We start from the raw sequence: 43,676 nt of genomic DNA, 5'->3' as shown, positions 1-43,676 counted from the left end.
GAAGGCAAAAGGGGTCGAGAAGGCAAAAGGGGTCAAACCTCACTTTTCGCACTATTCCCGGACGGGCCGTTGCTTCGATCGTCAGGTGGCTGGAAAAAAAATTTCTGCCCGTGATTTCCTGGGAATGGACAGACAGGCATGCGCGCCCCGCCCTGCGATCCACAACGTCAGCCAGCTCCAGGCCGGTCTCCCCTCAGGATCGCGGCTTGCGGGCTGGGTTGCGCTCGTGGGCAAATTTCGCCTGGGTGCGCTCACTCCATTTCCAAAGCGTGTCCAGCAATGCATCGCGGCGGGCGGATTCCTCGTTCGCAAGGTCCCGCCGTTCGCCAGGATCCAACGCAAGGTTGTACAGCTCGACCGCGTGATTGCCGGCCAAATTTTCGCGGCCCCCGTCAAGGAACCACTCCTCGTGGTAGAGGAGGAGCTTCCAGTCGCCCTCCCGCACCACTGTCACGGGGCGAGTGCGGAAAACCGGATCGCGCCCGCGTATCACCGGATCGTCCAGGTAACCGGGGAAATGCCAGAAGATCGGGCGGTCAATAGTTGAGACTCTGCCTGAGAGAAGTGGCAGGAGGTTCGCCCCGTCGAGCGGGTAGTCCCTGGGAGCCTTTGCTCCAGCGAGAGCAAGGAAGGTCGGATAGAAATCCACATTGATGATCGGCGTCGCGTTCACGCCTGGCTCGATCCGACCCGGCCAGCGCGCAAAGAAAGGCACGCGAATGCCTCCCTCGTAGTAGCAGCCCTTGTTGCCGCGCAGCGGTTCCTGCGACGACTGCTGCGTTCCCCCATTGTCCGACGTGAATATGACAAGCGTGTTCTCCTCAAGTCCAAGTTCCCGCAGTCGTGAGACCACCTGCCCGACACTGTCGTCGAGATCCAGGGTCGACGCAGCATAGAGGACGTCCTTGCGATTGAGATCCGGCAACTTCTCCTGAAAATGCCTGACCGATGACGCCCTCGCCTCGAGTGGCGTATGGATCGCGTGATGGGAGATGAACGCAAAGAAGGGCCGGCTCCTGTCGGCCTCGATGAAATCCAGCGCGGCCCGCGTGATCGAAAAAATTCCCTTGGGATCGTCGGAGATTTCCCGCGTGCGGCGGTCGCCCTTTCCCTGAGATTCAAAAACCGCATCGAATCCCTGGTCCTTCGGCCGGTACGGCGCAGAATTGCCGAGGTGCCACTTGCCAAACAGACCCGTGCGGTAACCTGCGGCGCGGAGCGATTCCGCCAGAGTGATCTTCTCCGCCGCGAGTTCCTCCCTGTTCGGAACCGGGATGAGGCGCTGAAGGTCCTTCGGGCCGCGATCCGTGCGGCGAACTGCGTACACGCCATGGCGCGGCGTGTACTGCCCGGACCATAGGCACGCGCGGCTCGGCGCGCAGTTGCCCGCCGCCGCGCAAGCGTTCGGGAATACGAGTGCCTGTTTCGCAAGAGCGTCCAGATGCGGCGTCTCATAGCGGCGGTCACCATTGAACCCGACGTCTCTCCACCCGAGGTCGTCCGCAAAGATCACGAGGATATTCGGCTGCCGCTGGCCATCGGCTGCCGGGCAGTTGATCGCAAAGGCCGTTGCATACAGGAAAAGGGCGATGAGAAATCGCGGGCGGCGTTTCATGACGGATGAGGCCATATTGGCTTCACAGGCCAACGGAGGCGAGCCACCTTTTCGCAGCCCATCCCCTTCCTTCCTCTCATGAAAACTTCATCCGCTTCGCGACGCGAATTCCTGCGCGCATCCGCCCTGGCAGGCGGCGCTCTGCTCGGCGCCCGGCTCTCCGCACAGAATGCATCCGCACCCGCAATCCCTTCGCTGGCCGCCGGTGTCCCCCTGCGCTCGTCGGCTTCCGATGATGAGAAGCTGCCCGGGGCGCAGCGGCTTTCCGTGGAGAAACTGAAAAAGTGGGAGGCCATGAAGCATGGCATGTTCCTCCATTTCGGCATGAGCGCCTTGGTCGAGGCGGAGCTGCCGGGCGGATCGGATACGTCGATCGCCTATGCGCCCGACCGGCTCGACGTCGACCAATGGATCAGTGAGGGCACTAAAGGGTCAGTCCTTACTTCTAACACCTATCGGTAGAAGGAAGTGAAGATGAAGGGCAACCATGAGGTGGATGTAGCACCCAATCAATCTTGCGAGCGTGCGGGTGGAGCAAGCGGAAACAGCGCCAGACCTGCGCTGTGAAAAGCGCGCTCCCGGAATATCCACCCACGGTAGTTGCCCCTGCTGATCACGTGATAACGCGCCCTCTCAAACTCCATCCTCGTTTCTCTTGCCACCTCCCTTCCTCCCAACTCCTGATCGTCTTGTCAATACAATAAGTAAGGACTGACCCCCCTTGGCTTTACCTTTGCCAGCCGGGATCATGGGACTGGATGATTTCCACGGCGGTTCTTCTGGAATACGAGGAGCAACTGGGGCACCTGGGCGTAACCAAGGCGGACATAGGGGCTTTCCTGGATGATTTGGCGGCCAATGCGACGCAGGTGCGGATTACTTTCCGATTGCGCCCCTTTCTTCATGATCCCGACGATGATTTTATCGCCGAACTCGCCGTTGCCGCCAGTGCCGATGTCATCGTCACGTTTAACACCCGGAATTTCCGCATGGCGCGGCTGCTTGGAATCAGGGTTGAAACCCCGGCGGAATTCCTCGATAGTGGAACCCGGCATGAGCGCCACCATTGAACTTCCCGAGGAATTGATTTCCCCCTTGCGCGAGGGTGCCAGGCTCTCGCGCTTGAGCGAATCGGATTTTGTCGCTGTCGCGCTCGCCCAATCGCTCGCCCGCGTGCTCAAGGAACCCGATCTGGAAGCCCGGGCGGCGCGAGCCACCGGGAAAGGTTGGCGAAAATTTCTGGATGGCGCGGAACACCAGCCGCCACAAGCCGGCGACGAGATTTCCAATTGACCAACCATCGCATGGGCGGCGCGGACAATGAAGCATGAACCCCGCGCCCATCCCCCTGCCGCCGCGCCTGGCTTCGCGCTCCCCGCTGACGCGGCGGCGCGCATCGTCGGCATCGGCAACGCGGCTTTGCTGGCCGAAGCACTGCTCGGCTTCCTCGCCCCGCGCCAGTGCCCAGGACACATCCTCATCGAAATCCTTGAGCGCGTGCCGCAATGGGCGCGCGAAGGCCGCGTCCTCCTCAGCGGCTTTCATTCCCCGCTGGAACAGCAAGTCCTCATTTCCCATCTGCGCCGGGCGGGCCGCGCCGTCAAAGTCCTCGCCCGAGGCTTCGCCGCCGTGCCGCTGGCTACCGCGCGCCAAGTGGTGGAGACCTGGCTGAATCTCCCCCATGTCCGTGTGCTCGCGCCGCCTGCGGGCCACGTTGCCAAAGTGATGGCCCTCGTCGCGCAGGCCATGGGCTCGGGATCTCTGGTTTCCGATGCCGTGCTGGCCTCCTATGCCATCGAGAACCGCGCCGTTCTCCACACCAACAACGCCGATTTTTCCCGGTTTCCCACCCTGAACTGGCGCAACCCGCTCCAGCCCGCGAAGTGAAAACCGAAGCGGGCCCGCTTGCCTGAAGCTAGCCCGAGAATTCTGACCAGCCCAGTGACAGGCGCGCTGCGTCCGCGGGCTGGCACCAAAGCAATGTTTGCCAGCAGCCATGTGTGCGGAATACTTCCCCGTTTCTCCCGGTTCACACTGCAAACGATCATGAAATTATTCGCGCTCTTCTCATTGTTCGCCTCCATCGCCCTTGCGGATGCGGCAAGGATCAATCCCAAGGATGCCGCCCAGCTTGTCGCCGACGGCAAGGCGATCCTCATCGATGTGCGCGAGCCAAAGGAGTGGGCGCAGACCGGAGTCGCCGAACCAGCCCGGCTGCTCTCCAAGTCGGACTTTGACGGCGAGCAAAAGGAGTGGAAACCCTTCCTCGCCACGATCGGGGACAGGCAGCTGATCCTTTACTGTCATTCCGGACGTCGGGCAAGCGTCGTCGCCGAAGCCCTCAACAAGCTCGGCTACAAGGCATCGAACGCAGGCGGACTGGCCGACTGGAAGAAGAGCGGGCTCCCGACCAGATCGGTGAAGGATGCCGCATCAAAATAGCCTGTAGGATCAGCAGGAGCCGGGCCGTTGATTCGATCAGCGGCCATACCTTCCACATCGAGCCGGGTTGCACGCCCTGCCCGGGCGCAGATCCCTACTTTGCTCCGTTCCTTGATCTCCGGCTCTTCCTCTCCGCGGGTACGATGACCACCGCGCAGTCCGCCTGTTTGAGAACCCGGCTTGTTGTGCTCCCAATAATCAGATCATAGAACGCGCCGTGCCCGTGGGATCCCACCACGAGGTAGTCGGCCTTGAGTTTCCTGGCCTTCTCGATGATCACTTCGCCCGGAAATCCGAGCACGGCTGTGGTTTCAACCACCAGTCCCGTCGCCTCAAGCGGGCGCGCCACCTTCTTGAGCTCCTCAGCCATGGCATCAACGGTAAGCGCCGCAAACTCAGCGCCCTTCTCGGTGACATATTCACTCTGCGTGACAATCGGTGGGGGCACGATGTGGAGGAGATGAAGCCGTCCCTTGAGGTGGCGCGCAAGCTGGGCGGCTTCATCAACAATACGCTTGCTGATCGGCGAGAAATCAATCGGCGCAAGGATGGTTTTCATGATAGTGGCAAAGTTGAGGGTCTTGTCTCGATTTGTACACAACGACTCAGCCATGGCTGCGCCCTTGCGCATGGGCCGAATCACACACGAATTTGGTCCAGAAGGAGCGCTGCGAGGAATACAAGCAGGTAAACGAGCGATGCAGTGAAAAGCCTGCGCGCCGCCTGATCGCGATCGCTGGCGACCACGAAGCGCCATGCACAGGCAACGAAAAGCAAACCGGCGACAAGCGTGGTGACCCCATAAATGGCTCCTAGCCATCCAAGTCTCCAGGGCACAACCGAAACGGGCAGGAGCATCACGGCGTGGGCAAATGACCATGACGCTGTCGACCGACCACTGGCATCAATCGCCGGCCTCAACCTGAATCCGGCCGCCCGATAGTCATCACGATACCGCCAGCCTATGGCGAAGAAGTGCGGCATTTGCCAGAAGAGCAGCATGGTCGCCAGCGTCACCCCCGGAGCCGCCCAAAGATTTCCCGCCGCGGCATTGCCAAGGAGCGCTGGGAGGGCTCCCGAAACCGCCCCGATCTCCGTCGCCCAAGGCGTGCGCTGTTTCAGCGGAGTGTAAATCAGGCCATACGTCACGATGGTCAGCGCAGCCAGCACCGCCGCCTGAATATTGACGGTCAAAGCCAGCAGGAAAACACCCAAAAGGCAGAGACACACACTCCAGCCGAGCGCCATCATCGGTTTGAGTCGCAACTGCGGAAGCGGACGACCCAGCGTGCGGCGCATCCTCGCATCGAGATCCCGCTCCCACCATTGGTTCAGCGACAGCACTCCTCCAGCCGACAACGCCGTGCCCGCAAACGTCGCCAGGGTCGCCGGTGAATCGGGCCGCGCCGTACCATAGGCAACCATTGCCGTGACGACTGACATGAAGGCTATCCGTGGCTTTGTCAGCGCAAGCAGCGCCCCGGGGATCGAGGTCCTGTCACCGATACCGGCATCGGCGGCAAGCGGAGTGGCGGCGGGGAAGCTCATCGGGAATCCATGGACATTACCCAAATGGGTGTGCGGAAACATTGATCTACGTCAATGCCACCATTTTCGCCTTCCTCTAGACTGCGCGACGAACCGCGCCGTGCCTCCAACCACCTATTCCATTTCTTCACCGCCGGCCACCGCGCCTGGATCCGTCTCCCACCCGGTGGTTGCCGGGGTGCGTGCGGGTTTTCACGAGTGGCCCGCACGAGGATGGTTTCTATTCGCCATCGGAAGCCTGGTCCTCGCCGGATTGCTATCGTTGATGCTCGTCGTGGGGCGGCTGCCCTTTCTGGGCTGGCTGTTCACCGACCCCCTGTTCTTCAAGCGCGCCTTGGTTGTGCATGTCGACCTCGCAATTGTCGTGTGGTTTCAGGCCGGAACGCTGGCCTTCCTCGGTCTTGCACTCGGACCGCGCATGCATCGCGGCGGGGCCGTCATTGCACTGGCTCTCGCCTCACTGGGCATCGCCGGGCTGCTCGCAGGCGCCTTGATGCCCGGGGCGATGCCCGTGCTCTCCAACTACGTACCCGTGATCAATCATCCGATGTTCTTCGCGGGACTTATCTGCTGGTTCTCAGGTGCCGGTCTTTTCTTCGCCCTGGCACTGGTCACTCCGGCGCGCACCGACGCGCGCGCGATGGCCCCGTCCGTCGTGGTGGCCTTGCGCGGCGCCGCCGCCGCCAATGTGCTGGCACTGCTTACCTTTCTTGCCTCCTGGCTGACCACTCCGGACACCCTGCCTTCCGCCTACTATGAACTCCTCTTCTGGGGGGGCGGCCATGTCCTCCAAGTGGGGAATGTCGCCGCGATGCTTGCCCTGTGGCTGCACCTGCTGCGCCGGTGGGCGGGATTCGACCTCTTCTACCCTGCCACCACGACCGCGCTCATGGCGGCGCTGGTGCTGCCCCAGGCCCTGCTTCCCCTGCTCGCGTTCATCGGCACAACCAAGACGCTCTACTTCTCGCTGGCAACGCACCTCATGCGCTGGACCATCTTCCCGGTCGTGCTCGTCGTCATGATCGCAGCGATCTCCCGCATCCGGCGCGACAGTGACAAAGTCGACTTTCGCGATTTTCGTTTTGCGGCTCTCGCCGGCAGCGGTCTGCTCACGCTTTTCGGATTTCTTCTGGGGGCAATGATCCGCGGATCGAGCACGCTGGTCCCGGGGCACTATCATTGCGCGATCGGCGCCGTCACGATATCACTCATGGCCGCGGCCTACGATTTCTGCGTCACGGTGGCTCCCGCAGGTTCAAGCGTTCCGGAGCCGCGCTGGGCCCGGCTGCAGCTCATCCTGTTTGGCGCCGGCCAGGCCGTGTTCGGCCTGGGATTCGCCTGGGCCGGAGCCTACGGGCTCGGCCGGAAACAATACGGCGTCGAGCAGCATGTCCGCACGCTCGGCGAATACCTCGGCCTCAGCGTCATGGGCGTTGGCGGGCTCGTGGCCGTGGCCGGTGGCATCTTCTTCCTCACTGTGATGGTTCGCCGCATCAGCCGGTGGCGTCGGACCGACTCTTCTTTAGCTCACTCCCACCCATGAACAACGAAGTCAAAAAACACCCCTGGCAGAAGCTGTTGGACAACCCCTGGCTGCTTCTCGTCCTGGGCGTCCTCATCCCGTTCCTTTCCTACTCCGCGTGGGGATGGATCGAAATCCTCCTGACCAAACCCGCCCAACTTCCCTAACCCCTCATCCTCATCATGAGTCTGCGCCCACTCACAGGTCCATGGTTCCACGCGCCCGCGGGACATGAGAAACTCTGGATCGGCCTCGCACTCGTCTGGTGTTTCGTGATGTCGCTGATGATGCCCTACTGGCACTTCCGCGGCAAACAGAACAGCAGCGGCGAAGCCTATACCGTCAAACCGGATGACTTCCACAAACGCACCGAGAAATTCGTTGAAACGAACCGCGTCGGCACGTTCAAGAATCCCATCGCCAACGCACTCGCCGCGGAACTTCCCATCGTCGAACCCGCCCCCGGCGGCGACGCCTATCTCATGGGTCGCATGTGGCAGTGGTATCCCGCCCTGCGCCTTCGTCTCGGCGAGACCTACCGCATCCACCTCTCCGCGCTCGACCTGCAGCACGGCTTCTCGCTCCAGCCGCTCAACATGAACTTCCAGGCCGTCCCCGGCTACGACCACGTGCTCACGCTCACGCCCACCTCAAAGGGCGAATACACCATCGTCTGCAATGAATTCTGCGGCATCGGCCACCACGCGATGACCGGAAAGATCTTCGTCGAATAACCCCGAGCCCCGTCTCCCATGACCACAGCTTCAGCCACCATTCCCATCGGCCCGCATTCGCTCGCCTCACCCGACGCACCCAAGCGCGTGTGCAGCACGACCGGACTCGGCGTCTGCCTCACCGCGCAGCGTTTCATCAAGCTCAACGCCGTCGCCGGCATCGTCTTCCTGCTGTTCGGCGGCATCGCCGCGCTGCTCCTCGCCCTCACCCGCTGGCAGACCGTGCACCTGCTGCCGGCAGACTGGTTCTACCGTATCATCACCTTCCACGGCATCAACATGCTGATCCTGTGGATCCTGTTCTTCGAAGTCGCGATCCTCTACTTCGCCTGCACCTCGCCGCTCAACGCCAAGCTCTATTCGCGCAAGGTCGCATGGGTCGGGTTCATCCTGATGCTGGCGGGCGCGATCATGGTGGACTGGATCATCCTCGTCGGAAAGGCCGACGTCATGATGACCTCCTACCTGCCGCTGCTCGCCCACCCGGCGTTCTACCTCGGCATCATCCTCGTCGCTGTCGGCACGCTCGTCGGAGTCTACAACTTCTTCGCGACACTCTATGTCGCCAAGCGCGACCACGCCTACGAGGGATCCATGCCGATTGTGACATTTGGAGCGCTCGCCGCCGCGATCATCGCGGTCGTCACTCTCCTGCACGGCGCCATGGCGATGATCCCGACCTTCACCTACTCGATGGGCTGGACCGCACAACCAGATCCCATCTGGTACCGCATGATCTGGTGGGGCCTCGGCCACCAGTCGCAGCAGGTCAATGTCTGCGCGATGGTCACGGTCTGGTACCTGCTCTCCAATGTGATCGTCGGCGCGCGTCCGGTGAACGAAACCGTCTGCCGCTCGGCGTTCGCACTGTACATTCTCTTCATCAACCTCGCCTCCGCCCACCACCTGCTCGTTGATCCGGGCGTCGGCTCCACATGGAAGATCTGGAACACGTCCTACGCCATGTACCTGGCCGTGCTCGCCTCCATGATCCACGGCTTCACCGTCCCCGGCGGCGTGGAGATCGCCATGCGTGAACGCGGCTACAACCGCGGCCTCTTCGGCTGGGTCGTCGCCCTGCCCTGGCGCAATCCCGCGCTTTCCGGCACCGTGCTCTCCGTCATCATCTTCGGCTTCCTCGGTGGCATCACCGGCGTCACCCTCGGCACGCAGCAGATCAACATCATCGCCCACAACACGCTGCGCATCCCGGGTCACTTCCATGTGACTGTCGTCGGCGGCACCACCCTCGCCTTCATGGCGCTCGCCTACTACGTGATCCCGCTGATCTTTCAGCGCGACTTCATCTGGCGCGGCCTGGCCCGCATCCAGCCGTGGCTCTTCGGCATCGGCATCACGCTTCTGGCCTTCGGCATGTCCTTCGCCGGATCGCTCGGCGCCTCGCGCCGCAGCTGGGATGTCGACGCGCAGGGCGTCTACGGCCCGGCCGTTCACCTCTGGCTCGGCGTTCTCGGCATCGGCGGCGTGCTGGCCTTCATCGGCCTGCTTGCCTTCGTTCTCCTCTGCGTTGGCACGGTGCTCTGGGGAGAGAAGAACAATGGCCGGCCCATGGCCGACTGGGGCACGCCGCCAATCCAGGCCGGTGCGCAGCTTGGCTCTCTGGCCAGCAACCACACCGCGACGCGCGGCACCATCGTGCTGACCCTGGTTTTCCTCGCCTGCTTCGTGGTCTACTATTTCGCCAATTGGAAGGCGCTCGCCGACGTATGGCCCGTGAGGTGAACGCGCGATGTTAGCGACCGACCAGGCATCGGACGTAGCTCCGGTGCCGGCGGGCGGCGCTGTATCCGCCGCCCGCCGGTTCTTCACCGGACCCGGCCTGCTGGTTTTTCTAAGCAGCGCCCTGGTCGCCTATGAGGCGTTCCTCCTGATCACGGTGTTCGGTCCCACAGGGGATGGCGCCATCGGGAGTTTCGTGCGTGACTTTCAGCTCTGGTGCTACCGGGGCGATCCCCGGACCGGCGGAGTCTCGTGGGCCGCCGTCGGCGTCATGCTGTTCGAGCCGCTCTTCGTCGTGCTCGTCGCCCTCATGCTCTGGCGCGACGCACGCCGCGCGCTCCGCAGGCCGCAGACCTGGTGGCGGCACCGGGGAGCGGCTCTGGCCGGATTCGGCGCCGTGGCCGCCTCGGTCGCCGGACTTGTTTTCTACGCCACCATCGACACTTCAGCGGCACAAACCCTGCCACCGTTCCCGGGCGACCGCATCCGCGTACAGCTTCCCGTGCCGGACGCGCCGCTGACCGACCAGAAGGGCGCGCCCTTCCGCTTCTCCGATCTCCGCGGCCAGGTCGTGCTCGTGACCGGCGTCTACGCCGCCTGCACCACCGCATGCCCCGAGATCTTCAAGGAGCTTCGCGCCATCCTTGCGGAACTGCCCGCGAGCGAACGCGCCGGCCTGCGCGTGGTGGCGCTGTCGCTCAACCCGGAATATGAAACCGCGGAGATCATGGACGCCATGGCCACCGCGCAGACCCTAGCGTATCCGGAATTCCGATACGTCAACGGCGAAACTCCCGCGGCGATGCGCGACGTGCTGACACGTCTGCAGTTTGCCGCCACGCGCGATCCCGAAACCGGGATCATCGACCACGCCAATCTTTTCCAACTGATCGACCGCGGCGGGCACGTCGCCTTCCGGTTCACGCTGGACCCGCGCCACCGCGCCTGGCTGAGGGAGGGCCTGCTCCACCTCCTCAGGGAACCCCGCACCGCCGACGCTTCGCTTCCATGACTTCCGACGCAGTCACACAACGCGCGTCCCCTGGGCACGACAAAGCGTGCCCCTCCAATAGTTTCACCCCCTCCGCTGGAGGGGCACGCTTCGTCGTGACCTTCCGCCGGGATCGCCGCACCGATCATCGTCCGCGAAAGCAAGGAAGCAACTCACCCGCATGAGTCACCACCACCATCCCGACATCGACTGCGAAGAACTCGCCGAAACGCTGGTCCCGGGCACCGCACCCGCGGTCGAACCACCGCTTCCGCCCGTGCGCGGCGCGCGCCTGCTTTCAGCCGGCGACGGCGTGCTCACGCGGCTTGACACGCTGATCGAGAGGGCCTGGCCGCGCGCGTTCAATCCGCTCGCCCAGCTCGGGCCGTCGGCAAACGCCATGCTGGTGCTCGCGGTGCTCTCCGGGGTTCTCATGCTCCTGTGGTATTCAGCCAGCTCGCAGCTGGCGTGGAGTTCGCTTGAAGCACTCGGTCCCTACTCGGCGGGTGGAATCGTGCGCAGCATCCACCGCTATTCGTCGGATCTAGCGGTGCTGCTGATTCTCATGCACGCGCTGCGCGTTTTCCTGGCGCGCAAGTTTGGCGGGGCGCGTTGGCTGGTCTGGGTCAGCGGATTCGCCATGCTGGGACTCATCTGGTTCATCGGGTGGACCGGATACTGGCTGGTCTGGGACGACCGCGCCCAGCTCGTGGCAAAGGGAACCATGAAGGTGATGGACGTACTCCCGATCTTTGGCGAGCCCATGCTGCCGCTTTTTAATCGGGACCGCACCGTCCCTTCCCTGCTGTTCTTTGTCGTCTTCTTCCTCCACATGGCCCTGCCGCTGGCAATCGCGGGAGGACTCGCGCTGCACCTCGCGCGGCTCAGCCGGACGAAGCTGCTGCCCGACCGCAGACTCATGATCTGGCTCGTCGGAGCGGTGCTCGCCGCATCGCTCATTGTTCCGGCTACCAACACCGCGCAGGCCCAGATGGCCGTAAAGCCGGCCGCCTTCAGCCTGGACTGGTGGTACCTCTGGCCGCTGCAACTGAGCACGCGCCTGAGCGGTCCCGGACTCTGGCTGGCCGGCGGTCTTGCCGCGATCGGGCTTTTAACCGTGCCCTGGTGGATGGCGCGGCGCAGGCCCCGGGCATCATTCCAGGCGGCCGTGGAGACTTCGCGCTGCTTCTCCTGCACGCTCTGCTCGCTCGATTGTCCGTTCGGCGCGATCACGATGGTGCCGCGCAAGGACGGAAGGCCGTTCCCGTCGCAGGCCCAGATCGATCCCGACCGCTGCATCGGCTGCGGCATTTGCACGGGCTCCTGCGACACGCAGGCCATCGGCATGGCGTGGTTCGACGCGCGCCGCGTGGGACGCGAACTCGAGGAGTTCGTCGCGACCCAGCGCTCGAAGGGCGCGCCCAAGCCGCTCGCGTTCGTCTGCGCCCAGAGCGACGGCGGCTGGGAGCTGTTTGACCGCGAAGCCTGGGCCCGCCGGATTCCTGGCTACGAAATCCGGCAGGTGCCTTGTTCCGGCTGGGTCGAGCCCAAGCTGATCGAGCGGCTCATCACCAAGGGCGCCACAGCCGTGCTGATCGTGGGCTGCGGCTCGAGCGAGTCCTTCGGCCGTGAAGGCAATCGCTGGATGCCCGCCCGCATCGCGGGCACGCGCGAGCCTGAACTGCGACCCAATCGCGCCGATCCGCGGCGTGTCGCCCATGTGAACTTCGATCCCCTGCGTCCCGAGCGCCTGGCCGCCGTCGCCGCCGCCCTGTGCAAGGCGGAGACTCCAGACGAGCGCCAGGCATCACGCGCCATCGGATGGATGACGGGAATCGCTGTCGCCGCGCTGGGCATGGCCCTGCTGCTGGTCGCCTCCAGTGCGCGCTTCCACAATCCCGATCCCGCCCATCCGGAATTCGTCGTCATGTTCCGCGCCTACGGCGACTGGATCGACGGCACCTCCGCGGTCGCAGTCCCCGCAGCCGAGGACACGCGTCCGATCCACATGAGGGGAAAGCTTCCGGCGAAACGCGCGCGCTCACCGGTGACGCTGCGGCTCGAGATCGACGGTGTCGTTCAGGAGCACAACTTCAAACCCAAGGGAGTCCAGTCGGATGGCGCTTCCGCGGGTGAGCTGCGCCTCCCTCTTGCGCCCGGCAAACATCACGTCACCGTTCAGCTCCTGACCGGCGGTTCAGGAGAACCGCACAACTGGAGTGGAGAGGTTGACGCGCATGAACGCCGCCTGAGTGTGCTCGATTTCGAGCCAACGCGCGGCTGGGAATTTGAACCATGAGCTACTCCTGCCCACACTTTGACATCGCGCGCGACTACTGCCTGCGGCTCAAGACAGACTGCATCCCCGGCCGCCCGGGCTGTGTTCTCAAGGGATCCGAATTCGCCATCCCAGCCAGCGAGCGCGTGCAGGAGAAGAAGGAGGAAAAGGCCCGCCTGAACCTCTTGTCCTCACCCAAGCCCGCCCAACCCAATTAAAGCCCGAGGGCTCGGCAGAGGCCCGATCTCGCCGGTGCATGTCAGGGCCTGCAGGCGGCTTTCCAACGCGTGGCGCGACCTCCTTTCGGCGCTGATCGCCTCCAATGCATCGATCAGCGGGCTCGAGTCTGGAACACAGGGGAATGGGGCGGGGTTGACAACCCGGCTCGTCGGTTGAAGCGTCCTCCCTTCGGTGACCCTCCGAAACACCCCTTTTCTTCCGCAGCGAGACCGGTCATTGTGCGTCGCACTGACCTTGATATTGAGCAGCACGTCCAGCTTCTGCCTCGCACAAAGTCCCCCGAACGGAGTCACTCCCAGACCGACCCCACCAGCAGCCGCGTCCGCCAGCCCGGGACTTTCATCGGACGAACGCACGCGCATCGAACTTCTTGAATCGTACCAGTTCCTGCGGGAGCAACTGCGCGCCGCCCAGGTCGCGATTGCGAGCAATCGCATCGAGGCGCAGGAGGTCGCGCGCCGGCAGAATGAGGATCTCACTGCCAGACTGGATGCCTTGAAAGCGTCTCTCATCCTGGTCAACCAGCGGCAGCAGGAGGCAGCTACCCGCGCCGACTATGATCGTTTCCAGCAGGAGCAGACGACGAACCGCTCCCACCGCACGCTGCTCTGGATCGCAGGCATTGCAGGCGGATCCGTGCTCCTGACCCTGCTCATGATGAGTCGTTTTCAGTGGAGGGCCATGAACCGGATCGCCGATGCTGTCGGCGCGCAGTCACAACTTCACCTCACGTCCGGCCAGTACATCACCGACGCGCATCGCGCCCTGCCCTTTGACCCCGCTGTCGCCCAGGCCAACCAGAGACTGATGTCCGCCGTCGAACGCATCGAGCGGCGGGTGAGCAGTCTCGAAGGCACCGCGCAGCCGCATGCTCCCTCCCGCGGTCCGCGTGCCTGAGGCTCGACCCACGCGACCTTCGTTTCGCAACCCCGTTCGGCTAGTCCGGAAAAATGCCGTCCGTCTGAAACCGCAGAGTGATCTCGGCCCGGGCCGGCGCCGCCTTTCCGTCCCTTTCAGCCGGGGAATACCGGAGACGCGCAATGTACAGCGTCGCCACCCGTTCAAGCGCCGGATGCAGCTCCGACAGTCGCTGGATGTCCGTGATCGCACCCTCACGATCCAGGGAAAACGAAAACACCGCTTCATACTCCCCGCGCTGCAGGTCCTTTGGCCAGGCTGCCGGCATGAGCACCGGAGAGGAGTAGATCTGCGGCGGCTTGCTCCCCTTCTCCATGTTGCGCACGACATCGTAGCGTTCGCGGGAGACATTCACCTCGACCAGATTATCCCCCCATTTCGGCAACGACTGCATCAGCACTTCAAACGAAGGCAGACCCAGATCGAAGGGAAAGGGCGCAGCGTACGCGCCGACAATTCCGGCCCCGGATGCAATCATCGCGGCGAGAGCTCGTTTCAAGGTGGATCGATTGGCCATGGATGTCCGGTCGGACATCGTGAAGCAAAGCCCGGTTTTACCGGAAGTAAAGCACGCCGCGGCAACCGACGCCCCAATAGGGAAACCCACCCGGAGCACCTTCAAATATTCCCCATTTCAACGCGTGCCTTCAGCCACGCTTTCCGCTGCGCGCGCGCGTTGCGTAAGGATTTCATCAAAAGCAGGGTGGGTACAGAATTGGACGCCTGCGATGACCGCTCTATGCGGAAAGCTTCGGCATGATTTTCCGAGTCACCGACATGAAACTTGTCATTCCCTGTCTTGTCATTCTCGCGGCAGCGGCCGACGCCGCTCAAATCGGGCAGACCTATGAGGAGGTCATCGCCTTGCACGGCCAGCCCGCCAGCCGGATGGAGAGCGGATCCGTCCGCGTGCTTCGCTACCCTCGGCAGATTCTCAGACTGAAGGACAACGTAGTCGTGGAGATTTCCCTTCCTCCGCGTCCACGTCAGTCCGACGCATCACCATCCTCACCCGCGTCAACCTCCGCAACCCGGCCCGCTCATCTCGAGATCGCGGCCATTCGACTGAAGCGCGCCCGCGCGGAAGACAGAGTCCGCACCATTGTCAACCAGCCAGCTCCCAGCCTCGCGCGCACCGTGCACATGCGCGTGCACACAACCCAGGGCGCGTGGTACCCCGAGCCCGCGGGCGCGCCGGATTTCGCGAACGTCGACGTACGTGCGACCCAGCAGAAGAACTACGATGCCAAGGGATACCTCGCCGCCGGTGCCGATCCGGGCACCGTGTACCTCGGGGACAATCTCGAATACAACCCCGCTCTCGCCTACTACTACTCGGATCGGACGGTGCCAAAGACAAAGCTGACACCCGGGGAAATGGAGGAGATCAACGCCCTTTTTCGCACAATCGCCGAATGCGATCGTCAATTGAAATCGCCGGCGGCACCGGCCGCCGAATCAGCGACGTCAGCCGCCAGCGCCGCACCGCCCCCTGAGACTGTCGCCGTCAGGCGCGAACGAACCTCGGACGGTTGAGATTCGCAAATTGGTCAACTCGCACCGCCGCCAAGTCTCGCCTTGGCAAGTGAATGTGTCTTGCCTCGGACCTGCCGCAACGCATGCACTTCCGCGCATCTCCCCATTTCTCGCGCATTGCTGTGTCGCCGATTCTGGCCGCACTGTTTGCGTTTGCGGCGATTCCGCCTGCCAGCGCGCGCGATCCAGCCCCGCAAACGATCCGGGGCGAAATCATCATTCACCGTTCCGATGCAGCCTGGCAGTCCCAACAGCTTCAGGAGGCCTGCATTCTGCCGAATCCCCGCGATCCTTCGAGGCTCGTGATGTTTTATTCCGGAGTTCCCAAGAGCGACCGGTTTCTCTGCGAGGTCGGCAAGGCCTGGGCCAGCGTGTCGGATCCCTTTACCTGGCACCAGGACCCCGCCAACCCAGTTTTTGGCCCCCGCGGCAGCGGCTGGGACGCACGCACCCTGCGCCCGGACACGGTCCTCCACGTTCCTGAGGAGGATGCCTACTACCTCTATTACTCAGGCACGGCTGGAAACATCCAGACCATATCGGACTCGCTATCGCACCGGTCGGCGACGGTATGCCTCCATTAACCGAGGGAGTTTTCAACGTTATGGCGACGCTCCCATCCTCGCGCCCGAGCCCGGCGCTCCATTTCACGAAACCATGGTGTCGCAGTCTGCGGTCTGGCGTGAACCCGGCCGAACGCCCGGCTCATGGCAGTGGTTCATGTACTATTCCTACCGCGGCAGGGACGGCACACTGCCGGGAATCCGCCTCGCAACCTCCACCGACGGCGGACACTGGACGCGCCAGTTCAACGCCTCGGATCCGCGGGGCATGGGTCAGATCTTCGCATCGACACGCGACGCCTACTACGAATGGCACCAGATCCAGAAGATCGGGCATACCTACCTGCTCCTGATCGAGGTCGGACTCAACAAGGGCCAGCGTTGGCGCCCGGTCATGGCCGTGAGCGCACACCCGGACCGAGACTGGAGGCAACTCGAGGTCGACACCGTGCTCCAGACAAAATGGGAGGGACTTTATCGCGACGACACCCTCTATCACGTCGCCACCCGGCCCTCTATCAAATCGGCGGCGCCTGGTACCTCTTTGCCCAGGCATGCGCCCTCCCTGCCAATCGCAACTACATCGACGGCCAATGGGAGCTCTGGGCCATCGCCTGCAACCGCAGAGTCCCCACTCTGCCGGGCATGGATGACGTATTCATTCCAGGGATACCCCAGCAGCTGTGTCTTGCCTGAGGCCTGTCCCAACGCAGGTGCCAGCGCCAATTTTCGCTATTTCGCACGCATCGACGGGCATGGCGATGAAAACGCATGCCCCACTTTCATGGACTGACTGCATGTTCAGACTGGCGGGCCCGAATCCTCGCTCTCAACTATTCCCAACCCATCACGGCAGGCTCATTTCAAGCCGACGGAATCCATGTCATCCCCATCGCCCTCGCATTCCGGCACGCCCTGCCTCCGATTCGCGCTGCGCGCCTTTGCAGTCCTCGGCATTTCGGTGCTGGATCTCTTTGCGACACCGCTTCAGTTCAACCGGGACATCCGTCCGATCCTCTCGGAAAACTGCTTCCAGTGTCACGGACAGGATCGCGCGCATCGCGAGGCGAAGCTGCGGCTCGATGAATTCGAGAGCGCCACGCAGGACCGAGACGGCTTCTTCGCCATCATCCCCGGCAATCCCGACGAGAGTGAAATGATCGTGCGCATCCTCTCCGACGACGAATCGGAAAGAATGCCTCCCAAGGAAAGCAACAAACATGTCTCCCCTGCCCAGCTGGCGCTGCTCAAGCAGTGGATCTCCGAAGGCGCCGCCTACGAGCGGCACTGGGCGTTCATCCCTCCCCAGCTTCCGCCCGTCCCGCGGATCGCTGGCAAATCCTGGGGACGCTCGCCCATCGACGCGTTTGTGCTTCAGCGACTCCACGCGGAAGGGCTTTCGCCCTCGCCCGAGGCGGCGCCGGCCGCGTGGCTGCGCCGCGTGAGCTTCGATCTCGTCGGACTGCCTCCGACGCCACAGGAGTTTGACGCCTTCACCGCGGATGCAGCCCGTCGCGGGGAATCCGCCTACCGGGACGCCGTCGACCGGCTTCTGAACTCCCCCCACTTTGGCGAACGCATGGCCATGGACTGGCTCGATGCCGCGCGCTACGCCGACACGCATGGTTTCAACAACGACTCGACCCGCACCATGTGGCGCTGGCGGGACTGGGTGATCGAGGCCTTCAACGCCAACAAGCCGTACAATGTGTTCATCACCGAGCAGCTCGCGGGCGACCTCCTGCCCTCGCCAAGCCTCGACCAGCGCATCGCCACGGGCTTCAACCGCAACCACGTCATCAACAGCGAGGGTGGGATCATCGACGAGGAGTACCGCATCGAGTACGTCGCCGACCGTATCCGAACTGTCAGTACAGCCTGGCTCGGACTCACCTTCGAGTGCGCTCGCTGCCACGATCACAAGTTCGACCCGATCGAGCAGCGCGACTACTACCGCCTCTCCGCCTTCTTCAACAATGTGCCCGAGTGGGGCGAGGATGGCAGGGTGGCCAATGCCGTGCCCATGATCCCGGCACCCACCCGGCAGCAGCAGGCGGCGCTGACCCGGCTCGAAAAGGATCTCGCCGCATCGCAGGCCGCCGTCCAGGCGGCGCAGGCGAGCTGGAACTGGGACGAATCGCTGCGACCGCAGATCAATCTCCTGGCGGAGGCCGCACGCACCGCAATCGAAGCCAACAAATCCATCTCAGCCATCACCGTCCCTGCTCCCGACGAGAAGGCCGGTGCCCCGGTGCTGCCGGGTTCCACATTCGATTTCACCCACAAGGATGGCGTCACAGTCGCGCTCTGGCTGCGCCCTTCAGGCGGCAATCCGGCCGACGTCGCCCTGTTCTCCGGCACCAATCACCAGGGTTCACCCGCCGACACCTCCTTCGGCAAGGGTCGCGAACTCAGGCTGATCAACGGGGAACTGGAGCTCCGCATCGCTGACCGGCTTCCTGTCTATTCCGTCACCGTGCGCACGGATGGCGCCGGGCTCAAGACTGATGAGCTTCATCACATCGCCGTGACCTACACCGGCGGCAGGACCGCGGCTGATGTGCGCATGTTTGTGGACGGCCGTGAAATCGCCTGCCGCACCCTCTACGACGATCTTCACGGTGGTCCGGGGACGCGCGATTTTTTGGTTGGCACCGACAACGCCGCCGGCGCCACCCGGTTTGTTGGCACGCTCGAGGACCTGCGCCGCGCCGCCCCGGCGGCCTCCAGTGAAACCATCCGCACGCTGTTCCGCGCCACCGCGCTGCCTCGCGCGCTGGCATCAATTGATGCGGGCGGTCCCCAGCCTCACGAAACCGCGTGGCTTGCTGAAGCACTGCTGAGCGATTCCGCCGCGAGCCGGGAGATATTCGCAAAGGAGATCGAAATGTCCGAAAAACTCCTCGCCCTGCGCCGCACAATTCCCACGACGATGGTCATGGAGGAGATGGCGACACCGCGTCAAACCTACCTGCTCGTCCGCGGCAATTATGATGCGCATGGCGAAAAGCTCGACGCGGGAGTACCTGAAAAGCTGCTCGCTCCCTGGCCCGCAGGCGCCCCGAAGAATCGCCTGGGTCTGTCGCGCTGGTTCACCCAGCCGAACCATCCCCTGACCGGGCGGGTTGTTGTGAATCGCTTCTGGGCGCAGCTCTTCGGCACCGGATTGGTCAAGACACTTGAGGATTTCGGGTCGCAGAGCGAATGGCCGAGCCATCCCGAACTGCTCGACTGGCTGGCGCGCGAGTTCGTCGACGGAGGCTGGAACATCAAGGCCTTCATGAAAGAGCTGGTCTTGTCGTCCACCTACCGGCAGAGCTCCGCGGTCAATGCAGCTCTCGTGGCGCGTGATCCTGAGAACCGGCTCCTCGCGCGAGGTCCGAGGGTGCGGCTTCCCGCGGAATTGATACGCGACCAGGCGCTCGCCGTGTCGGGCCTGCTCGCGCCGCGCATCGGCGGGCCGAGCGTGTTTCCGTACCAGCCCGAGGGACTCTATGACTCCATCGTCGTCGGCGCCGCCTACCCGGGCACCAAGTGGCTGCTTGGCAGCGGCGAGGATCTCCATCGGCGAAGTCTCTACACGTTCTGGAAACGAACGATGCCGCATCCGATGATGCTTTCGCTGGATGCGCCGGACCGCGAATTCTGCACCGTGCGCCGTTCGCGCACGAATACTCCGCTCCAAGCCCTGGCGCTTTGGAACGAGACGGGGTACGTCGAGGCGGCGCGCCGGCTGGCCACGCGCATGCTGAGGGAAGGCGGACCCGGCGATCGCGAACGCGCCGAATTTGCGTTCCTCTCCAGCACCGGACGCCGGCCAAGCGATGCCGAGGCAGGAGTCATCGCGAGGACGTGGAACCGGCTCCGGATCGATTTCGCGGCGCATCCCGAGGAGGCCGATACGTATGTCACCCATACGGGCGGGTCCGCGGTCGACGCCATGATTCCACCCGTCGAACTCGCCGCGGCCACAAGCGTGGCCAGCCTTATCCTGTCGCTCGACGAAACCATCACAAAGAACTAACCGGAAACTCCCATGTCGTGCTGCAACAACTACGAGCAGATTCATTCCAGGCGGGATTTCCTCTCCAAGGCCGGCCTTGGACTCGGTGCCGCCGCGCTCGCCCATCTCTTCCGCGGTCAGCTTTTCGCCGAACCGCCAGCCGCACTCTCCGCCGGCGCACGCATCGGCGGACTGCCGGGCCTACCACATTTCGCGCCCACCGCAAAGCGCATCATCTGCCTGTTCCAGTCGGGCGGCCCCTCACACCTCGATCTCCTCGATGACAAGCCGGTCCTGCGCCAGCGCTTCAATGAGGATCTGCCCGACTCCGTTCGCCAGGGTCAGCGCGTCACGGGCATGGTCGCATCGCAGTCCCGCCTCGCGCTTCAGCCTAGCAAGTTCGGCTTCCAGCCTGGGGGAAAATCGGGAGTACTCTTCAGCGATCTGCTGCCATACACGCGCGGGATAGCGGACGAAATCTGCGTCATCCGCTCGATGCACACCGAGGCGATCAACCATGATCCGGCCATCACTTTCTTCCAGACTGGCAGCCAGTTGCCGGGACGCCCGAGCATGGGCGCATGGACGGACTACGGGCTCGGGCAGTTGAACGAAAACCTCCCGTCGTACGTCGTGCTCATCTCCGTCAACAAGAAGGGCGCCGGCCAGGGGCTTCTGGCACGCCTCTGGGGAAGCGGCTTCCTTCCCAGCAGGCACCAGGGCGTGCAGTTCCGCAGCGCGGGGGAACCGGTGCTCTACCTTTCGGACACGCCCGGCCTCACGCGCGAGCGCCGCAGAATGATGCTCGACGGGGCCGCGGAGCTCAACCAACTGCAGTTTGCACGGGCGGGTGATCCCGAGATCGAGACCCGCATCACCCAGGCGGAGATGGCCTACCGCATGCAGACCAGCGTGCCGGAACTGATGGATCTTTCAAAGGAGTCGACAGCGACTTTTGAAAGCTACGGCTCCGCGGTGCACGAGCCCGGCACCTTCGCGCGCAACTGTCTCGTGGCCCGTCGTCTCGCCGAGCGCGGTGTGCGCTTCATCCAGCTCTATCACCGAGATTGGGACCACCACGGCGGACTGCACGACCGCCTGCCGAGCCTGGCGATGGATGTCGACCAGCCGAGCGCCGCGCTCGTCAGGGATCTCAAGCAGCGCGGCCTGCTCGACGAAACTCTTGTCATCTGGGGCGGAGAATTCGGGCGTACACCCTACGCACAGGGCGAGGCGTCACGCGAAAAGTACGGCCGCGACCATCACGGCAGGGCCTTCAGCATCTGGATGGCAGGGGGAGGCGTGAAGCCTGGAATTGTGCATGGCTCAACCGACGATTTCGGATTCAATGTCGCGGACAAACCCGTTCACATCCACGACCTGCAGGCGACGATCCTGCACACCCTTGGAATCGATCACACGCGCCTCACCTATCGATTTCAGGGCCGCCAGTACCGCCTCACCGACGTCCATGGCGAAGTCGTGAAAGACATCCTTGCTTGAGCGCACGAGCACCCGCCTAAACGTACAAGTAGACGTACACGGCGAATCCCACGGCGATCACGCCCGCGACCGCGGCGATCGACCACAGGAAGTTCCGCTTCCGCGCCGCCATGGCGAAAGTCGCCACGATCACTCCCATCTGTGCGGCCAGCATGCCGTAGAAAAACCGCTGGCTGCGCACATGATGACGTTCAGCCGACGCGTTGCTCTTGCGGACCTGAAGTTCGTAGAGCTCCGCCACCACCTGGTTGATGCGAGCCTCCGCATCGTAGCGCCTCGCATGGAACATCAGTCGCGCCACCGTGAATTCCCGCTTCACCTCCTGCTGTCCGGCGATTCCAGCCAGACTCCTCTCAACCCCATCAAGCGTCCTGCCGATCGGCGTGGTGAGGCCATCGAGCGCCGTGGCCTGATCCCGCGCTGACTTTACAGCTTGCGCAAGCGATTCGTCGTCAACCCGCGCTAGCAGCGGCTGAATCTCATCGTCAGGCTTCGCATGCTCCACGGCCTTGAGCACCGAGGCGATCTCAGCGGTGGGCACAAAGCCCGGCGACACCGCCGGAATCGTCCTGTCCTTCAACGCCTGAAGCGTCGCCCCTCCCTCGGCGCTGTCCAGGATGGCGCCGGCCGGGCCGAGCGCCTGCCTCACACCGGCCTCGTCAATCTCACCCACTTCACTCGTGCTCGAAATCATGTCGATCGTGTTCCGGTGCACGACGCCGCGAAGCTTCTTACCCTGAAAGAAGTTCCATTGATCTCCCGCCTTCGACTGCTGCTGCGCGGCCAGCGACCGCGAATACTGCGCGCGCGTCATTTCACTGGATGACAGTCCGGCCAGCATCGTGGCCACGACCGTCATGACAACGGGAGTCGCGCTCAGCACCTTGCCCCAAAGCGTGTGGGGCATGTCCTCCTTGAGAGCCTCAGGGATCGTAGTTTTCATGGGGAAATTCTCATGCGCCGGTCCGTTCGCCCGGGCGGACTGCAAGCTCGATGCAGACGACGGTGATCGGCTGGCTGCCGCCGTTTTCGACAATGATCTCGTTCCATCCATCGCGGATCAGCGAGACAGGGAACTTGAAATCATATCCGGTGTTCTCCGGAACGTGATGCGTCAATGAACCGGCTGGAAAGAGCAGCTGATCGTTCGGCGTGCATTCGATCGTCGGCCAGCAGCCGTTGAGGGACACCGGCAGGGCGGTGAACTTTTCACCTGCCTTCAGAATCACCTGCACAACCAGCTCGAGATTCCGGTCCGGCGGCTCCTCGCACATCGGCAGGCGAAACGAATGCTGCCAGCCCGCATTGAGAACAACCGGAAGCTGGGTGGGTATTTCAAAGGGCAGTTGCGTGAAAAAGTTCGACCAGATGGAAAATGAATAGTGCTTGGGCCGGCCCCGCAGCCCGTCCAGATCCTGCTTGCCCCGCAGCAGTGAATAGTCGGACGTCAGCCCCGGAAGCCTCACCTGCTCCGTGCAGAAAAAATTGAACCACTCGATGCCGTCGGCGCCCAGCACCAGCTTGCCAGCGGCGTTGGCGTTGAGGTGCTCCGGACTGCATGAAATGTAGCGCAGCCGCTGAGTCATGTCGAATTCAGGCGATCGCGATGCCAGTGTGTTGACCCCATCCTCGATCACACCGTAAATGGCCACACCATCACCGACGGCGCGTCGCAGTTCATCATGCGGCATTTCCCACGACGTGCACCAGAACGCCGAAGGGCTGATGAAATCGAGCGTGCCCTCGCGACACAGCGTGACGATGTCCAATCCGATGGATTTGATCGTCTCCAACGTCCCGGGGATGCGCATGCCGAGGGGATAGGGCCTGCCCGTCCTGGCCGAACGCGCCCGAGTCAGCCTCCGAATCTGCCGAAACCAGTCATTCATCATCCCGATGGTTTCCCTGCCGGCGTTTGGTTCGCAGCAGTTGGGATTGCGCAACCAGTCGAGCTCAAGTCCTTCAAACTCGTAGTCGTTCACAATCTCCTCGATCTGGTCCATCATCGCGTCGCGCACCTCCTGCTTCTCGTAGTTCAGCGGCGTGCGATAATTCGCATTCCTTATGGTGGGCGAATAGGATCCCCGCTTCAGCCGCATCTCCGGATTTTTCAGAAGCGGATGATTCATGAAGCTGCCCTCGATGTTTTCGGAGCCATGAAAGTCATTCATCCGTATGCTTGCCCAGGGCGCCATGCCCGCCTCGCGCGCCGCCCTAGCCGACTCGGCCACCCAGTCGACACCCGCCTCCTCAAGATCCAGATAACAGCCGTAGAAAGCCACCATGCGGTCCAGGAAGCCCTCCACTGCCGTCGGTTCAGTGATTCCAGCGCAGATCGCATGACCCCGAAAGAACTCGCGGTCGCCTCGACGATAGCCGTCGAGAATCCGCGGCACCTTGCGACTCGGATACCAGGCGCGCGATGCGTTGGGATTGACCAGGTACGTGTCCACTCCGTTCCGCGCCACCGTGGTGACAAAGTTGCGGATCGCGGCCACCTTGTACGGTCCTCCCACGGGAATCGTCTGCGTTCCCGTGGTTCCCTGTCCGGACTTCAGGGTGAAGTCCTCGGACTGGTAGATTTCCGGATTGTAGAAAGGCGTGCAGGAATCAGTCGTGAAAAGATTCCGGTGGTGCCGGCGCAGGTAGTCGCGCATCGGGGAGATTGCGCCTGCGGACTGGCCAGGCTGCGAAACGGGTGCGGGTGATGACTTCGATGCCGCGGCACTCATCCATGGAGCCGACGCCAGACCCGCCGCTGCAGTTGAAAGAAAGTGCCGACGGGAGGACTTCATCCGGAAAAACTAGCGGGCTTTCGCTCAAACTAAAGCCCGCAAAGCAGCGCATTGGGAAATCCTTGTGGAATCCTCCAATCTTCGCACCCGCACTTTGAAACTGATCGCCATGTGCCTTTTCGCGACGCGAGAGTTCTTGCGCATGCGCACTCTGGACGCGGCACGGGTGCCAGCCCTCGGCCTCACACGGCCTTGCGGGTTGACTTCAACCATCGCGCCCAAAACCGTTGCGACAAATGGACGGATGGACCAACGAACGATGGAACGACGCGGTACGCGCCGTGTTCCGCAGAGCCATGTTTGATCGGAAGTATCGCGCACTGGCTCTCTCGGATCCCCGGGCCGCATTGGAGCAGGTGGCCGAACATCCGGTTCCGTCCGACTTCAAGTTCCAATTCGTGGAGTCCATTGAGGAACAGGTGTTGGTGCTGCCGGCGATCATTCAGGGGCAGGGCGCCTTGTCGGAAATAGACATCAGTCGGATTCTGTTTCATGCCACGAGAAACCAGTCCATGACCCCCGTCGTTGCGTCACCCGGGTCTGCTGCCAATGCGACGCCGGTGCCCAAGGATCCGACGCAACCATCCTGAGCGATGCTGACCATCTACGAGTTCAAACTGGAGGTTTCCTCTCCCTGCCAGAACGACTGCGAGCTCTGCGCGCACGCTGATCTGATGCGGCATGTCAAGGGGTTCCAGCTCTCCCTTGAGCAACTGGATCGCTTCCTGTTCTACACGGAACGCTCGGACTATTTCATTCGCTCGCTTTCGATCCACGGACCGGGCGAGCCCTTTCTCTGGAAACACCTGAACGAGGGCCTGCGCCGGTTGAAGCGCTCCCGTTCGATCGGCTGGATGACCATGGTCACGAACGGCCTCCTGCTCGATCGCATCAGCGATGAAGGCATGGACTGCCTCGACCGACTGTTCGTGTCGGTTTATTCCAATTACAATCGTCATGAAGCGCTGGCGCGGTTCCGGGAACGATATGGAGCCAAAATCTCTCTTTGGGATGGCACCTATTTCTGGGAGCATTCGGTGGACCCCACCGCGACCGCCCCGGCGACCGGTGGGTGCAATTGCTTCGGTCCGATGCTGTTCAATGATCACATTTTCCCGTACTGCGGCCCGCCTGTCTTCGGTGCCGCCAGGGCGAAGGGCGTCGATGTGATGCAGATTCCGCACATCGCCGTCCCGCTCGGCATGAACTACATGGCGGGATACCAGGAGAAACGGATGGGCCGCATGGACATCTGCCGCCATTGCTGGGCCAACCCGAATTTTTCAGGTCGATGGAAAACCAACGACACCCGCAAAAACCTTCCCGGCACGCCTCCCGACGCCATTCGCAGGGTCATGCCGGAGGCTGGCGCGCAGCGGGAGGATGCTTCTCCTGCAATTCGATGAGCAGGTGCTGCAGTTGATCCCGCGTCGCCGCAACCTGTCCATGCACCTCCCGCACCCGTGCGGCAAAGTCCGCATCCAGGCCTTCCGTCGCTCGCGAAATATGGACCTTGGCCTCCCATAGCAGTTCAAACGCGGCGGTAAGATTGTCGAGGGATGTCATCCGGCATGTCCTAGGCGAGGCAGCGGTACGAGGCAAGGCGGTGCATGTTTCCTGAATCGCCAGGATGGGCTCGCACGCTACCGTCGTGACGATGAATCTTCTCGCAACCAACGACGACGGCATCGGCTCAGCCTTTCTTCACGAACTCGTGCACGCCCTTCGTGCCGGGGGACACACCCTCTACGTGGTCGCGCCCAAGTTGGAGCAGAGCTGGATCGGCGCGGCAAAATCCCGCCATCGCCCGGTCACCTCTGAAAAGGTCGATGTCGGCCTTGGCTGCGAAACCTGGAGCGTCGACGGGACTCCGAGCGACTGCGTCAACATCGGTCTCGCGCATCTTCTGCCGCGCGACGTTCAGATTGATGCGGTTGTTTCCGGCATAAACATCGGACGCAACACATCCCTTGGCTTCATCCTCGCCAGTGGAACGATCGGAGGCGCCTGGGAGGGTGCGGTTCACGGCTATCCGGCGATGGCGTTCTCCCAGGAGATGTCGCCCGCGCTTTACGAGCGCCTGCGGCTGGCATCGGGCCGGCCAGATGCGGAACTTCTGGCGGCAGTGCGGATTTCGGCTGCCCGCGCGGCCGGAATGGTTCCGTCACTCGCAGAAGAGACTCCGTCCCGTTCGTTCATCGTGCACAACCTCAACTTTCCGCTCGCATGCCGTCCGGATGCCGAGGTCGTTCGCACGATCCCCGCGCACATCATCGTGCCCGGGCTGTTCAGTCCGGCAGCCGATGACGGCACCCATCGATTCATTTTCCGGGACGGCACGGATTGTTCGCCGAAAGATCAGCTCACCGACCATCGCGCAATCCAGTCCGGCCGCATCAGCCACACCTTGATCGATTATCGGGCGCTTGGAAACCTCCAGGCGGTGCCACAGGTTTGAATGCGATGCGAGTGCCGTCGGTCGTTGCTGACCGCGATCGATCCAATGGCTTCCGCCAGAAATGCCCTACGCGATTGGTGTGATGATCGATGAAAATTTCATCCGATGAGCGCTGTCGAAGTCATTTACAGTCACCTTTTCGATTAGCATAAATTCTTTGATTCATTAGACATGGTACAATAGCATACAATATGTTTATTTGTAATTAGTTAATTGACACTCATGCGGAGAAAATACGGCTGCTTTTGCGATCGGCACACAATTTGCTAGGCACTGCGTAATTCCATCCGGGAAGTGCGTATGACCACGCAAACTGAAATTCCCGGTCAACGTTCAGTTTCACTTAATAAATTCAGCCATGAAGTTAGTTGTTCAAGCGGCCTCCGCCTTGACTGCGCTCCTGATTGCGGCTCCAGGCTTTGGCCAAGTCGTCGTCAATTCCTTTCAGACTCCCGTTGCTTCCGGTTCGGAAGTGCCGGATGCCTGGTATTCCAATGATGTCCGCACAGGCGGAACCGCCACCATCGTCGACCTTTCGGGCGTCGGTGGAAATCTCGAAAACAATCAGCCGCTGCCCACCGGGGCCGCCCGACTGACGACCGACGGGACAACTGCGGCCAAGGCAGAAGTCACCACTTACAGGGACTTTGGCGCGGCCTCGAGCGTGCTGGCTGACATCAGTCTGGGCTACAGCTACTTCAAGTCCCCGACCTCCGAAACGGCTGCCGCCCCATCGATCAAGCTTCTCATTGCGGGGCCAGGATCTGGCGACAACTATGGCGCGCTTGTATACGAGCCGTACTGGAACCTCCTCCCAAATGGAGCGGGAACCCCAACACAGGGTGATTGGATCAATCTGTCAATTGATCAGAATACCGGATCCGGAAACGACAACGCCGGAGGCTGGTGGTGGAATGGCGGATTTGAAATTCCCAGCGGCGCAGGTGGTCCGCCGTTGCGTTCGCTCGCCGAGTGGGCGACCGCATTCCAAAGCAGTGACCCCATTGATTTCCCCAATGCTCGCGTGATCGGTCTTCAGATGGGCATTGGCACCTACAACATCAACCAGGACGACTATTTCGACAACGTCTCGATCAACACCGGCAGTACCAGCAGGACTTACAACTTCGAAGTGCGTGGCGCCACGAGTGTTCCTGATACAGGATCCACCGCATTGCTGCTCGGCGCGGGCCTCCTCGCTCTCTTCGGAATCTCCCGTCGCAGGCAAGCCTCCTGATCTGCCTGGCTTGATTCCATTTTGACTCAAGACCCGCCCTCTCACTGGGGCGGGTCTTTCCTTTTTAGTCGCACCGCCTTGACACACGGGATCCGGCAATGCTCGCAGAACTGCATCAAAGACCTGCCGCTACCCCGCCGCGGCAGGTGCCAGACAGCGTACAGCCATATCGCGCAACACCTCCGGCTGCTCACCTGGCCGGCGAATGATCTCCTCGAAGGCCGACACGAATTCGAACTGATTGTCGATCAGCCTCTTCATCGACGGCAATTTTCCGCCACCCGCGAGCCTGCCAGCATACCAGGGGTTCTGGCTGAAAAGATTGAAGGAGCTCTTGTCAGCCGCACCAGCAAAATGGCGGCCATATTCGCCCGCCGCGCGTGACAAGCCGTCCAGCCCGCGCGGACCGACGCGCACCTCCCCCGCATCAACAAGTGCACGAATCTGCAGCAGCAGGCGATTGCGGTTCTGCAGCGCTCCAAGCACGGGCCGGGAGTCACCACCGTTAAAAAAGTGCAATTCGAGGGCCTTGAGCGTGCGGACGAGATCACCACTGAAGAACGCCTCCGCCGACTCGAAGAAATCGCCCTCCGCGACGTTCGGGGTCAGCTCCGCCACATGGCGCTCCTCGATGAGCACTCGCCCGGTCGAAGCATCCGACGGCACGCCGGGAAGCATGGCATAGGTTGCAAGCTTTCGCGTTTCCTCGATCAGAAACCGGGTGTTCGCACCCACCTTGGCCAGAAGCAGATCGAGCGCTCCGGGCCCGAACGATGCTCCCAGCGTTCTGGCTTCCGCCATCACAATCCCGGCAAGCGCCTCGGCGGTCGCCCCACCCTCGCCACCGCCCACCAGGACGAAATCGCCGTGCTTTTCACACCATTTTGGGAACGCCCGGCGTCGATCGATGGGTGACGCCGTGATCAGGACCGCCACGTGCTGGGGATCGACCGTTTCCAGAATCTCCTGCAGGTCCTCGACGCAGCTCAGCGTGCCCTCAGCCCGCCCCGTGACGGTGTCGGCAAGGAAGTTCACATCCTTCAGCCATACCAGCCGCCGCCCGCCGAACATGGAGATCGTCCGGACACTCTCTCGAAAACGATTCACCGCAGCCTCGACCTCACCGACATTGTTGGCGAATCCACTGAGTGTATCGCGCGAAAATTCATCCGTGATTTCTTCCGCCAGCGCGTCATGACGCTCCTTCCCCGCACGATTGACGAGGAAGTCATCCGCCCCACAGATGAATTGGAAACGCTTTTCAGACATGCGATGCAAGCGTGCGCGGATTCGAGATCTGAACGCGAGGGAATTTCAACCGGTGCGCTTCCCGGCATCCGGGAGGCTTGCCCTTCGAGCACCTTGAGCGGATCCTCAGACGCCGCATCTCCCATGGCTTTGCCCGCAGGATCATTTGACCGTCACGTCGCCATCCGACTGAGCGCCGTTGTGCTTGCGACTGCGGCCCTGGTCATCCTGACCTGCGCCGCGCTGCTCTTCGGCGCCTGGATGTTTCAAGAGACCGGTCTGAGCGCCCAGCAGCGCGATCAGCTCATTGATTTCTCTTTTGCCTCCGGAATCGTACTGGCCGCCGCAGTGGTCTGCTGCATCCCCCTGGGTTGGATCGGTGCGCGCCGGCTGCTTCGGCCGCTCAAGGCGTTCCGCGCCTCCGTCGAGACCGCAAACCAGCGCACGATGGACAGACAGGTCGATCTCACCGAGGGTCAGGATGACCTTTCGGCCATCGGCGGTGTACTGAACCAGCTGTTTGAAAAAGTGGAATCGTCGAATTCACAGACACACGCGCTGACCGAGGCCGCCGCGCTTGAATTGAAATCGGCTCTCTCGGAAAACCAGCGTCGCGCCGAACGCCTTCTCCCGCATGCATCCCTCAATCGTGAATCCGCGCTGATGCTGGGTGAGCTCACTGCGGAAACGGCGCGCCTGCTGCGGATCGTCGATGGCGTGCTGTTTCTGACAAAGGCCGGCAGTGGGACACTTCTCGTCAACATGAAGCACATCAACCTGACCGAGTTGGTCGATGCGCTCGCGCGCGATGCTTCAGGCATCGCCGGGGAACATGGGATTCGCATCGTTGTAACAAGATCCGCAGGCGGTGTGCAGCTTGTCGATGAGGCCCTGCTTCGACAACTCTTCTTCAATCTGCTCTCAAACGCCATCGCGGTCTCTCCCCGCGACGGCACCATCACGATCGAGTGTTTCGCGGGGGGCGGACGCTGGCAGCTCGTAATGACCGACGAAGGTCCGGGTCTGCCGGTCGATCAGCACTACCGTGTATTCGAACCCTTCGTCCGCAATGTCCATTCGGAGATCGCTTCAACATCCCAGGGCGCGGGGCTCGGACTCACGCTGTGCGAACGCATCGCCTCGCTCCACGGAGGCACGATCCGCGCCCGCAATCATTCAAGCGGTCGCGGGCTGCGGGTGACCCTGGCTGTACCGGCGCAGAGGCGCTCCGGTGCAGAGGATCCTCCAGCAGCCTGAGCATCGGGCAATTGGCATTCACAAATTCGTCCGCGATGATCCCGCCCTCATCGATCCACAAGCTGGCAAAGCAGCGCGGGAAGCTCCCTGACTGAATTCAATTGATGAAACCTGCCGTTCGAGGCGGGAATCACATCCACTTTCTCAGCTCCCCAGGTGAGCGCATAGGGAATGTGCACTCCTGCTCCCCCGAGTTCGAGCACCGGCAGAATGTCGGATTTCACGGAGTTGCCAACCATCACAAACCGTCCGAGATCAACATCGTGGCGACGAAGGATCCGCTCGTATGTCAAAAAGTCCTTCTCCGGCACGATTTCGACATGGGAAAAATGCGGAAGGAGCCCGCTCCGCTCCAGCTTTCGCTGCTGATCCTTCAAGTCGCCCTTCGTGACCAAAAGCAGCCGGTGTTTGCCGGCCAGTCGCGGTATGATTTCATGGATGCCTTCCAGAAGCTCCACCGGATGCGAAAGCATGGTCTGACCGAGCACGATGAGCTCCTGGATCTCAGCGGCGGCAATCCTGCCTTCGCTGAGCTCAATCGCGGTTTCGATCGCGGACAGCATGAACCCCTTGATCCCGTAACCGTACCGCTCGAGGTTCCGCATTTCCGTCGCAAACATCACCCGATCGACCGTGTCTGCGTCGTGAAAACGCGCCAGCAGGGCGCGGTATCTCACATGCACGCTCTCAAAAATCGTCTCATTATGCCAGAGCGTGTCATCCGCATCGAAGCCAACGACCCAGTCATTGCTGCCCATGCCCCGATGGAAACATCACGGGCCCGGTGCGCAAGTCCTGGATGGACGGGCGTTGACCGCGCCCGTCAGCCCTGGCGGCCACCGGTTTCAACCCAGCGCACCGCATGCCGCACCAGGGCCGTCACATCCTTCAGGCCGAGCTTCTGCTTGATGTGGCTTCGATGCACATCGATCGTCTTGGAACTCAGGTGAAGCTGGGAGGCAATCTCACGTGTGCTTCTGCCATTGCCAATCAACTGGAATATTTCAAACTCGCGGTCCGTCAGTTTCTGGATCGGAGAGGACGAGCCTCTTGGCCTGGCGTCGGACAATGCATTGAGAATCCGGGATGTGATCTGATGGCTCACATGCACCTCTCCGTTGAGAACCTGTCGAACGGCCGCCAGCAGATTGTCCCCTCCGGCCTCCTTCATTATGTAGCCCCTTGCTCCGGCTCGCAACACTCGCTCGGCATAGACCAGTTCGTCATGCATCGAGACCACGAGGACCGGCAGGTGTGGCTCGGCGGCAAGGATGTCCTTGATGAACTCCAGCCCGCCTCGCCCCGGCATCGTGAGATCTGTGAGCACAAGGTCCGGTTTCAACCGGGAGAGCGAAAGCATCGCTTCGGCGGGATTCCCCGCCTCGCCGCATACAACCAGATCGGGCTGCCGATCGATCAACTGCGCAAGGCCTGCGCGCATGAAAGGATGATCGTCCACAAGAAGAATGCGCCGACGAACCAGCGCCCCGGGCCGCTCTCCTGACAGGGATGGAATGGGTGATGGCCTGCGTTCCGCTTTCTTCATGGCCGCTTCATCAGACGGCAGGTCACCGTCACGCCATTGCGCGTGGACGCCACTGTCAGCTCCGCCCCGACGGCTCTTGCGCGGTGCTGCATGACACCCAAGCCCATCCCGTGCCTGCCACTGGCACGCTCCTCCCGCGCCATTCCCGTGCCGTCGTCGGCAATCTCCAGGGTCAAGTCGGACTTTGTTTCCATCAGCCGGATGACGATCCGGGATGCCCGTGCATGCTTGACCGCATTGTTCACCGCTTCCTGCGCGATCCGGTACAGGTGCCCCGCCACGTAGGGATCGGGCACCAGCACTGGTTTGGGACATTCCAGCCGGCAGGTTCCGCGACCCAGGGTGGCAATTCGTCCGGCCAGTTCGGTCAGACCATCCTGCAATGCACCGGGCTCGCTTCCGACGGGAACCAATCCCCGTGCCAGGGCACGTGTCTGCGTGATGGCGTCTCGGAGCATCCGACCCATGGCCGCCAGTCGTTGTGCGAGCTCGGGATGCGACGCCGCATCGGCCTTGAGCGTCGTGCACATGAGTTCCAGCGCGGTGAGCTGCTGGCCGAGATTGTCGTGCAAATCGGCCCCGATGCTCTGCCGTTCGCGTTCACTGGCCGCAAGAATCTCCCGTTCGAGCCGCTCATGCTCCACGCGCGCCGCGGCAAGCGCCTGCTGCTGCGTGACAATCCTCAATGCCCGCCGGATCACGCCCGGAAGCAGATTGATCAGCGCCGTGTCCTTCAGGACGTAGTCCAGCGCACCCTGCTTCATCATTTCAACGGCGACCTTCTCATCTCCCTGGCCGGTCACGATCACAAACGGAACCGGTGCGACCTCCTGCAACTGGGCGACCAGATCGGCTCCCTCCCCATCAGGAAGCTTCAGGTCGAGAATCATGAGATCCGGTCTCTCATGTTTCAGCGCCAGACGCGCCGCGAGGGCCGAGCGTGCGGTGCTGACAACGTGGTGCTCGGCGACCAGCGCCGCCGACATGAGCACGAGAACACCCTCATCGTCATCGACGACCAGCAGGCGCGAGGCGGGAAGAGCGGCGGGCAAGGGCTGACAGGATCAGGCGGCCGGGACTGACGGCACCATCATCAGAGGCAGAAACCACCCGAGCCGACGGATTGACTCGTTGAATCTATCCTGATCGACCGGTTTTTGCAGATAGAGACTGCAACCCAGCTCGTGGCAGCGCTCGACCTCCCGGCTGTCGTCGGTGGTCGTCAGCATGATGACAGGGATTTTCCTCAACACGGAATCCGCTTTCAAGCGCCGTAGTATCTCGAATCCATCCATCCTGGGCATCCGAATATCCAGCAGGATCACAAAGGCGCGCGGAAGCCGGGTCCTAACCAAGGCCAGGTAATCAAAGAATCGCTGTCCATCGCTGAAATGGATGATTGTATTCCTTACTCCAGCGCCCTCGAGATTCTCGCGAATCAGAATGGCGTGTCCCTCATCATCATCGACGATCAATATGGTTGGCAGGTCATTCATGGTTTCTTCAGTTCGACTCAATTGCGGGCAGTGAAATAAAAAATGTGGTCCCTTCACCAAGCCGGCTTTGCATCCAGATTCTGCCTTTCTGCCGCTCGAGCACACGTTGGGCAATCGTCAACCCAAGGCCTTCCCCCGGTGACTTGTCAGGATCCAGTCGAAAGAATATCTGGAACACCCTGGCCTGATGTTCCGCTGCGATGCCCATGCCATTGTCCGCCACCGAAATGACCGCCTGTCCATTGCGCACCTCCCCCCGCACCTCGATGACTGGCGGGCGTTCCGGACTGCGGTATTTCAGCGCATTGTCGAGGAGGTTCGCGAAGACGCGGTTTGTTTGCACCGCATCGCCCATGCACATGGGAAGTGAATCGACACGCACTGTGGCACCCGCCTCATCGAGCTGAAACTTCATCGCCGCAACAACCTCGCCCAGGATGCTGTTCATGTCGAGCGGTTGCATCGCCAGCGCCACCCTGCCCAGCCTCGAGTACCGCAGAAGTCCGGCGATCAGGGCATCCATCCTGCCGATGCCCGCATTGATGAAGCGCAGCGCCTGGGGAATCGTGACATCAACCGCCTGTGTCAGCCGTCCGACAGGCACGCAGCGCGAGTCACCGGCCTCATGGGCGGCCGCGGTGATCGCATCGCAGGCGCGCTGAAGCTGTCTGCCAAACCCCTGGATGTTCACGAGCGGCGAGCGCAGATCGTGGGAAACCGTGTAGACAATGGCTTCGAGTTCTCGGTTCTTTTCGGCCAACTCGGAAGCCAGCTGCTGGAGCGCCTCTTCATCGGACTTTCGTCGCGTGATGTCGGTGCGGATTGCGACATACTGAATGGGTTTTCCATTCTCGTCGAGAAACGGAAAGATTGTCGTGTCGACCCAGTAGAGTGTGCCGTCCTTTGCGCGGTTTCTTATTTCTCCCCGCCAGACCCGACCTCCGCCGATTGTGCCCCACAAGTCGCGAAAAAACGCCTTTGAATGGAAACCCGAATTGATGATCCGATGATCGCGGCCGATCAATTCGTCCCTCGGGTATTTCGAAATCGTGCAGAACTTGTCGTTGACGTAGGTGATGATTCCGGCGGCGTCAGTGATCGCCACGATCGAATGCTCATCCAGCGCCGCTTTGACGTCATTCAGCTCCCGCACGGTCGAGCGGAGGTCGCGCTCGAGCCGCTCGCGAGCGGAGTCACCGGCATCTGGATAATCCTTTGAAATCGACACCGGTCGACAAACTGACGCTTCCATCGCACGTCGCAAGGATGGACGCCACCACCTCGATTCAGCTCAATGTAAACAACCTCTTCGACAACCAGCGCATCCTCCCTCAGACGGCCAACTCCGAAGGCCAGATTCTAAACTACCGCTTCCAAACGCCGGGCGAGTGGATCATCAGCACGACCGTGTCGTTTTGACGATGGGCCATGCATGGCACCATTTGTTTCGAACATCGGTCTTTGAGGAGGCGCTTGGTCGTCGCCCGATACGCCCGCTGCTGTGTTCGCAATCGAGCGCGCATCTCGCGCTGACAAGCGGTATTTGCCAGAGACTTGTCGGAAACTAGGTTCTCGGTTCCAGCCCGCTTCGATGCTGGGCTCCTCGCCGTGCATCCTGCGTGGAATGCACCGAATTGCCCGTCACGCGCTGAATTAGTTGTGATGACATGCAGGGCGCATATTTCATGAGGTGGGCTTCTGCGCTGCATTAAGTGAAGGTGATTACCTGCCGCGCATATCTCGGCAGGGGAAAAAGTCACTTGCGCGGGTGGGTGGGGTTTGCAACCCTTGGCAGGTTTGTTCGGGCTAGGCTCAATCTTCAGCGCTCAATCACGCCATGGTTTCAACCAACACCGAATTCGCATATAATACCAAGATCGAGGGAGACGTCGTGGTCACCCGGGCGGACGCGGTGATCAATTGGATCCGGTCAAACTCGGTCTGGCCGATGCCCATGGGTCTTGCGTGCTGCGCCATTGAGTTGATGGCGACGGCGGCCAGCCGGTTCGACATCGCGCGTTTTGGTGCAGAGGTTTTTCGTTTTTCCCCGCGCCAGGCCGATTGCATGATCGTGGCCGGCACGGTGACGTACAAGATGGCCCCCCATCTTCGCCGCATCTACGACCAGATGGCCGCGCCAAAGTGGGTCATCGCGATGGGCGCCTGTGCGAGCTCAGGCGGAATGTATCGCAGCTATGCGACACTGCAGGGAGTCGATCGCATTGTTCCGGTCGACGTCTATGTCAGCGGCTGCCCGCCGCGTCCCGAGGCGCTATTGGATGCCCTGGTCAAGCTTCAGACAAAAATGCGCGACGAGCGCTCAGCCAAGAGTTTGCTGTCGGCCTGATCCAACCCTGCCCGCCACACCGCACATTTCGTTCGCCACTCGAGACCATTCAATGTCCGCCACTGTCGATGCTCCCGCCGCACTCAAGCAGTCGTTTCCGCAACTGGGGGAACGACCGTCCGCGGATCATCCTGCGTTCAACGTTCCTGCCGCCGACATTTCCGCGGTTCTCGCCTTCCTTCGCGATTCACAAGGGTTCGATTTGCTCACCGACCTGACCGCGATTGACAACGGCGAGGAGGCCACGCCGCGTTTCACGGTTGTGTATCACCTCTTTTCCACGAGCGGTCACACGTACCTCCGTCTTGCCGCGGACTGCCTGAACGACCGCGAGCCGTCGATTACTTCAGTCGTTTCACTGTGGCCGGGGGCCGACTGGCTGGAGCGGGAGGCGTACGACATGTTTGGCATCGCCTTCACGGGACATCCGGACCTCCGGCGAATCCTCATGTGGGACGGCTATCCGCATCATCCGCTTCGAAAGGAATTTCCCCTCGCCGGGATCGAGACGGTCCTGCCGGATCTCGAAGTCGCTGCCGAGACGGGCACGCCGGTGCTTCCCGCTCCCATGGCAGGCGGTCCCTTTGTTGCCAGCAGCGGCGAAATCAACATGGCCAAAGCCGAGCCTCGCGCCAAAGACGAGAGCTGGAACGAAAAGTCGGAAAAACCCTCCTGAAACCACGCGACTCCTCGCCCAGCGCAAGAGCTTGAACCCAGTCCATGGCCACTGAATTTGCCTTTCCCGACACCGCTGCCAAAGGAGCCTCCGCCGCACAGGAGTTTCAGACGGAGCAGATGTCCCTTTCGATCGGGCCGTCCCATCCGTCCACGCACGGCGTGCTTCGCCTGCAGTTGGAGCTCGATGGCGAAACTGTGACGAAGTGCGATCCGATTGTCGGCTATCTCCATCGCGGGGACGAGAAGATCGCGGAGAACATGACTTACAATCAGTTCGTTCCGTACACGGATCGTCTCGATTATATCGCTCCGCTTGCCAACAACGTCGCCTTCGCCACGGCGGTTGAACGTCTGGCACGGCTGGATGTGCCGCCTCGCTGCCAGGCCATCCGCGTGATCGCATCCGAGCTTGCGAGGGTTTCATCGCATCTCCTGGGCCTCGGGGCGTATGGAATCGATGTCGGCGCCTGGACGGTGTTTCTCTACACCTTCACTGAACGCGAAAAGCTCTACAAACTTTTCGAGGAGCTGACCGGGGCCCGCTTCACGACAAGCTACACGCGCATCGGCGGCGTTGCGAGGGACATCCCTGACGGGTGGCTCGACCGCGTGAGCGCCTTCTGCGACCAGTTTCTGCCGATTCTCGACGAGATCCTCAAGCTTCTCACCCGGAACAAGGTGTTCATGGACCGGACGGTGGGCATTGGCGTGATTTCAAAGGAAGACGCGATCGCCTACGGGCTGACGGGGCCCAACCTGCGCGGTTCGGGTGTCCCGCTCGATCTGCGAAAGGACAAGCCCTACCTCGGCTACGAGCAGTACGAGTTTGATGTTCCTGTCGGCGAAAGGGGCGATTGTTATGACCGCTATCTGGTTCGCGGCGAAGAGATGAAGCAGTCGATCCGCATTGTCAGGCAGGTGATCGCCAGGTTCCCAGGCGGAGACTGGTATGCCAGTGATGCGAAGAAGATCTTTGCTCCGCCCAAGGCCAAGATTCTGACCAAGATGGAGGAGCTGATCCAGAACTTCATGCTGGTCACCGAGGGGCCGCAGATGCCCGCCGGCGAGGTCTATTTTGAGGCGGAGAATCCCAAGGGCGCGCTGGGCTTCTTCGTGGTGTCGCGCGGAGGAGGCGTGCCCTGGCGGCTGAAAATTCGCTCCCCGTCATTCTGCAATCTTTCGATCCTGCCGAAACTGTGCGTGGGCGCCATGGTTTCGGACGTCGTTTCAATCCTGGGCTCCCTGGATTTTGTGATGGGGGAATGCGATCGATGAAGAACCGGGCGTCCTGCAACTCCAACTCGCTACCGCCTGCGACGAGTTTCACCGGGCACGTCGCGGCTCTGACCAATCCCGAGATTTTCCTGTGAATCTGAAGCCTGAAACCCTGAAGCGGATCGACGACGTCATCCCGCACTACGCGTCAAAGCGCAGCGCCACACTTCCTCTCCTGCATCTGATTCAGGAGGATGTCGGTCATATTTCGAGAGAGGCCATCGAATGGGTGGCGGCGAAACTGGAGCTTCAGCCGATCAACGTCTACGAGGTGGTCACCTTCTATCCGATGTTCAGGCAGAAGCCGATCGGGCGCAGGCACATCAAGGTCTGTCGCACGCTGTCCTGCGCGCTCATGGGAGGCTACAAGACCTGCGCGGCGTTCGAGGACGAATTCAAGACGAAGCAGGGCGAGATTTCACCCGATGGAGAGGTGACGATCGAGTTTGTTGAGTGCCTTGCAAGCTGCGGCACGGCTCCTGTGGTGCTTATCGATGACGAACTCCATGAGAATGTGGACCCGGCCAAGGCCAGACTGCTCAGCGACCAGATCAAGGCGAAGGCGGCCGAGCGAAAAACCTGAGAAACTTCGATCAAGCGGACACCCAGCGCTCCACCCTGCTCAAAACCGATATTCGAAATGCCAGCTCCCGAACAACGCCGGATGATCTTCAAGCACATCGATGAAGCGGGCTACACGCCCGACATCGACTGCTACCTGCGCCATGGCGGATACGAGATTCTGAGGAAGGCCGTGACGCGCAGGCCGGAGGAGCTCATCGATGACGTGAAGAAATCCGGACTGCGCGGGCGTGGCGGAGCAGGTTTCCCCTGTGGTGTCAAATGGGGGCTCGTCGACCGGAAGAGCGGCAAGCCGATCTATCTGATCGTGAATGCGGACGAATCCGAGCCCGGCACATTCAAGGACCGCCACATCATTCACCAGGATCCGCACCAACTGATCGAGGGCACGATGATTTCATGCTTCGCGAACAACGTGAAGCAGGCCTACATCTACATCCGCGGGGAGTTTCCGGTCGGCGCCCGCATCCTCGAGAACGCCATTGATGAGGCGCGTCGGCACAATCTTGTCGGTCCCAACATTCTCGGCACCGCGTATGGCTGCGAAATTTACGTCCACCGTGGAGCGGGCGCCTACATCTGCGGGGAGGAAACCGGGCTCATCGAATCGCTCGAGGGCAAGCGGGCCTATCCACGCATCAAGCCGCCGTATTTTCCGGCGGTCCTTGGATTGTACCAGTGCCCGACGATCGTGAACAATGTGGAGACACTGTGCCACGTGAAGCACATCATCGACATGGGCGGCGAGGCGTATTCGAAGATCGGCACGCCCAACAACACGGGAACCCGCATCCTGTGTGTTTCGGGACACGTCAGGAAGCCCGGCTACTACGAATATGAGGTCGGCAAGATCACACTCGGTGAGCTTCTGTATGAGGTCTGCGGGGGGCCGCTTCCAGGACGGACATTCAAGGCAATCATCCCCGGCGGCTCCTCTGCCAAGGTCCTGAAGGTGGGCGAACGCTACAAGGGCAAGCGGAAGGTTGGTGCCGAACTGGTCGACTATGACTGGGGCATCGAGGACATTCCGATGGATTTCGATTCGCTCGCGATGATCGGGTCGATGGGAGGATCCGGCGGCGTCATTGTCATGGACGACAGCGTCAACATGGTCGAGGCGCTGGCCAACATCAACGCCTTCTACTCCCACGAGAGCTGCGGCCAGTGCACGCCATGCCGCGAAGGTTCGCTGTGGATGAAGAAAATCACCACGCGGATGGTGCACGGGGAGGCGCGGACGGAGGATGGGGCCCTCCTGAAGAACGTGGCGGACCAAATCGCCGGCCGCACGATCTGTGCTTTTGGCGAGGCCTGTTCCTGGCCCACCCAGAGTTTCGTCGCCAAGTTTGGAGACGAGTTCAAAGCCTACGCCGACGCAAAGAAGGGCGCCAAGACATCAGAGCCCTTGGAACTCATCTGATCACGCGATCCGGCAAGCACTGAATTTTTGTTGAAATGACCCAACCTGCCAAACCAGACCTCGTCACGGTCAACATCGACGGCAAGGAGATTGCCGTCCCGAAGGGCACCAACGTCATCGACGCCGCTCGTCTGGTTGGCGTGGATATTCCGCATTACTGCTACCATCCGAAGCTCAGCATCGTCGGCAACTGCCGCATGTGTCTGGTTGAACTGGGCATGCCCGCCGTCGATCCGGCGACGAAGGCCCCCGTGATGGACCCGGCCACCGGCAGACAGAAGGTCAACTGGATCCCGCGGCCGCAGATTGGCTGCGCGACGAACGCGAGCCAGGGGCTTCACGTCCGCACCCAGACTCCACAGATCAAGGACTGCCGCGAGGGTGTGACGGAATTTCTCCTGATCAATCACCCGCTGGACTGCCCGATTTGTGACAAGGCGGGCGAGTGCATGCTGCAGGAACAATCGACAGGGTATGGGCGCGGATATTCGCGGTTCATCGAGCAGAAGAACGTGAAGCCCAAGCGCACGCTTCTGGGCCCGCGTGTCGTGCTCGATGACGAGCGCTGCATTCTCTGCTCGCGCTGTATCCGGTTCTGCAAGGAGGTCGCCAAAGATGACGTTCTGGGCTTCACCGATCGCGGCAGCTATTCGACACTGACCTGCTATCCGGGCAAGGCGCTCGAGAACAACTATTCCCTCAACACGGTGGACATATGTCCCGTGGGCGCGCTGACGTCGACCGACTTCCGATTCCGCATGCGCGTCTGGTTTCTCAAACAGACGAACAGCATCGACACGGAGTCATCCGTTGGAGCAAACACCGTTGTCTGGTCGCGAGAGGGCGTCATTCATCGCATAACCCCGCGCCGCAATGACGAAGTCAACGACACCTGGATGGCGGACAGTGGGCGGCTGCTCTACAAGGCGGTTGCCGCCGAGGACCGCTTGTCCAGCCCTGAGCCGCTGGATGCGTTGATTTCACGCGCGGCGGAACTTCTGGAGGAGACCGCCGGTTCGATCGCGGTTGTTGGGTCCGGTCGCAGTTCCGTTGAGGAGCAGTTCCTGACCCGCAGGCTGGCGGAGGTGTCGAAGGCAGCCGTGCATCTTGTGGCCCGCGAGGGTCCGGGAGATGGCATTTTGATTTCGAGCGATCGCAATCCAAACATGCGCGGTGCGCTGGTGACGGGACTCATCTCCGACCTGCCCGCTCCGCGGCTGGACAAGCTGGCCGGGGACATTGAATCCGGAACGGTCAAACTCGTGATCTCCATCGGTGAGGACCTGACCGCCGCGGGGATTTCACCGCTTCTGCTTGGACGGGTTTCAATCGTGCATCTTGGCACTCATGCAAATGCCACATCGGATGCAGCGGGCGTGGTCATTCCAACGCTCACGGTCTTCGAGAAGGCGGGCACGCTTGTGAACCAGCAGTTCCGGCTGCAGAAGTTTGCCAGGGCGGTGCCGCCTAAGGCGGGGACCCACGACGATCTCCAGGTGCTGTCGCGGTTGATCACGGCACTTGGCGGCCCCGCCCTGCCGTCGGATGTGCATGCACTGTGGGAAGTGCTGGCCGCTGAGATCCCGATGCTTTCGAAAGTAACCTACCGTACGCTTCCCGACACAGGGAAACTGCTCGACGCGACACCCTGGTCCCGGCTGCGGTTTGCTGAAGGTGCGAGCCTGCATTTCAAACCAGCGGTGCCCGCGGAAGGAGCAGGGGCTTGAGTTTCCGTTTCGATCACTCGCGAGGAGCACACCCACGCTGACCCAACCATGGACCTCTCACTCTATTTCAATCTGCCGCACTGGCTGCGCCTCGTGCTTCAGGGACTTGCCGTGATAGTCGTGCTCTTTCCGATTGCGGCGGCATGCTCGATGGCGGAGCGGAAGATTTCGGCGTGGATACAAGGACGCCCGGGACCGAATCGCACGGTGCCGCCCTTCCTCGCGGGAATACCCGTCATTGTCCCAATCCTGCAGCACCTGGGTCTGTTTCAGCTCGCGGCGGACGGTGGAAAATTCGTGTTCAAGGAAGACCCGATTCCCGGGCATGTGAACAAGCTCTATTTTGTCCTGGCACCGATACTCGCGATGATTCCGGCGCTGACGACGGTTTCCGTGGTGCCCTTTGGGGCCTATTTCGACAAGGCCGGGGAGCTTGCTCCGATCATTCTCGCCAACGTGGACGTCGGACTGCTTGCAGTGTTCGCCGTCGCATCGCTTGGAGTCTATGCGATCATTCTGGCGGGCTGGGCTTCAAACTCAAAGTATCCGTTCCTCGGAGGCGTCCGTGCATCGGCGCAGCTGATTTCCTACGAGCTTTCAATGACGCTCTCGGTTCTTCCGGTGTTTCTCTGGGTCAATGCCCCCGGCGGCGCGGGAACGCTGAGCCTCTTTGATGTCGTGCAAAGCCAGAGCCAAGCGGGCCTGTGGGGAGGCATGTGGTTTGTGTTTCTCATGCCGGTGTCGGCGTTTGTCTTCCTCGTCGCGCTTTTCGCGGAAACAAATCGCCTGCCCTTCGACATGGCCGAGTGCGAGGCCGATCTCGTGGGAGGCTTCCACACGGAGTACGGCGCCTTCAAGTGGTCCCTGTTCTTTGTCGCCGAGTACTGCCACATGATTGTTGGCTCCGCCGTGTTTGTACTCCTGTTTCTGGGAGGCTGGAATCCGCTTCCCTGGATTCCCCTTTCGACGCTCTCCGACTGGCTGTCGCTTGGCGACAACCCGGTGCTCCTGGGGGCGCTCGCTACGCTGCTGTTCATTGGAAAGGTCCTGTTCTTCATCTTTTTCTTCATGTGGGTGCGCTGGACGCTTCCCCGTTTCCGGTATGACCAGGTCATGAAGATCGGCTGGCAGAAGCTGCTGCCGCTCTCGATCGGCAACCTCGTGCTCTACGCGATCGTGATCGCCCTCCTTGAGCGTTTCTGACCAGGATACCAACGGTCGCAGTACGCACGCCCAACACTCAACCCATTCTTCCATGGCCATCGTTCCCGTTGATCGCAAGCCGCTGACGTTCGCAGAGCGGACCTACATCCCGCAGATCCTGTCGGGACTGTCGACGACGTGGAAGCACATGTTTGCGCCCAAGGTGACGCTGGAGTATCCGGAGCAGCGTCCCGAGATCCCTGTCAACTACCGCGGTGTACCGACCCTGGTGAAGGATCCGAACGGCCGGGAGAAATGCGTCTCGTGCCAGCTCTGTGAGTTTGTCTGCCCTCCGAAGGCGATTAGGATCACCCCCGGCGACATCCCGTCCGATTCACCGGACGCGCACGTCGAAAAGGCTCCAAGGGCCTTTGAAATCGACATGCTCCGCTGCATTTTCTGCGGTCTCTGCCAGGAGGTCTGCCCCGAGGAGGCCATCTTCCTCCAGAACCAGTTCTCGCTGTCGGGCTACACCCGCGCCGAGTTGGTCAACGACAAGGCCCGCCTGTACGAACTCGGCGGCACGCTGCCCGACCAGCACTACAAATGGGACCGGAAAAAGGCCGCGGCCGAGCACGGCAACGCCCACTGAGCCATGAACGCTGACTTCATGTTTTATCTCTTCGCGACGCTCTCCGTCGCCTGCGGCGTCGGGGTGGTGTTCAACCGCAACACCATCAACGCCGCCCTCTGCTTCCTGCTGAGCCTCGTCGGCCTCGCCGGCCTCTTCGAGCTCCTGGAGGCCTACCTACTCGCCGTGCTGGTCGTCTTCGT

General features: G+C 61.8%; 46 protein-coding genes. 33 read left to right on the top strand and 13 right to left on the bottom strand.

Annotated elements, in window-relative coordinates; genetic code table 11:
- Nucleotides 1-193: 193 nt before the first annotated feature.
- Entirely contained in the window at nt 194-1,615 is a 1,422-nt protein-coding gene (locus HS122_20205) for a sulfatase (GenBank protein ID MBE7540720.1), read from the bottom strand.
- Between the two features lie 78 nt (nt 1,616-1,693).
- On the opposite strand from HS122_20205, the gene HS122_20200 reads away from it, so the two are divergent.
- From HS122_20200 to HS122_20180, 5 genes are all read left to right on the top strand, one after another.
- Nucleotides 1,694-2,077: a twin-arginine translocation signal domain-containing protein gene (locus HS122_20200; protein ID MBE7540719.1), complete on the top strand. Its 384-nt coding sequence runs from the start codon at nt 1,694-1,696 to the stop codon at nt 2,075-2,077.
- Between the two features lie 296 nt (nt 2,078-2,373).
- The gene (locus HS122_20195; GenBank protein ID MBE7540718.1) at nt 2,374-2,685 is read left to right on the top strand and encodes a PIN domain-containing protein; all 312 of its coding nucleotides are present in this window, start codon (nt 2,374-2,376) and stop codon (nt 2,683-2,685) included.
- Nucleotides 2,669-2,908, top strand: coding sequence for a hypothetical protein (locus HS122_20190; GenBank protein MBE7540717.1), 240 nt, complete (start codon nt 2,669-2,671; stop codon nt 2,906-2,908). Before HS122_20195 ends, HS122_20190 begins: the two co-directional genes overlap by 17 nt.
- A gap of 27 nt (nt 2,909-2,935) precedes the next feature.
- Entirely contained in the window at nt 2,936-3,502 is a 567-nt protein-coding gene (locus HS122_20185; protein MBE7540716.1) for a hypothetical protein, read from the top strand.
- A gap of 159 nt (nt 3,503-3,661) precedes the next feature.
- Nucleotides 3,662-4,057, top strand: coding sequence for a rhodanese-like domain-containing protein (locus HS122_20180; protein MBE7540715.1), 396 nt, complete (start codon nt 3,662-3,664; stop codon nt 4,055-4,057).
- Nucleotides 4,058-4,151: 94 nt separating this feature from the next.
- Here the strand turns inward: HS122_20180 and HS122_20175 are convergent, their stop codons facing one another.
- Both HS122_20175 and cyoE read right to left on the bottom strand, forming a co-directional pair.
- Nucleotides 4,152-4,616 (bottom strand): universal stress protein, encoded by a 465-nt coding sequence (locus HS122_20175; protein MBE7540714.1) that lies wholly within the window; start codon nt 4,614-4,616, stop codon nt 4,152-4,154.
- Between the two features lie 80 nt (nt 4,617-4,696).
- Nucleotides 4,697-5,605, bottom strand: coding sequence for a protoheme IX farnesyltransferase (cyoE, locus tag HS122_20170; protein ID MBE7540713.1), 909 nt, complete (start codon nt 5,603-5,605; stop codon nt 4,697-4,699).
- A gap of 100 nt (nt 5,606-5,705) precedes the next feature.
- Between cyoE and HS122_20165 the strand changes: the two genes are divergently transcribed.
- The 8 genes from HS122_20165 to HS122_20130 all read left to right on the top strand — a co-directional run bounded on the left by HS122_20165 (nt 5,706) and on the right by HS122_20130 (nt 14,007).
- Nucleotides 5,706-7,148, top strand: a complete 1,443-nt coding sequence (locus HS122_20165; GenBank protein MBE7540712.1) for a hypothetical protein — start codon at nt 5,706-5,708, stop codon at nt 7,146-7,148.
- Entirely contained in the window at nt 7,145-7,294 is a 150-nt protein-coding gene (locus HS122_20160) for a hypothetical protein (protein MBE7540711.1), read from the top strand. Before HS122_20165 ends, HS122_20160 begins: the two co-directional genes overlap by 4 nt.
- A 15-nt stretch (nt 7,295-7,309) precedes the next feature.
- Nucleotides 7,310-7,861, top strand: a complete 552-nt coding sequence (locus HS122_20155; GenBank protein ID MBE7540710.1) for a cytochrome C oxidase subunit II — start codon at nt 7,310-7,312, stop codon at nt 7,859-7,861.
- 18 nt (nt 7,862-7,879) lie between these two features.
- On the top strand, nt 7,880-9,604 hold the full coding sequence (locus HS122_20150) for a cbb3-type cytochrome c oxidase subunit I (GenBank protein MBE7540709.1): 1,725 nt from the start codon (nt 7,880-7,882) through the stop codon (nt 9,602-9,604).
- A 7-nt stretch (nt 9,605-9,611) separates the two neighbouring features.
- A complete protein-coding gene (locus HS122_20145; GenBank protein ID MBE7540708.1) occupies nt 9,612-10,613 on the top strand; it encodes an SCO family protein in 1,002 nt (333 codons plus the stop codon).
- Between the two features lie 160 nt (nt 10,614-10,773).
- Entirely contained in the window at nt 10,774-12,891 is a 2,118-nt protein-coding gene (locus tag HS122_20140; GenBank protein ID MBE7540707.1) for a cytochrome b N-terminal domain-containing protein, read from the top strand.
- Nucleotides 12,888-13,088 (top strand): hypothetical protein, encoded by a 201-nt coding sequence (locus tag HS122_20135; protein ID MBE7540706.1) that lies wholly within the window; start codon nt 12,888-12,890, stop codon nt 13,086-13,088. Before HS122_20140 ends, HS122_20135 begins: the two co-directional genes overlap by 4 nt.
- 262 nt (nt 13,089-13,350) lie before the next feature.
- Nucleotides 13,351-14,007, top strand: a complete 657-nt coding sequence (locus HS122_20130) for a hypothetical protein (GenBank protein MBE7540705.1) — start codon at nt 13,351-13,353, stop codon at nt 14,005-14,007.
- Between the two features lie 40 nt (nt 14,008-14,047).
- Here HS122_20130 and HS122_20125 read toward each other — a convergent pair whose 3' ends face one another.
- A complete protein-coding gene (locus HS122_20125; protein ID MBE7540704.1) occupies nt 14,048-14,545 on the bottom strand; it encodes an energy transducer TonB in 498 nt (165 codons plus the stop codon).
- A gap of 260 nt (nt 14,546-14,805) precedes the next feature.
- Between HS122_20125 and HS122_20120 the strand changes: the two genes are divergently transcribed.
- From HS122_20120 to HS122_20100, 5 genes are all read left to right on the top strand, one after another.
- Nucleotides 14,806-15,564, top strand: a complete 759-nt coding sequence (locus tag HS122_20120; GenBank protein MBE7540703.1) for a hypothetical protein — start codon at nt 14,806-14,808, stop codon at nt 15,562-15,564.
- Between the two features lie 83 nt (nt 15,565-15,647).
- A complete protein-coding gene (locus HS122_20115) occupies nt 15,648-16,148 on the top strand; it encodes a hypothetical protein (GenBank protein MBE7540702.1) in 501 nt (166 codons plus the stop codon).
- A gap of 73 nt (nt 16,149-16,221) precedes the next feature.
- On the top strand, nt 16,222-16,920 hold the full coding sequence (locus tag HS122_20110; protein ID MBE7540701.1) for a hypothetical protein: 699 nt from the start codon (nt 16,222-16,224) through the stop codon (nt 16,918-16,920).
- 87 nt (nt 16,921-17,007) lie between these two features.
- Nucleotides 17,008-20,151 carry a DUF1553 domain-containing protein gene (locus tag HS122_20105; protein MBE7540700.1) on the top strand — a complete coding sequence of 1,048 codons (3,144 nt, stop codon included), beginning with the start codon at nt 17,008-17,010 and terminating at the stop codon, nt 20,149-20,151.
- Between the two features lie 12 nt (nt 20,152-20,163).
- Entirely contained in the window at nt 20,164-21,633 is a 1,470-nt protein-coding gene (locus tag HS122_20100; protein ID MBE7540699.1) for a DUF1501 domain-containing protein, read from the top strand.
- Nucleotides 21,634-21,649: 16 nt separating this feature from the next.
- Here HS122_20100 and HS122_20095 read toward each other — a convergent pair whose 3' ends face one another.
- Both HS122_20095 and HS122_20090 read right to left on the bottom strand, forming a co-directional pair.
- Nucleotides 21,650-22,576 carry a hypothetical protein gene (locus HS122_20095; protein ID MBE7540698.1) on the bottom strand — a complete coding sequence of 309 codons (927 nt, stop codon included), beginning with the start codon at nt 22,574-22,576 and terminating at the stop codon, nt 21,650-21,652.
- A gap of 10 nt (nt 22,577-22,586) precedes the next feature.
- Nucleotides 22,587-24,428 carry a hypothetical protein gene (locus tag HS122_20090; GenBank protein ID MBE7540697.1) on the bottom strand — a complete coding sequence of 614 codons (1,842 nt, stop codon included), beginning with the start codon at nt 24,426-24,428 and terminating at the stop codon, nt 22,587-22,589.
- Nucleotides 24,429-24,724: 296 nt separating this feature from the next.
- Between HS122_20090 and HS122_20085 the strand changes: the two genes are divergently transcribed.
- Together HS122_20085 and HS122_20080 are read left to right on the top strand one after the other, a co-directional pair.
- Nucleotides 24,725-25,018, top strand: coding sequence for a hypothetical protein (locus tag HS122_20085; protein MBE7540696.1), 294 nt, complete (start codon nt 24,725-24,727; stop codon nt 25,016-25,018).
- Between the two features lie 3 nt (nt 25,019-25,021).
- Nucleotides 25,022-25,834: a hypothetical protein gene (locus HS122_20080; protein MBE7540695.1), complete on the top strand. Its 813-nt coding sequence runs from the start codon at nt 25,022-25,024 to the stop codon at nt 25,832-25,834.
- Here the strand turns inward: HS122_20080 and HS122_20075 are convergent.
- The gene (locus HS122_20075; GenBank protein ID MBE7540694.1) at nt 25,782-25,994 is read right to left on the bottom strand and encodes a hypothetical protein; all 213 of its coding nucleotides are present in this window, start codon (nt 25,992-25,994) and stop codon (nt 25,782-25,784) included. The genes HS122_20080 and HS122_20075 overlap by 53 nt on opposite strands.
- 91 nt (nt 25,995-26,085) lie before the next feature.
- Here HS122_20075 and surE point away from each other — a divergent pair, with 91 nt between their 5' ends.
- Together surE and HS122_20065 are read left to right on the top strand one after the other, a co-directional pair.
- Nucleotides 26,086-26,886, top strand: a complete 801-nt coding sequence (surE, locus tag HS122_20070) for a 5'/3'-nucleotidase SurE (protein ID MBE7540693.1) — start codon at nt 26,086-26,088, stop codon at nt 26,884-26,886.
- 358 nt (nt 26,887-27,244) lie between these two features.
- Nucleotides 27,245-28,123 carry a VPDSG-CTERM sorting domain-containing protein gene (locus HS122_20065; protein MBE7540692.1) on the top strand — a complete coding sequence of 293 codons (879 nt, stop codon included), beginning with the start codon at nt 27,245-27,247 and terminating at the stop codon, nt 28,121-28,123.
- Between the two features lie 129 nt (nt 28,124-28,252).
- Here HS122_20065 and HS122_20060 read toward each other — a convergent pair whose 3' ends face one another.
- Complete coding sequence (locus HS122_20060; protein ID MBE7540691.1) at nt 28,253-29,392, bottom strand: DNA polymerase III subunit delta; 1,140 nt, start codon at nt 29,390-29,392, stop codon at nt 28,253-28,255.
- A 123-nt stretch (nt 29,393-29,515) separates the two neighbouring features.
- Here HS122_20060 and HS122_20055 point away from each other — a divergent pair, with 123 nt between their 5' ends.
- Nucleotides 29,516-30,628 carry a HAMP domain-containing histidine kinase gene (locus HS122_20055; GenBank protein MBE7540690.1) on the top strand — a complete coding sequence of 371 codons (1,113 nt, stop codon included), beginning with the start codon at nt 29,516-29,518 and terminating at the stop codon, nt 30,626-30,628.
- A 47-nt stretch (nt 30,629-30,675) separates the two neighbouring features.
- Here the strand turns inward: HS122_20055 and HS122_20050 are convergent, their stop codons facing one another.
- From HS122_20050 to HS122_20030, 5 genes are all read right to left on the bottom strand, one after another.
- Nucleotides 30,676-31,386 (bottom strand): HAD family hydrolase, encoded by a 711-nt coding sequence (locus tag HS122_20050; GenBank protein ID MBE7540689.1) that lies wholly within the window; start codon nt 31,384-31,386, stop codon nt 30,676-30,678.
- A gap of 65 nt (nt 31,387-31,451) precedes the next feature.
- Nucleotides 31,452-32,174: a response regulator transcription factor gene (locus HS122_20045; GenBank protein MBE7540688.1), complete on the bottom strand. Its 723-nt coding sequence runs from the start codon at nt 32,172-32,174 to the stop codon at nt 31,452-31,454.
- Complete coding sequence (locus HS122_20040) at nt 32,171-33,226, bottom strand: response regulator (protein ID MBE7540687.1); 1,056 nt, start codon at nt 33,224-33,226, stop codon at nt 32,171-32,173. The genes HS122_20045 and HS122_20040 overlap by 4 nt, the downstream gene beginning before the upstream one ends.
- Before the next feature lie 12 nt (nt 33,227-33,238).
- A complete protein-coding gene (locus HS122_20035) occupies nt 33,239-33,670 on the bottom strand; it encodes a response regulator (protein MBE7540686.1) in 432 nt (143 codons plus the stop codon).
- Nucleotides 33,671-33,677: 7 nt separating this feature from the next.
- Nucleotides 33,678-34,922: a PAS domain S-box protein gene (locus HS122_20030; GenBank protein ID MBE7540685.1), complete on the bottom strand. Its 1,245-nt coding sequence runs from the start codon at nt 34,920-34,922 to the stop codon at nt 33,678-33,680.
- Between HS122_20030 and HS122_20025 the strand changes: the two genes are divergently transcribed.
- The 10 genes from HS122_20025 to HS122_19980 form a co-directional block, all read left to right on the top strand.
- Nucleotides 34,886-35,089, top strand: coding sequence for a hypothetical protein (locus tag HS122_20025; GenBank protein ID MBE7540684.1), 204 nt, complete (start codon nt 34,886-34,888; stop codon nt 35,087-35,089). The two genes, HS122_20030 and HS122_20025, sit on opposite strands and share 37 nt — an antisense overlap.
- 418 nt (nt 35,090-35,507) lie before the next feature.
- Complete coding sequence (nuoB, locus tag HS122_20020; protein ID MBE7540683.1) at nt 35,508-36,017, top strand: NADH-quinone oxidoreductase subunit NuoB; 510 nt, start codon at nt 35,508-35,510, stop codon at nt 36,015-36,017.
- A gap of 52 nt (nt 36,018-36,069) precedes the next feature.
- Entirely contained in the window at nt 36,070-36,693 is a 624-nt protein-coding gene (locus tag HS122_20015; GenBank protein MBE7540682.1) for an NADH-quinone oxidoreductase subunit C, read from the top strand.
- Nucleotides 36,694-36,737: 44 nt separating this feature from the next.
- Nucleotides 36,738-37,970, top strand: a complete 1,233-nt coding sequence (locus HS122_20010; protein MBE7540681.1) for an NADH-quinone oxidoreductase subunit D — start codon at nt 36,738-36,740, stop codon at nt 37,968-37,970.
- Between the two features lie 91 nt (nt 37,971-38,061).
- Nucleotides 38,062-38,553: an NAD(P)H-dependent oxidoreductase subunit E gene (locus HS122_20005; GenBank protein MBE7540680.1), complete on the top strand. Its 492-nt coding sequence runs from the start codon at nt 38,062-38,064 to the stop codon at nt 38,551-38,553.
- A gap of 57 nt (nt 38,554-38,610) precedes the next feature.
- Nucleotides 38,611-39,972 (top strand): NADH-quinone oxidoreductase subunit NuoF, encoded by a 1,362-nt coding sequence (gene nuoF, locus HS122_20000; protein MBE7540679.1) that lies wholly within the window; start codon nt 38,611-38,613, stop codon nt 39,970-39,972.
- A 35-nt stretch (nt 39,973-40,007) separates the two neighbouring features.
- A complete protein-coding gene (locus HS122_19995; GenBank protein MBE7540678.1) occupies nt 40,008-41,699 on the top strand; it encodes a (2Fe-2S)-binding protein in 1,692 nt (563 codons plus the stop codon).
- Nucleotides 41,700-41,747: 48 nt separating this feature from the next.
- Complete coding sequence (locus HS122_19990; protein ID MBE7540677.1) at nt 41,748-42,902, top strand: NADH-quinone oxidoreductase subunit H; 1,155 nt, start codon at nt 41,748-41,750, stop codon at nt 42,900-42,902.
- Nucleotides 42,903-42,954: 52 nt separating this feature from the next.
- Nucleotides 42,955-43,494, top strand: coding sequence for an NADH-quinone oxidoreductase subunit I (locus tag HS122_19985; protein ID MBE7540676.1), 540 nt, complete (start codon nt 42,955-42,957; stop codon nt 43,492-43,494).
- Between the two features lie 3 nt (nt 43,495-43,497).
- The coding region (locus HS122_19980; GenBank protein ID MBE7540675.1) for an NADH-quinone oxidoreductase subunit J at nt 43,498-43,676 on the top strand (179 nt) is incomplete at its 3' end.

This window comes from Opitutaceae bacterium, from assembly GCA_015075305.1.
Taxonomy (GTDB): domain Bacteria; phylum Verrucomicrobiota; class Verrucomicrobiia; order Opitutales; family Opitutaceae; genus UBA6669.
This window is presented reverse-complemented; position numbering and strand designations above follow the sequence as displayed.

Bases quoted from the DNA above. Each gene is read 5' to 3' on its own strand.
- HS122_20030 (MBE7540685.1), bottom strand. From the start codon at position 34,922: ATGGAAGCGTCAGTTTGTCGACCGGTGTCGATTTCAAAGGATTATCCA.
- HS122_20085 (MBE7540696.1), top strand. From the start codon at position 24,725: ATGTTTGATCGGAAGTATCGCGCACTGGCTCTCTCGGATCCCCGGGCC.
- HS122_20120 (MBE7540703.1), top strand. From the start codon at position 14,806: ATGAAACTTGTCATTCCCTGTCTTGTCATTCTCGCGGCAGCGGCCGAC.
- HS122_20140 (MBE7540707.1), top strand. From the start codon at position 10,774: ATGAGTCACCACCACCATCCCGACATCGACTGCGAAGAACTCGCCGAA.
- surE (MBE7540693.1), top strand. From the start codon at position 26,086: ATGAATCTTCTCGCAACCAACGACGACGGCATCGGCTCAGCCTTTCTT.
- HS122_20075 (MBE7540694.1), bottom strand. From the start codon at position 25,994: ATGACATCCCTCGACAATCTTACCGCCGCGTTTGAACTGCTATGGGAG.
- HS122_20115 (MBE7540702.1), top strand. From the start codon at position 15,648: ATGCACTTCCGCGCATCTCCCCATTTCTCGCGCATTGCTGTGTCGCCG.
- HS122_20105 (MBE7540700.1), top strand. From the start codon at position 17,008: ATGTCATCCCCATCGCCCTCGCATTCCGGCACGCCCTGCCTCCGATTC.
- HS122_20150 (MBE7540709.1), top strand. From the start codon at position 7,880: ATGACCACAGCTTCAGCCACCATTCCCATCGGCCCGCATTCGCTCGCC.
- nuoB (MBE7540683.1), top strand. From the start codon at position 35,508: ATGGTTTCAACCAACACCGAATTCGCATATAATACCAAGATCGAGGGA.
- HS122_20035 (MBE7540686.1), bottom strand. From the start codon at position 33,670: ATGAATGACCTGCCAACCATATTGATCGTCGATGATGATGAGGGACAC.
- HS122_19990 (MBE7540677.1), top strand. From the start codon at position 41,748: ATGGACCTCTCACTCTATTTCAATCTGCCGCACTGGCTGCGCCTCGTG.
- HS122_20205 (MBE7540720.1), bottom strand. From the start codon at position 1,615: ATGAAACGCCGCCCGCGATTTCTCATCGCCCTTTTCCTGTATGCAACG.
- HS122_20135 (MBE7540706.1), top strand. From the start codon at position 12,888: ATGAGCTACTCCTGCCCACACTTTGACATCGCGCGCGACTACTGCCTG.
- HS122_20185 (MBE7540716.1), top strand. From the start codon at position 2,936: ATGAAGCATGAACCCCGCGCCCATCCCCCTGCCGCCGCGCCTGGCTTC.
- HS122_20100 (MBE7540699.1), top strand. From the start codon at position 20,164: ATGTCGTGCTGCAACAACTACGAGCAGATTCATTCCAGGCGGGATTTC.
- HS122_20125 (MBE7540704.1), bottom strand. From the start codon at position 14,545: ATGGCCAATCGATCCACCTTGAAACGAGCTCTCGCCGCGATGATTGCA.
- HS122_20145 (MBE7540708.1), top strand. From the start codon at position 9,612: ATGTTAGCGACCGACCAGGCATCGGACGTAGCTCCGGTGCCGGCGGGC.
- cyoE (MBE7540713.1), bottom strand. From the start codon at position 5,605: ATGAGCTTCCCCGCCGCCACTCCGCTTGCCGCCGATGCCGGTATCGGT.
- HS122_20050 (MBE7540689.1), bottom strand. From the start codon at position 31,386: ATGGGCAGCAATGACTGGGTCGTTGGCTTCGATGCGGATGACACGCTC.
- HS122_20200 (MBE7540719.1), top strand. From the start codon at position 1,694: ATGAAAACTTCATCCGCTTCGCGACGCGAATTCCTGCGCGCATCCGCC.
- HS122_20175 (MBE7540714.1), bottom strand. From the start codon at position 4,616: ATGAAAACCATCCTTGCGCCGATTGATTTCTCGCCGATCAGCAAGCGT.
- HS122_20015 (MBE7540682.1), top strand. From the start codon at position 36,070: ATGTCCGCCACTGTCGATGCTCCCGCCGCACTCAAGCAGTCGTTTCCG.
- HS122_20190 (MBE7540717.1), top strand. From the start codon at position 2,669: ATGAGCGCCACCATTGAACTTCCCGAGGAATTGATTTCCCCCTTGCGC.
- HS122_20195 (MBE7540718.1), top strand. From the start codon at position 2,374: ATGATTTCCACGGCGGTTCTTCTGGAATACGAGGAGCAACTGGGGCAC.
- HS122_20065 (MBE7540692.1), top strand. From the start codon at position 27,245: ATGAAGTTAGTTGTTCAAGCGGCCTCCGCCTTGACTGCGCTCCTGATT.
- HS122_20010 (MBE7540681.1), top strand. From the start codon at position 36,738: ATGGCCACTGAATTTGCCTTTCCCGACACCGCTGCCAAAGGAGCCTCC.
- HS122_20180 (MBE7540715.1), top strand. From the start codon at position 3,662: ATGAAATTATTCGCGCTCTTCTCATTGTTCGCCTCCATCGCCCTTGCG.
- HS122_20060 (MBE7540691.1), bottom strand. From the start codon at position 29,392: ATGTCTGAAAAGCGTTTCCAATTCATCTGTGGGGCGGATGACTTCCTC.
- HS122_20045 (MBE7540688.1), bottom strand. From the start codon at position 32,174: ATGAAGAAAGCGGAACGCAGGCCATCACCCATTCCATCCCTGTCAGGA.
- HS122_20095 (MBE7540698.1), bottom strand. From the start codon at position 22,576: ATGAAAACTACGATCCCTGAGGCTCTCAAGGAGGACATGCCCCACACG.
- HS122_20090 (MBE7540697.1), bottom strand. From the start codon at position 24,428: ATGAAGTCCTCCCGTCGGCACTTTCTTTCAACTGCAGCGGCGGGTCTG.
- HS122_20110 (MBE7540701.1), top strand. From the start codon at position 16,222: ATGGTGTCGCAGTCTGCGGTCTGGCGTGAACCCGGCCGAACGCCCGGC.
- HS122_20055 (MBE7540690.1), top strand. From the start codon at position 29,516: ATGGCTTTGCCCGCAGGATCATTTGACCGTCACGTCGCCATCCGACTG.
- HS122_20160 (MBE7540711.1), top strand. From the start codon at position 7,145: ATGAACAACGAAGTCAAAAAACACCCCTGGCAGAAGCTGTTGGACAAC.
- nuoF (MBE7540679.1), top strand. From the start codon at position 38,611: ATGCCAGCTCCCGAACAACGCCGGATGATCTTCAAGCACATCGATGAA.
- HS122_20155 (MBE7540710.1), top strand. From the start codon at position 7,310: ATGAGTCTGCGCCCACTCACAGGTCCATGGTTCCACGCGCCCGCGGGA.
- HS122_20080 (MBE7540695.1), top strand. From the start codon at position 25,022: ATGCTGACCATCTACGAGTTCAAACTGGAGGTTTCCTCTCCCTGCCAG.
- HS122_19995 (MBE7540678.1), top strand. From the start codon at position 40,008: ATGACCCAACCTGCCAAACCAGACCTCGTCACGGTCAACATCGACGGC.
- HS122_19985 (MBE7540676.1), top strand. From the start codon at position 42,955: ATGGCCATCGTTCCCGTTGATCGCAAGCCGCTGACGTTCGCAGAGCGG.